Origin of the sequence: Microbacterium sp. CSI-V (assembly GCF_001984105.1) — a bacterium.
In the GTDB taxonomy this organism is placed as follows: domain Bacteria; phylum Actinomycetota; class Actinomycetes; order Actinomycetales; family Microbacteriaceae; genus Microbacterium.
On record NZ_MTQM01000005.1, the window covers coordinates 1 to 57,671 of the forward strand.

The window sequence follows — 57,671 nt, forward strand, 5'->3', positions numbered from 1 at the left end:
GATGCCGCACTGCATCGAGATGTAGAACTCATCTCCCGCCACGCCCTGCACGAACGCGATCTTGTAGCCGTCCGCGCCGCCCGAGGCGGACCCCGACGAGGCTCCGCCGGAGCAGCCGGCGAGGACGAGGGTGGCTGCGGCGCCGAGGGTGGCGAACGCGAGAACCTTCTTGTTCCACTGCATTGTGATTGCCTGTTCTCTCTTGGTTGATTCCGGATGCCGGGCCTCAGCCGCGGCGTCCTCCGCTGACGAACTTGCGCCAGAGGCTCTGGGTGTTGCCGCGGGTCGCGGCGGTGCGGCGCACCTGGTCGACGTAGACGGCGGTGATGAGCACCGCGCCGACGGCGACCTGCTGCCAGAAGGGCTGCACGCCGGTGATGACGAAGCCGTTCTGCAGCACGGCGGGGATGAAGAGGCCGACCACGGTGCCGAAGATCGTGCCGACGCCGCCGAAGAGCGACGTGCCACCGATCACGACGGCCGCGATGACGTTGAGGTTGGTCTGCGACTGGCCGGCGATCGCCGTGGTCGAGAACTGCGACAGGGCGAGGATGCCGGCGAGTCCGGCGAGCCCTCCCGACAGCGTGTAGACCGAGATGAGGTGCCGGTCGACCTTGACGCCGACGCGACGGGCAGCGAGTTCGCTCGATCCGACGGCGTAGGTGTAAAGGCCGAACTTCGTGAAGTGCAGCACCACGGCGCCGATGACGACGACCACGAGCGCGATGACGCTGATGATCGGCACGCTGCCGAAGACGTTCCCGTATCCGATCGAGACGGTCAGCACGGTGGGGACGTCGCGGATGTCGACACCGCCGGTGAGGATCTGCGCGAGCCCCAGCGCCATGCCCAGCGACCCCAAGGTGACGATCAGCGGCGGGATCTTCGCCTTCGCGATGAGGAAGCCGTTCAGCAGTCCCCAGCACACGCCGCTGACGATCGAGACCAGGATGCCGATGGTGGCGACGCCCCACCCTTCGCCGCCGAGCGCGCGCATCGTCAGCGCCGACACGACGCCCGAGAACACGAGCACGGAGCCGATCGAGAGGTCGATGCCCGAGGTGATGATGATGTACGTCATCCCGACGCCGAGGACGGCGAGGATCGAGGCGTTCTGGATGATCAGGCGGAAGTTCGACCACTGGGCGAACGAGTCCGGCGCGAGCGCGCTGAAGATCAGCACGATGACGATGAGGATGAGCAGGATCTGGAAGGCCTGGGCCTTCAGCAGCCCGACGAAGAAGTTCGGCTTGGTGTCCTCGAACGTGCCGATGGCCACCGTCTCGGTGGGAGGGGTGGTGCTCATTTCTGGTCGTCCTTCGTGACGGCGCCGGTCATGAGCCCGACGAGTTCTTCCATGGAGGTGTCCTTCGCGGGGATGTTCGCCACGCGGGTGCCCAGGCGCAGCACCTGGACGCGGTCGCAGACCTCCATCACGTGCGGCATGGAGTGCGAGATCAGCACGACCGCGATGCCCTTGTCGCGCACGCGGCGGATGGTCTCCAGCACGTTCTTCGTCTGCCGCACGCCCAGCGCCGCGGTCGGCTCGTCGAGGAAGACGAGGCGACCGGCCCAGTGCACCGCGCGGGCGATCGCGATGGCCTGGCGTTGACCGCCCGACATCTCCCCCACGGGGGAGGTGAGCGAGCGCACGGTCGCACCGAGCTCGTCGAACGCGGCCCGAGAGGCCACGGCCATGTCCTTCGTCTTCATGAACCCCAGGGCCCCGGCGAGGCCCGGGCGGCGGATCTCCCGCCCCAGGTACATGTTCTGCACCGGGTCCAGGTGCGGAGCGAGCGCGAGGTCCTGATAGACGGTCTCGATCCCGAGCGAGGAGGCGACCTGCGGGTTGGTCATCTCGATCGGCTCGCCGTCGAAGAGGATCTCGCCCTCGTCGACGGCGAGGTTGCCCGACAGCGCCTTCACGAGCGTCGACTTGCCGGCGCCGTTGTCACCGATGAGAGCGGTGACCTCGCCGGGGTAGACCTCGAAATCGACGTTGCTGAGGGCGCGGACATGACCGAACTGACGCGACAGGCCGCGTGCCTGCAGCACCGGGACGGCCGTATTGACTGACGACATCGTCAGCTCCTTTCCGTGGTGAGAAGGGGGGAGGAGAGGAACGTCTCGGCGACGTCCTCGAAAGAACGGGGGTCGACGGCGAACGCCGCGAAGAGGGCGGCGCCGTACGCGGTGCCCTCGTCGTGCGTGGAGACCGTGACGGCGGGCAGCAGCGCTGAGCGCGACCGGACGACGGATGCCATCGACGACCAGCCGCCGGTGAGCACCGTCGAGGTGGGCGGGGCCACTTCGCGGTCCATGACGGCCATGAGCTCGGCGAGCATGTCGTTGCCGTGGCGCAGAGAGGCCGCGAACAGCTCCGCGCGGCTGAGTCCGTCGCTCTGCGCGACGATCTTCAGCACGCCGTCGTCGTTGCGGGCACCCGAGACGGCGAGCCCCGTGTCCGAGACGGTGCCGTCTGTGGGGAGCCCCATGGTCTCGTCGTCGATGCGGGCGCGGCCCACGGCATCCGTGATCCCGAGCAGCTGCAGAACGCGACGCATCAGCAGGCCCGACTTGGTCCCGGCCAGCAGCACGTACTTGCCGGGGATGACGTGGCGGACGCAGTTGATGCCGGCGCGCGCGAGGCGCTCCCGGGCGTCGAACGGCAGGGTGTCGTCCAGCACGCGCACGAGGGCTTCGGCGGTGCCCATCGAGTCGTAGAGCTGTCCCGTGTGGGTGGCGCCGACGGCGACGGCGGAGACGAGGTGGTCGTGCCCCGCGACCGTGAGCGCCGCACCCTGGAAGCCCGGGGGCAGCTGCGGGTCGGTGATCGTCCCGACCGCCTCCCCCGCGCTGACGAGCGTTCCCAGGATCGTCTCGTCGACACCGAGCACGTCGAGCGCGGCCCGCCACGGGGTGCTGTCGTCCTGGTCGATGAGCCCGGTGCGCGACACGAGCGAGTACTCCGCGACGCGGGGCCCGCCGAGCGCGTGCACGACGTACTCGGGGACGTTGAGGAAGGTCGTCCCCTCAAGCGCCACCCCCTCGTCGCGCAGGTGCAGGAGCTTGGAGACGGATGCCAGTGGCCCGACCGGCAGTCCGGTGCGCCCGAGGAACTCGGCGCGGAACGCGTCGGGCGTCGCCATGATCTGCTCGGCGCCACGCGGGTCGAACCACGCCATGATCGGCGCGAGCGGTGCGCCCTCCGCATCCAGCAGGACACCCGCTTCGGCCATGCCCGACACCCCGAGCGAGAGGATGCGGTATCCGTCCTCCAGGGCCGCATCGGCCTCGGAGGCGAGATCGCGGACGACGGCGATGGCCTGCGCGGCGGTCATCTCGGCCCGGCCGTGGTCGAGGTTCGTCCAGGGCGAGCGCCGGCTCACCACGAGCACCTGGCGCCCGTCGGGGGTGGCCACCAGCAGCTTGGTGCTGGTCGAGCCCATGTCGACGCCGACGACGTAATCGCTCACCGCACCTCACCCCCGCGGAGGGTCCCGGGCCAGCCGGCACCGGGGGCGGCGACGAGCACCTCGGCGGCGCCGGTCAGACGCCAGGGGCCGAAGGCGTGCGGGACGGCGTAGACCTGGCCGCGCTCGACGTCGACCGAGGCCGCGTCGGACACCAGCGCACCGGAACCCTCGCGCACGAGCACGACCGCGAAGCCGGCCTCGCGCGACACGGTCTCCCCCGCGGCGTCGAAGAGGCGGAAGTACGGGTCGGCGACCGACGGCAGCAGAGACCGGAAATCCGCCCCCGCCGGCGTCGTGCCGACCGTGCTGACCAGGGCGTCGAGGGACGCGGCATCCAGCTTCCGGGTCGACACCGAGGGCATGACGGCCTCGAAGCCGAGATCGAGGTGCGACTCCTCGCGGGTCGAGGTCGTCACCGACCACTCGAGCAGGATCGAGAAGTCGGTGGGCTCCTGCACCTCGGCGACGAAGATGCCCCCGTCGATCGCGTGCACCGTGCCGGCGGGCACGAGAACGCCCATGCCGGGGCGCACCACGACGCGGTTCATGCGCGACAGCATCCATTCGCTGTCCTGCGCGTCGCGGCGGCGGTCGAGCTCGTCGCGGTCGACGTCCTCGTTCCAGCCGACGTGCACGGCGCAGTCATCCTCGGTCTCGAGCACGTACCAGGCCTCGGTCTTGCCGTAGGGGCAGTCGAGGTGGGCGCTCGCGAACCCGCGGTCGGGGTGCACGTGGACGGGGAGGCGCTGACGCGCGTCGAGGAGCTTGACCAGGATGCCGAGATCCGCGGCATCCCGCCCGCCGCGGGCACCCACCCACGCGGCGCGGTCTCCCGCCACGAGGTCGCGCAGGACGTCGCCCTCGTCGGTGACGGCGAGACCGATCTCGTCGGAGCCGAAGCGGGAGACGGTCGACCCGAGCCACTCCTCGGGCTGGCGGTCGGTCTCGGGCGTGATGCCGCGCAGCGCCGCGATGCGGTCGCCACCGAGATAGAAGTGCTGCACGGGGTTGGGGGGCAGCAGGACGGGCTTCATCGCGTCGCTCCGATCGGGTCGAGGGGAAGGGACGGGGCGACCTCGCCCGAGCCGCGGGGCACGAGACGCGTGGGCACGACGATGCGTGCGGGGGCCTCGTCGGGGCGCGCGGCCCGCTCGCGGAGGCGGCGGAACGCCGCGGCCCCCAGCAGGCGCGGGTCGTGGTCGACGTAGGTGATGCCGGGTTCGAGCACCTCGGCGAGGGTGAAGTCGCCGAACGAGACGAGGGCGGGCATGGCGAGACCTCGCGCGCGGATGGCCCGCACGGTGGCGATCGCCGCGAGGCTGGTGGCGCACAGCAGCGCGGTGGGGGCGTCGTCGCGTTCGAGCAACGGCGACGCCTCGGCGGCCTCACCCGAGCGGAACCGCTCGTGCGTCACCACGAGCGAGGGGTCGAAGGGAATTCCCGCGGCCTCCAGCGCCGAGCGGTAGCCGGCCAGACGGTCGCTCACCGTGGGGTAGGGGACGTCTTCGCCCATGAACGCCACGCGGCGGTGTCCGTGCGCGATGAGGGCGGAGGTGGCTTCGGCTGCGGCGCCGAAGTCGTCGATGACGACCGCGTCGATCCCGGCCCGGACGCGGTCGATGGTCACGACCGGGAAGCGCGCACCGAGGCCGGCCAGCGTCGAGGCGGGCATGGCGACGGGGGCGACGATGAGGCCCGCGAGGCGGTGCCCGGTCAGTCGGTCCAGCTGCGTGCGCTCGCGGGCCGCGTCGTAGCCGGTGCTGGCGAAGATGACGTTCAGTCCGTCAGCGACCGCGAGCTCCTCCACGACGCTGACGAAGGCGGCGAAGAACGGGTCGGAGATCGCGTCGATCAGGATGCCGATGGTGTCGGCCGCCCGACGCTTGAGTTCGCGGGCGCTGCGATCGGGCACGAAGCCGAGCGCACGCACGGTCTGCAGCACGCGGTCGCGGGTGCCGGGCAGCACGCCCGCCTCGTCGTTGATGACACGCGACACGGTCTTGGGGCTGACGCCCGCGGCCGTGGCGACGTCGATGAGACGAGCGCGGGGACGCACCGCGGCGGCTGCGCCGACCGCGGGTGCGGTCATCAGCTCGTCGTGCGTCATCGCTTCTCCGACATCGTTGTCATCTGGCCCGAAGTCCCGGGGCGGGCTTCGATGGAGTCATCCTGAGGCTAGATAGACAACGTTGTCAAGTCACGGATCGATCTCGCATGACATCGATGTCGAGGTCGAGCTTCCACGACTCCCCCGGCGCGAGCGCGCGCAGCAGTCCGGCGGCACGCGCGTCGGCCCGCCCGAGGATCGTCGCCGCCGTCGCCGGCTCCACCCCCAGCACGACGCCGTCGTCCTGCGCCACCCGCCACTGGAACATCGCCGGCAGCACCGTGGTGTCGAACGAGATCCGGATGCCGAGCCCCGACGCCGCCGTCACCTCCGCACTCACCCTCCGGCCACCGGGAAGCTCGTGGTGGAACACCTGCTCGGGGTAGTCGGCGACCGGCACGGGGAACTCCGCCCAGGTCGCCGCCCCGGCCTCCGCCGCCGCGTCGCGCGGATGCACCCGCACCGCCGGCGAGCGCATCCGCGTGCCGGCGTCCACCAGCGGCCACCCGAGGTTGACGTGGTAGAGCACCATGGGCTCCACCGCCCGCGCGCCGCGGTTGAGGATCTCGTCGTGCACCTCGATGCGCGCCTCTCCCAGCGGCACCCGGATGCGTCGCCGCAGCTCGAGGTGCGCGCCCAGCACGCTCGCCTCCACGATCGTCGCCTCCACGACGACGGCGTCGCCCTCGACCTCGGCCCGGCGGACGGATGCCGAGAGCCCGCTGTAGCGACCGTGCTGCGGATGGGTGCCCTCAGCGTCCGTGGACGGCGGACCGAACGACAGCAGGCCGCAGGTGGTGAGGAGCCCTCCCCCGAACGACGCGCCGAAGCCCGCCGAATCCGGGCGGGGCCACCCCGTCGGCGACACCCAGGCCAGGGGCACGCCGCGGTGCCGCACCTGGCCGAGGTCGAGACCGCGGTCGGGCAGCAGCTCGATGTCGAGCTCGCCCGCGACGATGCGCAGGCGTCGGGTGCCGGCATCCGGCCCGTCGGTCCTGACCGACTGCTCGATGCCCGCCAACTGCGCGGTGGCGCCCGCACGCCGGAGCGCCTCGTCGATCGTCGATCCGTACAGCTCGCCCATGAGCCCCGCCTTCCTCGCCGTGGTGCGCTTCACGCTAGCAGCGATTGACAACGTTGTCTTGTGCCCCGCATACTGACCGTCGAGCGCAGAGCCGCGCCCCGAACCGACGTCTCGGAGACCCATACCCCATGTCGAAACCCCGCCTCAACCGCCTGTTCAACGCGCGCTCCGGCCGCGCTCTCGACGTCGCCGTCGACCACGGCGCGTTCCACGAGCATCACTTCCTCACCGGCATCGAAGACATGGCGAAGACCGTCGCGACACTCGTCGACGCCGGCCCCGACGCCGTCCAGCTCACCCTCGGCCAGGCCCCGCTGCTGCAGTCGGTGCCCGGCAAGCAGAAGCCCGGACTGGTGCTGCGCACCGACATCGCCAACGTCTACGGCGACCCGCTGGAGTCCCCCCTGCACAGCGTCCTCGTCCCGGATGCCATCCGGGTCGCGGTCCGCCTCGACGCGGTGGCCGTGTGCGTGAACCTCCTCGACCTGCCCGGCGAGCCGCAGATCCGCGAGCAGTGCATCCGCTCGATCCTGGCGCTGCGCACCGACGCCGAGACCTACGGGATGCCGCTGATGATCGAGCCCCTCGTCATGCAGACGAAGCCGGGGTCCGGTGGCTACGGCGTCGACGGCGACACCGCCAAGATCGTCACCCTCGTGCGCCAGGCCCGCGAGCTCGGAGCCGACCTCATCAAGGCCGACCCGACCGACGACATCACGGACTACCACAAGGTCATCCAGGCCGCCGGGGACACCCCCGTGCTCGTGCGTGGCGGCGGGCGCGTCGACGACCGCACGCTCCTGGAGCGCACGAAGGCCGTCCTCGAGCAGGGCGCCCGCGGCATCGTCTACGGCCGCAACGTCATCCAGCACGACGACCCCGCCGGCATCACCGCCGCGCTCATGGCGGTCGTCCACGACGACGCGTCGGTCGACGAGGCTCTGACCCTGATCGGCGGTGCCGCATGACCGGCAAGAAGATCGGCGTCGGCATCATCGGCGGCGGCCTCATGGGCCGCGAGATCGCCGCGGCTCTGCGCCGCTGGCCCGCCCTGATCGATCACCCCGCCGAGCCCGAGCTCGTCGCCGTCTGCGACATCAACCCGGCGGCGCTTTCGTTCTTCGAGCGCATCGACACGGTGCAGCTGACCACGACCGACCACCACGAGCTGCTGGCCGACCCCCGTGTCGACGTCGTCTACATCGCCGTGCGCCACGACCTGCACGAGCGCCTCTACGTCGACACCGTCCGCGCGGGCAAGGCCCTGCTGGCCGAGAAGCCGTTCGGCATCGACCGGGCGGCCGCCGACGCGGTCGTCGCCGCGATCGGCGAGAACCCGGAATCGTTCGTGCGGGTGTCGAGCGAGATGCCGTTCTTCCCTGGCGCCCAGTGGGCCGTCGACTACGTGAAGTCCGGCGCTCTCGGCCGCATCGTCGAGGCGACCTGCTCCTTCCTGCACTCGAGCGACATCGACGTGAACAAGCCCCTCAACTGGAAGCGGCAGAAGCAGTTCTGCGGCGATGCGGGCGTGCTCAACGACCTCGGCATGCACACGTGGCACGTGCCGCTGCGGCTGGGCTGGACGCCTGAGAGAGTCGTCGGCATCCTGCAGGACATCGTCACCGAGCGCCCCGGTCCCGAGGGCTCCCCGCAGCCGTGCGACACCTGGGACAACGCGGTCATCCACTCGTGGGCCCGCCACGACGGCGCCCCCTTCCCGCTCACGACCGAGACCAAGCGCATCGCGCCGGGTCAGAAGAACACGTGGGAGTTCGAGGCCATCGGCATGTCGGGCGGCGTGCGCTTCAGCACCAAGAACCCCAAGCAGGTCGAGGTGTTCGCGTTCGTCGACGTGCCGGGTGTCGGCCGTGAGCAGAGCTGGCAGAGCGTCGACGCGGGCAGCCAGTCGGTGTGGCCGACGGTGACCGGCCCCAACTTCGAGTCCGGATTCTCGGATGCCATCCTGCAGATGTGGGCGGCGTTCCTCGCCGAGTACGTGGGCGAGCTCGGCGACGGCTTCGGGTGCGTGCACCCCGAGGAGGCGGCGCTCACCCACCGCCTGTTCGCGGCCGCGATCGCCTCGCACGAGACGGGTGCGCTGGTCGCCCCCGCCCTCTGATCCCCCGCTCGCGCGCTCCACGGGTGCCCCGACGATCGTCGGGGCACCCGTTTGGCGTACCCGGAGCCGTCGCGTCCACCGGCACCGGTTCCGTTCCCTATGCTCGGAGGATGCCGGACCCCCGGCGTCCCGAGGAGTCGCATGCGAAAGTCCGGCCGGCCGACCATGGTCGACGTGGCCGCCGAAGCGGGCGTCAGCTTCAAGACGGTGTCACGGGTCATCAACGGCCAACCCCACGTCGATCCCGCCATGGCGGAGCGCGTCCTCGCCGCCGTCGACCGCCTCGGCTATCACCGCAACGCGCTCGCCGCCAGCCTGCGCTCCGGCAACCGCGACACGATCGGTTTCATCGCCGCCGACCTGTCGAACACGTTCTACATGGCGATCGCCGCCGCCATCTCCACGGTCGCGACCCGGGAGCGCATGCACATCGTCATGGCGTCCAGCGAAGAGGATGCCGCGACCGAACGGACACTCGCCCTCGATCTCTGCCAGCGCCAGGTCGGGGGACTCATCGTGGTGCCGACCGCCGACGATCACTCCTACCTGCAGCGGGAGGTCGAGCTCGGCACGCCGGTGATCTTCCTCGACCGACCCGGCACCGGCATCCCCGCCGACGTCATCCTCCTCGACAACCGCGGCGGAGCGAGGGACGCCGTCGCCGAGCTGCTCGCGAACGGGCACCGGCGGATCGCGGTCCTCCTCGATGCGCGCACGATCTACACCATGTCGGAGCGGTGGGCGGGCGTCGAAGAGGCCTTCGCCGCCGCGGGCCGCGCGTACGACCCCGCCCTCGTCGTGGAGGGCCTGCACACCCCCGCTGCGGCGCGCGACGCGCTCGCGCGTCTGCTCGATTCCGATGACCCTCCGACCGCGGTGTTCTGCGGGAACAACCGCCTCACGATCGGCGCGCTGGAGACGATCCTGCCCCGCGGGGCCGACGTCGCCGTCACCGGCTTCGACGATTTCGAGATCTCGAACCTCCTTCCGCGGCGCATCCGCATCGTCGACTACGACGTCACCGACCTCGGCACCCGCGCCGCCCGGACGCTGCTGGCGCGCGTCGCCGACCCGGCCACCGGTGCGCACACGCAGCTCGTGCCCACGCGGCTGGTCGATCGGGGCGGCATCCGCTGATCGCCCCCGCGCTGTCATCGACGACGCGGCGGCCTGCTCGCCGGCCCGCACCGGCCGGCCGGCCGGGGCGGCGGCCTCCTCTCCCCCGGCCATAAACGCGATCCGCGCGCATAAACGCGCTGCCGTCGCGTTCATGGCCGCGAATCGCGTTCATCGCGCACTCGACGGCGGGGGCCACGGCGGATGCGGCGGCGGCGGCGGGGGACGGCACCGCGTGCCACGGCGACCCCGCCGCCGTGGCACAGTGGTCGGATGGTCACCGCGAGCAGGGGCGACGGCATGCGCCGCGCGAACCTCGCGCTCGTGCTGCGCACCGTGCACCGCGAGGGTCCGCGTTCGCGCGCCGCACTGACCGAGGCGACGGGCCTGAACCGCTCGACGATCGCCGACCTCGTGGGCGAGCTCGTGGGTGACGGCCTCGTCGTCGAGCGCGCCCCCGACCCGGTCGGCCGCGTCGGCCGCCCCTCGCCGACCGTCTCCCCGGATCCGCGCGTGGTCGCGATCGGCGTGAACCCCGAGGTCGACGCGCTCGACATCGGAGCGTTCGCCCTCGACGGCACGGCGGTCGCCCGCGAGCGCCTCCCGCAGACCGGGCTGCTGACCCCCGAGCGCACCGCCGAGCTCGTGGGCGAACGCCTCGCCGCGTGGGCGGACGGCCCCCTGCGCGGACGCCGCACGGTGGGGGTGGGCGTCGCCGTCCCGGGGCCGGTGCGCGCCGCCGACGGCCTCGTCCGCACCGCCCCGCACCTGGAGTGGACGGATGCCGCGATCGGCGCCCTCGTCACGGAAGCGACGGGTCTGCCGGCCCGCGTGGGCAACGACGCCGCCCTCGGCGCGCTGGCGGAGTACCTCTTCGGCGCCGCCCGCGGCGCGCACGACGTCGTGTACCTCAACGGCGGGGCGAGCGGCATCGGCGGCGCGGTCATCGTCGGCGGGACGCCGCTCGGCGGAGCCGGGGGCTACGCGGGCGAGTTCGGGCAGAACCGTCCGGGGATCGTGGATGCCGCCGACCGCCGTGCCGCGGACGGCGTGCTCGAGGACGAGGTGAGCCGCGCGCGGCTCCTCGCGGCCCTGCACCTCGACGCGGTCGACGACTCGGTGCTCGCCGAGGCCCTGGCATCCACCGACGATCCGGGAGCGCACGCCGAGACGGCACGGCAGCGGCGCATCCTCGCCACGGCGCTCGCGAACGCCGCGAACGTCCTCAACCCCGCGGTGATCGTGCTGGGCGGCTTCCTCGCGACGCTGGCGGCGCTCGACCTCGACGGCCTCGACGCCGCGGTGCGCGCGCAGACCATGCCCGCGTGCGCCGAGGACCTGCGGCTGCGCGTCGCCGCGCTGGGCGAGAACCGCCTGCTCGTGGGGGCCGCCGAGGCGGTGTTCGAGGCGGAGCTCTTCCCGACTCCGTGACCCGCGGGCCCGGGCGCGGTCCTCGCGCGGCAGGATGGACCGCATGACGCTCACCCGCTCCTCCGGCACGAACTGGTCGGGGAACCACCGCTACCGCGCCGCCGAGACACTGCTGCCCACAGACCTCGACGAGCTCGCGGCGGCGGTCTCGGCCGCGGATTCGCTCCGCGTCCAGGCCACCCGCCACACGTTCACCGATGTCGGCGACACCGACGGGTCGTTGATCTCGCTCGAGAACCTGCCCGTGCGGATCGAGGTCGACGGCGAGCGCGTCCGCGTCGAGGGGCTGGTGACGTTCGCGCAGCTCGCACCCGTGCTCGAGGCCGAGGGGCGCGCCCTCCACAACCTCGGCTCGCTCCCCCACATCTCCGTCGCCGGCGCCGCCGCGACCGGTACCCACGGCTCCGGCACCCGCAACGGCAACCTCTCGAGCGCCGTGACCGCCCTGGAGATCATGGATGCCGCCGGCGACCGCCACTTCGTCCACGGCGAGCACCCGTGGTTCCCGGCGGCTGCGCTCGGTCTCGGCGCCTTCGGTGTCGTGACGGCCGTGGAGCTCCGCACCGTCCCGACCTACACCGTGACGGCCGAGGCCTACACCGGCGTCGCGTGGGACGACATCGTGGCCGACCCGCGGCGTCTGTTCGCGAGCGCGTACAGCGTCAGCGTCTTCACGACGTGGGGCGACCCCGCCCACGATCTCGTCTGGGTCAAGACGACGGATGCCGATCCCGAACCGGGCTACGTGACCGACCTGGGCGGCCGCCCGATCGGCGACGACCTGCACCTCGGACGCATCCGCACCGTGGGCAACACGACCGGGCGCGGGACGCCCGGGCCGTGGCACACCCGCCTCCCCCACTTCCGCGCCGAGGCCCTCCCCAGCGACGGCGACGAGATCCAGTCCGAGTACTTCGTCCCCCTGGATGCCGCGGCGGACGCGCTCGCGGCGGTGCGGGCTCTGGCATCCACGATCGATCCGGTGCTTCTCGTGACGGAGCTGCGGACCGTCGCGGCCGACGACCTGTGGCTCAGCCCGGCGTATCAGCGGGACGTTCTGGCGATCCACTTCACGTGGCGCAACGACAACGCCGGGGTCGCGGCGGTGCTGCCCGCCATCGAGGCCGCGCTGGCCCCGTTCGACGCCCGCCCTCACTGGGGCAAGGCGTTCACGATGCCTGGCGAGACGATCCGCGCGACCCTCCCGCACGTCGCGGATTTCCTGGCCGCGGCGCGGGAGGCCGACCCGCGGGGCATCTTCCGCAATGCGTTCCTGGAGCGCACGCTCGGGCTGTGAGGACGCGGGCGGTTCGACGCACGACCGGGTGACCGCGGGCACCGGTGCGGACGCGCATCGGGTGATCTCGGTGTCGACGGCGGCCTGAACGGCGCGCGAGCGGCGGGCCGCCGGGCGGGGCACGGGCGACACTGTGAGGTCGCCCCGCTGCGCCCCCAGGAGTGCCCATGCCTTCTTCCCCCCTCGCCGAGGGCTGGATGCCGACCGCCTTCGGCGCCCTCGACGTCGCCGGCGCGCCGGGCTTCGCCGCCGAGGCCGAGATCCTCCTCGTCCCGACGCTGCCCGGGCCCGCACTGTGCCTCGTGTCGCACGGCGCGGATCTGTGGCGCCGACTGATCCGCGAGGCTCCGGTTCCGAGCGCCGCCTTCGACGACGCCGACCTCGACGTTCTCGCGCAATGGCGCCGGCTGGGCATCGCCGCGTTCGGCTCGGACCACCCCGCACGGGCGCATCACCTGAAGCGGGCCGTGCTCTCGTCGCCCCTGCACGAGCTCGTGTACGCCGTCACGGCCCACGTGGCGGCGGAGCTCGGTGTCCGCACCGTGTTCATCAAGGGGCCCAGCCTCCACCGCCAGGGGCTCCGCGAGCGGGAACACTCCGCGGACGTCGACGTCTGGTGCGAGCCGGCTCGGGCGGAGGAGCTCGTCCGCGCCCTCGCCGCCTGGGGCTGGCACCGCTCCCCCGATCCGTGGTTCGGAACGCCGGTTCCGCACAGCACGACGATGAGCCCCGAGACCTGGGGATGCGAGATCGACGTGCATCGCCGCGTTCCGGGCCTGACCCTCGACGACGCGTCGGCGTTCGAGGCCGTCTCGGCGTCGTGCGTGACGACGGAGTACGCGGGGACGGAGGTTCGGATCCCCTCGCGCGACGTGCACGCGGTGCTCGCCGCGGTCAACGTCGTCCGGCCGGCGATCGGCGAGCGCGGGCGCTCGGCGGACGCGTCGACCACCGCCGTACGCATGCTCGCCGCGGCCGGAGGCACCCTCGGGAGCGCCCGCGCGCTCGGAGCCGTCCCGGCTCTGCGGCGCGAGTTGACCGAGGTGTTCGGCGCCGAGGCGACGGCAGGGTCCGCGGCCTCGACCCCGAGGGACTGGCACTGGCGGGGGCGTCCCGACACGGCGCACGCGTACCTCGCGGCGCTTCGGACCCTGCCGATCCTCCGGCGCCCGCGGGCGCTCGTGCGTCTGCTGTGGCCCGACGACGACGTCGCGCTCGCCTCGGCACGCCGCGCCGGAGACCCCACCGACGACCCCCGCCGCGCCCGCCTGCGGCGGCTGGCGCGCGGCCTGCGCGCGTGGGTGCGCGGGCGTCGGACGGTCCGCGAGCGGATGCCGACCTCCCCGTCGCTCCGCCACTCCGAGAAGACACCATGACGATCGGCTCCCTGGTTCTGATCTCGGCCTGCATGATCAGCGTGTGGGTGGTGCTCCGCGCCCCGGCGTCGGCGGCGCCGGCCCGCGCGGTCGCGGCGATCATCGTGATCTCGACCCTGGTCCCCGTCGGATCGGTCCGGGATCAGACGATGGCGATGACGGCGCTCGCCACGATCGTCCTGCTGGGTCTGTTCGCCGTGGTCCGGCGCGACGCCTCGACGCCGTGGCCGCCGCTGTGGGGGGCGTGCCTGTTCGCCGCGTTCGGCCTCTGGCTGATCCTCCGCATCCTCGGCCAGTTCTCCCCCGCGTCCACGCTGCTGCAGGCGGGGATGCTCGCCTCCGCGATGGCGCTGGCCTTCGTCGTCCCGCTGCTGCGGAAGGAAGACCTCCCCGCGGTGGCGGACACGTTCCTGTGGCTCGTCCTCGCGCACACCGCCTACGCCGCTCTCGAACAGACCGGCACCGTCGACGCGATCTGGCCCCTCCGGGTGGAATCGCTGGAGAACATCGACGATCGAGCCAACGTCCTCATCCCGGCCCTCACCGGCCGATCGCAGAGCACCTTCGGGCACCCGATCCCGTTCGCCGTCTTCGCCAGCGTCGCAGCGCTCGTGCTGGTCCACGCCGCCGCGCGGACCCGACGCCGGCGGTACGCGGGCGGTGTCGTCGTCGCGGCGGCCGCCGTCGCCCTGTCGGGCACCCGGAGCGCCGTCGTCGCGCTCCTCGCGGCGCTCCTCGCCTACGGGCTCGCGAATCTGCGGTGGCGACGGCTCCTGGCCATGATCGCCGGGGCGGGAGTGCTCGCGATCGCCGCGCTCCTCGTCGACCTGCCGACCCTCCTCGCCCTCGACGGACGGTTCGAGTCCTCGGTGTCGTACATCCACCGCTCGCTCGTGGTCGGGTCGTGGGACGCGTTGTGGGCGCGCGGCGAGGCCGCGGTCGTATTCGGCTCGGGGGCGGGGGCGAGTGCGGAACTCTTCCGCGCGGGCATCGTGCGCGGGGCGAGCAACCTCCTCTACTTCGACAACGCCTATGTGTCGCTGTTCGCCCTCTCCGGGCTCGTCGCGCTCGTCCTGTTCTGCGCGGTGCTGGGGCGCGCGCTCTTCGGCGGCGCGCTGGCGATCGGCGGCGCGACGTTCCTCGCGGTGATGGGCTTCTCGTTCGATGAGCAGCAGTGGCAGATCGTCCTGATCCTGCTGGCCTTCTGCGCTCTGCTGCCGCGCGCGTTCGGCACGGTCTCGCGCCGCGGCGATGCTCTCGACGCGAGCGACGGGGCGTCTCACCCCCCGTCGGACACCCGGCGCACGGCGATCACCGCGGAGACGTAGCCGATCACGCTCACCGCCTCGGCGACGGCGAGAGCCCAGGGGATGCCGGGAGCGCCGAGAGCTGCGACGAGGGGGAACGCCGCAGCTGCACCGCAAACGAGACCGGCCGCGTCCGAGACGAGCACGTATCCCGTGCGGGCGCGGGGAACGAGGACGTTGCGCACGAGGGGCGTGCCGACCGAGACGAAGAAGAAGGCGGCGGCGTATCCCCGGAGGAATTCGGGGGTGGATGCCACGTGCGCCCCCCAGAGCACGCCGGTGGTCCACGGCCCGAGCAGGGCGAGCCCGAGCGCTCCGCCCGCGCCGACGATTCCGTGCAGCAGGAGCGCGACGCGCTGTCGCCGACCGCGGGTCCCCTGCTCGAGCACCCAGTTCTGCAGAGCGTCGCCGAGCGCGGACACGCTGAAGAGCGAGTACCGGTACAGGCGATCGGCCGAGGCGAGGAACACCACCGAGCCGGGGGCGTGCACGACGGTCGCGGCGGGGACCGGGGCGGCCGACCGCACCCCGGCCAGCATGAGGACCCCGGCGCCGGGAGCGCTCGACCGCACCGCCGAACGCAGAGCGTCCGCACCCGGCCAGGGCGGGATCGTCCACGAGAAGTACCGCCGATGGAACATCCCGAGCGCCACGACGATCCCCGCGACGATGCACGCGGGGTACCACAGCGGCTCCCCCGTCGCCGCGACGAGGCCCGCGCCGACCGCGAGAGCGAGCATGCGCGGAACCACCTCGAAGGCGGTGATGAGACGCGCCCGCCCCACACCGATCGCGTACCAGGTCATGGACATCCCCGACAGCGCCGCGGCGACGCACATGAGCGCGGCGAGCACCCCCGTGCCGCCGGGCGAGGTCACCACCGACAGCGCGACCGCCGCCGGCGTGACCACGGCGAACACAGCCAGTCGGAGCCACCACGACGCCGCGTAGGTCATCCGTCGACGGCGGTCGCTCGGGGCGAGCGCCACGATCGGGGGGCCGACCACCTGCCAGCCGAACATCGTCACCGCCGTGGCGAAGGAGCCGATCGCCTGGCCGATGTTGAGTCCCGCCCACTGGTCGAGCGTGGAGGCGCGGGAGACGACCCCCAGCAGGAGCAGAGGGGCGAGCGAGGCGAGGAGCGGGAGCGAGCCGAAGCCCGCGAGGCGCCCGAGAAGGACCTTCATGCGGAAGAGTCGCGGGGGCGGGAGGTCACCGTGCGATCCTGTCCGGCTGCTTCCCGGTGCTGCGCCGGGGCGGATCCGACCCTCGAGAGGTGAGGCCGTAAGGCCGCACGGGTGATTCTTCGGGCGGATCCGCCGACGGCGTCCGCACCCGGGCGCACGGGAGCACACGCGCCGGGCCACGTCGCGCGGTCCTCTCACGACCGCGTCCGCCCGCCGCGCGAGACTCCGCCCCCGCCGCGGCCGCCGTAAGAAAAGGCGAGTGGATGCCGAACCCGCCGCTCTCCCCCGCGTCACCGTCGTCACCGTGACCTACGCCGACCGCTGGGACGCGGGCCTGTCCGCGACCATCGCCTCGGTGCTCGCCGAACCTCGAGCCGACCTCATCGTCGTCAGCAACGGCACGGCGCCCGACTCCGCGGCGCGCCTGAATGACGCCGTCGCGCGATCGTCCGGTCGGATCGCGGTGATCGATCTCGGCCGGAACCGGGGATCCGCCCCCGCGTTCGCGGCGGGCCTGGTCGCCGCGTACCGACGCGGGACGGCGGTGCTGCTCCTCGACGACGACAACCCGCTCCCGCCCGGGGCACTGAATGTCCTCGAGGCGACCACCTGCGCCCTCGAGTCGCGCGGCGCCCCGCCGACGGCGCTCGCGTGCTTCCGCGCCGTCAACCCCGTCTACCGGCTCCTGCGCGAGGGGGCGTCCCCCGACGACCTGTTCTCCGAGCTCCGCCCCGGAGCGTTCCTCAGCACCGACGTCTTCGCTCGACACCGGCAGACCGCCGATCCGCGCGGTGTGGTCGACACCCGCGTCGGCGCCGTCCGGGTGGCACCCCTCCCCAACAGCATGTGGGGCGGTCTGTACCTCCCCGCCCCGATCGCGGCGCGGGGTCTCCAGCCGCCGACCGCTCTCGTGCTCTACGCCGACGACAACGCCTTCTCGGCGGAGTTGAGGGCCGCCGGGTGCGAGATCCTGTTGTGCCTGGACGTCGAGATCCACGACACCGTCGACTGGCGCGAGAGCTCCGAGCCCCCGCGGCGGCGGCTGCGGGTCCCGCGGGTTCTCCGCACCGCCCGCGACGATCTGTGGCGGGTGCGCTACCAGAACCGCAACGCCGCGTACCTGAGCGCGGAGCAGGCGCGCGGATCGGTCGCGGCGCAGCTCCGGCTCGCGGTCAACGTCGTGGTGCGCCTCGGGCTCCTGCTCGCGGCAGGGCTGCTGACCCTCCGGCTGCGCGCGGCGGGACTCATCGTCGCGGCGTGCCTCGCGGGGCTCCGCGGCCGGCTCGGCGAGACCTATCCGTTGCCCGGCGGCCGACCGGCCTCCGCGGGGCCCGGGGTCACGGCATCCCGGGGGCGCAGGGCCCGCTCGTAGACCGCCCGCGTCTCGTCCGCCATCCGCTCCCACGAGAAGTCCTCGACACGGCGGCGCCCCCGGCGCACGAGGCTCGCCGCGACCTCGGGGTCCTCGATCACCCGGCGGAGAGCGGATGCCATCGCAACCCGGTCCTCGGGCGCGAAGTAGATCGCCGCGTCGCCGTAGATCTCGGGGAGGCAGGTCGCGGTGCTGCTCGCGACGGGGCAGCCGTGACGCATCGCCTCCAACCCCGGCAGCCCGAAGCCCTCGAAGAACGAGGGGAAGGCGAAGACGGCGGCGTTCTCGTACAGCCAGCGCAGGCCGCCGTCGGAGACGTAGCCGGTGAAGTGCGCGCCCCGGGCGATGTCGGGCCGCCTCTGCAGGATCCGGCGGCCGTCGTCGTCGATCCGGCCCGCGACGACGAGCCCCAGCCCCGGGTGGGTCGGAACGAGGTCCTGGACCGCGTCGAAGAGTCGCTCGAGGTTCTTGTAGGGAACCTGGTTGCCCACGAACAACACGAATCGCTCGAACGGCACGGGAACCGTCTCGGCGGCGTGTGCGATCGCATCCGCCGCCTCGTACGTCAGGACGATGCTGCGGCGCGGAACCCCGGTGAAGCGACGGAGATCCTCGGCGCTGAAGCGGCTGACGACGATGTTGGCCCGCCCCACGTGCGCGGCGGCGGTGAACGCGACTCGGCCGACGGCGCGCCGCGACCACGAGACGACGCGCGACTTCTTGGCGTTGCGGATCTTCAGGAGGGTCATGTCGTGGAACGTCGTGACCCTCGGAATCCCGAGGACCACGGGCTGCTGGGGCATGCAGAAGTGCACGAGGTCGGGTCGCAGTGCTCGGATCTGGCGGGCGAGGCCGACCTGCTCCGCGAGGGAGAAGAACGGCGCGGACGAACCGACGGCCCGGAACCGCTCGGACGGCGGCGACCAGTCCTCGAGCCGGTCCGCGGGGAGCACGAGGGTGTAGCGGTGATCGTCCTCGAGGCGGGAGAGACCCTCGACCAGCTTCCGGATGTAGCGCCCCGTCGTGGTGAAGTATCCGCGCGCGTCGAGAACGATGTGGGCCATGGCCGCCTCCCCGGGCACGTCGACGGTCGACGCGGTTCCTCGCCATGGTGCCGCCCCGGGTGGAGGGAGGACGGGCGACCCGCCCCCGCCGGGCAGGGACGTGCGCCCCACCTTCACCCGAAGACTCACCCGCTGCGCTGCGCGCGCTCGGCGAACGACCGACATGTCCGCATGACCCAGCATCGTGTCGACCCCTCCCCCGACGCGGCATCGCCCCGCACGCACGAAGGACCCCGCATGACCTCGCCCCTCGCCCCCGTCGTCATCAACGGCCGGTTCCTCACCCACACCCCCACCGGGGTCCAGCGCTGGGCGCGCGAGATCACGCGCGGGCTCGCGGACCGGATGCCGGTGCTCGTGGCGGTGCCCCCGGAAGACCTGATCGAGCCCGACCTCGGCGCACCGATCCTCCGAGTGGGACGGCTGCGGGGCCACGCGTGGGAGCAATGGTCGCTCCCCCGTTTCCTCCGCGCCTCCGGTTCGCCGCTCCTCCTGGGACTCGCGAACACGGGTCCGACGCTCTACCGCCCCCAGATCGCCTCGCACCTCGACATCATCTACGTGCGGCATCCCGAGAGCTTCGCCCGGTCGTTCCGTCTTCTCTACGGCGCGCTCGTCCCCGGGCTGCTGCGCCGCAGCGAACGGGTGCTCACGGTGAGCGCCTTCTCCGCCGGCGAGCTGCACGCGCACTTCGGGCTGCCCCCCGAGAAGATCACCGTGGTGCACGCCGCCGTCGGCCCCGACTTCCGTCCGGAGGGCCCCCGCCACGACGCGGGCGAGCCGTACCTGCTGGCGGTGTCGTCGCCGAACCGGCACAAGAACTTCGACGCGCTCATGACGGCGTTCGAGACCGCCCGGACCTCCACCGTCCGCCGACTGCTGATCGTCGGCGACCAGGCGCGCGCCTTTCAGTCGCGCGGGGCGCGGGAGCGGGACGGCGTCGAATTCCTCGGCCGCGTCGACGATGCCGAGCTGATGGCCCTGTACCGGGGGGCGGCGGCCTTCGCCTTCCCCTCGCTGTACGAGGGATTCGGCATCCCCCCTCTCGAGGCACAGCGCATGGGCACGCCCGTGCTCGCGGCGCGCGCGGCCTCGCTTCCCGAGGTGCTCGGCGACAGCGTCCTGTGGGTCGACCCCACCGACGTGGCCGACATCCGCCGGGGGATCGAACGCCTCGACGCCGATCCGGGGCTCCGCGAGCGTCTGTCGCGCGCCGGACGCGAGAACGAGGCGCGCTTCTCCTGGGATGCCGCCGTCGACCGGGTCGAAGAGGTCATCCGCGACGTGCGGCGGTCGCTCCGCGGAGCCTGACGGAGCGCGCGCTCACCCCCACACGGCGCGCAGGGCCGCGCGTTGGGCCTCCACGGTGAACGTCCCGCCGAGATACTCGGCCCACCGGGCACGGTTGTCGTCCTGCCACCGGGCCAGGCTCCCCGCGCGCACCGCGGCGACGAGCGTCCGCAGCCCGACATCCCACTGCACCGCGGACGGCAGGCCGGGCATCGCCGCGAGCGGGCGCGCGAGGACCGGGACCCCGCACTCCACGGCATCCAGGATCGCGATCGCCACGGCCGCCTCCCACGCGGCCGAGTGCAGGTACACGTCGAGTCCGCCGAGCTGCGCCGCGACGGAGTCGGGGGCCTGCCAGCCCGTGACCTCGATGTCTTCGGGTGCGGCGTCGGCGCCCTCCCCGCCGCCGATCCACCGCCCACGGACACGGACGCCCGGAAGTTCCGCACGCAGCCGCCGCACCGCACCGACGAACAGGTCGGGGTCCTTCTGCGGCGCCCAGCGTCCCAGCATCCCGACGGTCAGGGTCTCGGCATCCGTCGGGGCGGGTGGGACAGACGACACCCGCCGCACCGACGGCACGTTCGGGATGACCCTGATCCGCGCCGCCGGGTATCCCAGCCGCGCGGCGGCGACGGCCTCGCCCGGACCGGCCGCGGCGAGCAGGTCGGCACGTCCGCGGAGCGCGCGCTCGATCCCGCGATAGGCGGAGCGCGCGACCATGCCCACGTCACGGCGCTCGAAGGCGAAGCAGTGCGGCGTGTAGACCCGCCGCGGGCCGTCGCGCAGCGCCGCGCGGGCGTAGACGCCCGGGAAGCTGGAGTGCGCGTGGACGACGTCCGGAGCGAACCGGGAGACGAGGGCGCGGACGCCGGAGATCGCCACGAGCGGGTGCGCGACGTCCCAGTCCACGTGGCGCGCATCGAGTACGCGCGCCCCTTCCGCCCAGACCGCCGCCGGACCGTCCGACCCGTGCGGCGACGCAACGATGTGACGGAATCCCGGTGGGGAGTTCTCGATGTAACCGCGCACCGCGACCGGTACCCCTCCCGTCGCGCGATCGACGAGATGGAGGACGACGCGCGGGGTCGTCGGTGGGACGTCTGGGGTAGGCACGCGGTCACGGTAGGCGTCGGCAGAGAGAGCTCCTCGGCCGCCTCCGCGCCCGCGCCGCGGGTGACCTCCGCGCTGAGGAACAGCCCGCGCGACGCCGTCAACCCGGTCTCGCACCGCCGGCAGCGTGCGTAGCGTCGCCCGCATGACCACCGATCGCGACCAGCTCACTTTCGACAACCCCGTCACGCGGTACGCCCGCGTCGAACCGCCGGTGCAGCACCAGCCCGAACCGGGCGTGCAGGCCGACATGACGCCCGTCCCCGACCTCGGCGAGAAGACGTACCGCGGCCTGGGGCGCCTCACCGGCCGGAAGGCGCTGATCACCGGCGGAGACTCGGGCATCGGCGGCGCCGTCGCGATCGCGTTCGCGCGCGAGGGCGCGGACGTCGCCATCGTGCACCTGCCTGCCGAGCAGCGCGACGCGGATCACGTCCTGGAGCAGGTCCGGGATGCCGGCCGCACCGGCGTCTCGATCCCGACCGACATCACCGACCCGGCCGCGTGCCGCACCCTCGTCGCCGAGGCCGTCGAGGCGCTGGGGGGCCTGGACATCGTGGTGAACAACGCCGGAAAGCAGATCATGGTCGAGAGAGTCGACGACCTCTCGGACGAGCAGTTCGAGCAGACCTTCCGCACCAACGTCTTCGCGCCGTTCTGGATCACCAAGGCCGCTCTCCCGCACCTCCCCGAGGGCGCGGCGATCATCAACACCGCCTCGCTCGAGGCGTACGTCCCCGCCCCCGACCGGCTCGACTACGCCGCGACGAAGGCCGCGATCAACAACCTGTCGAAGGGCCTCGCGCAGCAGCTGGCTCCCCGTGGCATCCGGGTCAACGTCGTGGCCCCCGGCCCGACGTGGTCGGCGTTGCAGGTGAGCCAGGGCGTCTCGGACGACCAGATGGAGCACTTCGACGACGAGAGCACGTACCAGCGCGCCGGTCAGCCCGCCGAGATCGCGCCCGCGTTCGTGTTCCTCGCCTCCGCCGAGGCAAGCTACGTCTCGGGCGAGACGCTGAACGTGAACGGCGGCATGGTCACGCCGTAGCTCCCGTCGCGTGAGTCGCCAGGATTTGTCGCTTCCACCGGCGGCCAGGCGACAATTCTCGGCAACTCACGCGGGATGCAGGACGGGGGGGCATGCTGTCTTGCCTAAAACGTCGCGGGGCGCAAGCGACCCGTTGTCGGCCCCGGGGTGCGAAAGCGTGAAGGCATGCCGAGCCCGAACGACGTCCCCACCCTGTACCTGCTGCACGCCCTCGGGGCGAGCGCGGGATCGTTCCGCCGGCTCGGTGACGCGCTCGCGGGCCGCGTGGACGTGCAGGGCATCGATCTGCCGGGCTTCGTGTCGGAGACCGCCGCCTCCGACACGTCGCTCGACGCCACCGTCGCGCACGTCGTCGGCATCCTGAACGAGGAGGCCCGCGGTCGCTGGATCCTCGGCGGTCACAGCATGGGCGGGAAGATCGCCGGGCTCGTGGCATCCCGGGTGCTGAACGGCACCGCGCCGCTGACCGGGCTCGCGGGGATGGTGCTGCTCGCGCCGTCGCCGCCGCGCCCTGAGCCGATGGACGAGGAGCGCCGCGCCCTCATGCTCTCGTGGGTGAACGACGGGGCGATCTCCGAACCGGATGCCGAGACCTTCATCGATCAGAACACCGCGCGGCCCCTCGACCCCGGCGCGCAGAGCCTCGCGCTCACCGACCTCCGCCGCACGTCGCCGACGGCGTGGCGCGCGTGGCTCGAAACCGGGAGCCGTGTCGATGCGCGCGCCGAGGTCGGCACGCTCGACCTCCCCGTGCTCGTGCTGGCGGGCGAGGACGACGCCGACCTCGGTGCCGCCGCGCAGCCGGGACTCCTGTCCGACGTCTATCCGCGGGCGCGGTTCCACGCGCTCGCCGACACCGGCCACATGATCCCGCTCGAGCGCGCCGCAGAGGCGGCGGACGCGATCGCCGCGTTCGTCGCCGACGAGGTGCTCGCGGGGCCGGTCGTGCCCGAGGAGTGGGCGCGGCTCATCGCCGGCGACCGCGTGGACGACCGGGTGCGCGGCATCCTGAACCGCCGGGCGGTGCCCGACGACCGCGGGTACGCGCCGCGCGTGCTCGACCTCGCGCAGCTCACGCTGCTGCGCGAGATCGCCGATCTCGTCGTGCCGCAGGACGGCCCCGCGATCGACATCGCCGCGCGCGTCGACGCGCAGCTGGCCCGCGGCGACGGCGACGGGTGGCGCCCGGACGGACTTCCGCCCGACCCCGAGGCCTACCGCGCCGGGCTCGACACCCTCGCCGCGCACTGGCCCACCGACCCGGCCGAGCGCGAGAAGGTCCTCGGCGCGGCCATCGAGGGGAACGGCCCGACGGGCGGACCCCTGGATGCCGAGCTGCTCGCGGCCTGGCTCGAAGACGCGCGCGTCGACCTGGTGCGGCAGTGGCTCGCGCACCCCGCGAGCATGGCCCGCACCGGGTTCGACGGCTTCGCCACCGGCGGCCGCGCACCGATCCGCGGCTACGTCGAACTGACCCTCGGACGGCGCGAGGACTGGGAGCCCGCCGGCGTCGGCGGCACGATCGCGACGGGAGACGCCGCATGAACCTCGACGGCATGCGCATGCACGGGACCGACGACATCGTCGACGTCGTCGTGGTCGGGACCGGCGCGGGCGGCGCCCCGCTGACGGCCGAGCTCGCGCGGCGCGGGCTCTCGGTCGTGGCGCTCGAGGCGGGACGGAACTTCGCCCTCGACGACCTCACGCCCGACGAGACCGAGGCCGTCGAGATCAACTGGATGTCGGAGCGCCTGAGCGGCGGCGACGACCCCACCGCCTTCGGCCCCAACAACAGCGGCCGCGGGGTGGGCGGGTCGACCCTGCACTGGGGCGCGTTCACCCCGCGCCCCGACGCGCGCGACCTGCGGCTGCGCACCGAGACGGGCGAGGGACGCGACTGGCCGCTCGACCCCGCCGAGCTGCTGACGTACGTCGCGCGCGTCGAGGGCGACATCGGCGTCTCCGGCCAGACGCCGTACCCGTGGGATCCCGACCGCTCGTACGCGTACGGTCCTGCCGCGCGCAACGCGCCCGCGAACCTGGTCGCCCGCGGGTGCGAGGCGCTCGGCATCCGGTACGCCGACGCTCCGGCCGCGGTGCTCACCCGCGCGCGCCTGCAGGAGCATCACGGTGAACGCCGCGCGTGCATCAACTGCGGCGCCTGCCACCAGGGATGCCGGGTGGATGCCAAGGCCACCACCGCCAACACCTACCTCCCGGCCGCCGTCGCCGCCGGGGCGGAGATCCGCACCGGCGCGATGGTCCACGACATCGAGCTCGACGCACGGGGGCACGTCGCCGCGGTCGTGTACCGGCAGGACGGCGTGGACGTCCGCCAGCGGTGCCGGTCGCTCGTGCTCGCGGCCGGCGGGGTGGAGACGCCGCGTCTGCTGCTGCACACCGGTGTGGCGAACGGGTCGGGGCAGGTCGGCCGCAACTTCCTCGCGCACGGCGCGACGCAGGTGTGGGGACGCTTCGACGCGCCCGTGCGCGGGCACCGCGGCTACCCGTCGTCGCTGATCACCGAGGACATGATGCGGCCCGGCGACGCCGACTTCGCCGGCGGCTACCTCGTGCAGAGCCTCGGCGTGATGCCCCTCACCTTCGCCACGACCCTCGCCCGCGGCGGCGGGCTGTGGGGCCGCGAGCTCATGGCGCGCCTCGATCAGGCGCAGCACATGGCGGGCATCGGCATCAACGGCGACTGCCTGCCGTCGGACGACAACCGCCTCGAGCTCTCCGACGAGACCGACGAGTTCGGCATCCCCCGCGCGCGGGTGACGTTCACCGCGGGACCGAACGAGAAGGCCCTCGACCGGCACGCGACGGCCTTCCTGCTGCGGGTGATGGAAGCCGCGGGCGCGCGGGAGACGTTCGTGCTCGCGCGTTCGGCGCACACGATCGGCACGGCCCGCATGTCGACCGACCCCGCCGACGGCGTGGTCGACGGCGACGGCCGCTCGCACGAGGTTCCGAACCTTTGGATCTGCGACAACAGCGTCTTCCCCTCGGCCCTCGCCGCCAACCCCGCTCTCACGATCATGGCGCTGTCGCTGCGGACGGCGGACCGGTTCCTGGCGGCGTGAGCGGGGCCCGGGGCCGCGGTGGTGGTGGGGGTGGGGCCATTTCACGTGATCTGGTCGAACGCACGCGTCCTGACGCCCCCACGGCGGGTGACCTCGACCATTTCACGTGAAATGGCGGACCGAACCCGGGTGGGGCGGCGACCCGGGCTGACCCGAGAGAATGGATGCCATGAAGCTCGCGCACCTCGTCCGGTTCACCGCCCTCGCCGAGGAGCTGCACTTCCCGCGCGCCGCCGAGAAGCTCGGCATCCCGCTCGCCTCGCTGTACACCACGGTCGACAAGCTCGAGGAGGAGGTCGGGCAGCCGCTCGTGTCGCGCACCCCGCCGACCACGCTGACTCCGGCGGGCGTGCTGCTCCTCGATGAGGCGCGAGCGCGCATCGCCGACGCGCCTCCGCAGGCGGCCGCGGCCCCGAAGGCGCAGGGCGGGAAGGCCAAGGCATCCAAGGGCAAGGGCCGCGCCCCGATCGTCAAGGGCCAGCCGAAGCCGTACAAGAAGCGCCAGGGCCGCTGACGCGTTGCGCGCCTCCGGCCATCGCCGCCGTGCCGCCGCGGGCCGCACCGCTCGCGCCGCGGATTCCCGCGCATAAACGCTTTTCACGCGCATAAACGCGCTCTGCCCGTGTTTATGCGCGTGGATCGCGTTTATGCGTGGCTCCCGCACGGCAACCCGCGACAGGCCGCCGCAAACCGCAACGCCCCAAGCCGCGGCTACAGCTCCGCGACCCGGCCCGCCTCGACGCGCCAGTGGCGGTCGGTGTGGACGGCGTCCAGCATCCGGCGGTCGTGCGTGACGAGGAGCAGGGTGCCCGTGTACGACTCCAGCGCCTGCTCGAGCTGCTCGATCGCGGGCAGATCGAGGTGGTTCGTGGGCTCGTCGAGCACGAGCACGTTGACGCCGCGCGCCTGGAGCAGTGCGAGCCCGGCGCGCGTGCGCTCCCCCGGCGACAGCCCGTCGACGGGGCGGGCGACGTGGTCGGCTTTCAGCCCGAACTTCGCCAGCAGCGTGCGCACGTCGGCCGCGCTCATCTCGGGCACGAGCCCCTCGAACGCATCGGCGAGCGGCCGCTGGCCGACGAGCAGCGACCGGGCCTGATCGATCTCCCCGATCGCGACACTCGATCCGAGCGACGCCGAGCCCTCGTCCGGACTCTGACGGCCCAGGATGCCACGCAGCAACGTCGTCTTCCCGGCACCGTTCGGTCCGGTGATGCCGATCCGCTCGCCCCCGTTCACCTGCAACGACACCGGCCCGAGAGTGAAGTCGCCCTGCCGGAAGACCGCACCGGAAAGCGTCGAGACGACCGCGCTCGACCGCGGCGCGGCGCCGATCGTGAATTCGAGCTTCCATTCCTTGCGCGGTTCCTCGACCTCGTCGAGTCGCGCGATGCGGCTCTCCATCTGCCGGACCTTCTGCGCCTGCTTCTCGCTCGACTCCATCGACGCCTTGCGGCGGATCTTGTCGTTGTCGGGCGACTTCTTCATCGCGTTGCGGACGCCCTGGCTCGACCATTCCCGCTGCGTCCGCGCACGGGCGACGAGGTCGGCCTTGGTCTCAGCGAACTCCTCGTACTTCTCGCGCGCCTGCCGGCGCAGTGTCGCCCGCTCCTCGAGGTACGCGTCGTACCCGCCGCCGTAGACGCGGTGGGAGTTCTGCGCGAGGTCGAGTTCGAGGACGCGGGTGACGGACCGCGCGAGGAACTCGCGGTCGTGACTGACGAGCACCACCCCGCCGCGGAGGCCCGCGACGAACGTCTCGAGACGCTCGAGGCCGTCGAGGTCGAGGTCGTTCGTGGGCTCGTCCAGCAGCGCGATGTCGAAGCGCGACAGCAGCAGCGCCGCCAGCCCCACGCGCGCCGCCTGTCCGCCCGACAGTCCCGTCATCAGCGCGTCGGCGCCCACCTCGAGCCCGAGGTCGGCGAGCACCACCGGCATCCGTTCGTCGAGGTCGGCCGCACCGCTGGCGAGCCAGCGCTCCAGGGCCGTGGCGTAGGCGGCGTCGGCGCCCACGGCCTCGGGGTCGCCGAGGGCCGCGGCCGTGGCATCCATTTCTCGCGTCGCCTCGGCGCAGCCCGTGCGGCGCGCGATGTACGCCGCGACCGTTTCACCGTCGACGCGCTCGTGCTCCTGCGGCAGCCACCCGACGAAGGCGTCGGCCGGGGCGAGCGCGATCGTCCCGGCGAGCGGCTCGTCGACGCCCGCGAGGAGCCGGAGGAGCGTCGACTTGCCCGCGCCGTTCGCCCCGACGACGCCGACGACATCGCCCGGGGCGACCGTGAGGTCGACGCCCTCGAACAGTGTGCGGTGACCGTAGCCTCCGGCGAGTCCCTGGGCGACGAGCGTGGCGGTCATCCCTCCATTGTCCCAGGGCAGGCAGCGGCGCGCGGCTGCCTCATAAACGCGATCGACGCGCAGAAACACGCTGTCCACGTGTTTCTGCGCGCGAATCGCGTTTATGCGAAGGAGCGGACGCGACGGCGGCGAGACCCCGGCGTCCGCACCGGCCGAGCGGCCTCAGGTGAAGCGTTCGAGGCCGCCCCAGCCGCCCACCCACGCCTCGAGGTGCGGCTCGTCGCGCAGGACATGGACACCGGATGCCACGATGTCGCCGCCGTCGAACCCGACCTCGGCGCCCCACCGCTCGGCGCGGCGCCGGGCCCGACGCGAAACGGCGGTGCCGACGATCGTCCCGTCGGCGGCGCTCACGCGAAGCCGCCCCTCCGCGCCCTGTCCGAGCTGCGCGAGCCGTTCGGCGAGCGCGTCCACGCCGTCGAGCAGCACCGGCCGGTCGAGGCGCCACACGACACGCGCGTCGGGCACCGCTCCCGACCTCACCCGCGGATCCGCGGCGAGCGCGGCGATCGTCGGCGGCGCGTCGAGGACGACGGTCGCGCGCGGGAACGCCGCGAGCACGGCATCCACGCACACGAACACGGCGGCCTCGGGATGCTCCCCCGCCAGGTGCACCACGAGGTCGGGGGCCGCGGGAAGCAGTCCCCGCCCGGCCGACCCGGCGACGGGGATGTCGCCGGCGAGACGCAGCGTCTGACGATTGCCCTCGCGGGTGCGGTCGATGTCGCGCCCCGACCAGTCGGGGCCGTCGTGCCAGGCGACGGCGTCGGGGACGTGGGCGAGCACCGCGCCGGCCTGCCACGCCCGGTGCACCCACTCCCAGTCCTCGCCGCCGTACGCGGTGAACGTCTCGTCGAAACCGCCGACCTCGTCGAAGAACCGCCGCGAGCAGGCCGACACGGCCCCGATCACGAACCGGTACGAGCGGTCGTCGGCCCGCAGCAGGTCGCCCGTGCGGGCGTACTCTTCGCGCAGCCACGCGGGTTCGGGCAGTTCCCGCTCCGGCCCCGCCTCGGCGACCGGGACCTCGACGCCGACCCCGGCGAAGTCGGCGTGCCGGCGCCGGCCCACCGTCACGGCCTCGGGCAGGAGGGCGGGCAGGCGCGTGAGGGCACGGACGTATCCGGGTTCGGGGGTCGTGTCGGCATCCAGGAAGCACAGGACATCGCCCGTGCTCGCCGCGACGCCGAGATTGCGGGCGGCCGCCGCCCGGAAGCCGCGATCGTCCTGGCGCACGACCCGCACGCCGTCCGGCACGACCGGGGCCTCGGGGGAGCCGTCGTCGGCGACCACGATCTCGAGGCGAGCAGCCGGGTGGTCCTGCTGCGCGAGGGCCGCGAGGGTGCGGGCGAGCTCCGCGGGCTGGTCGTAGTGCGTGACGATGACGCTGACCCGCGGCGGCTCGGGCTCGCGCCCGGCGACGAGGTCCCAGCGGTTCCCGACGACCCACGGCGCGTCGTCGGGCGTCGAGTGTCCAGGACACGCCGAGTCGGGGTGGGGCGCATCGGCGTGTCTTGGACACTCGGCGGGCGCGGGCGCGGCGGACGCGGCGCCGGCGGGCGCGGGCAGGGCGGCCCACCACGCCAGGTAGGCGCGGGCGACGTCGGCAGGACCGAGAGGGACGGGGTGGATGCCGTGCCAGGTGGCATCCGGATCCTCCACCGCCGCGCGCACCGTCGCCGCGAGCGCGGACGGCTCGACGGGGAGCAGGGTCCCGGGCCGGAGCGCGGCCATCTCGTCGACGTACCGGTTGCGGAGGGCGATCGGGCGGCGCCCCCACCCGATCCACGACGTCAGCGACGCCGACGCCGACACGTGCTGGTGCGCGATCACGGGGACCGACACGGCGCGGGCGCGTTCGGCCATCTCGCGGTCGTCGAGCCACCCGGTCACCGTCACGGCGACGCCCGCGTCGGCGGCACGGCGGACGAACGCGTCGAGGTCGGCGGCGTGTCCGTCGGAGGCGCGGCCCAGGATCGTCAGTCGCCCGACGCCCGCCTCGACGGCGGCGGCGAGTGCTTCGTCGTGTCCTTTGCCGGGGTAGAAGTACCCGAGGACGCCGATGGTGCCGTCGGCCTGCGGGCGCGACGCGGGGGCCACCGCGGGCACCGGCAGGGGCACGATCTCGACGGGTCCGTCCCACACGCCCTCTTCGGCGAGCAGGGCACGCTCGTGGGCGCTGTTGACGGCGACGGCGTGAGCGGCCCGCGTCACGGCGGCGTAGAAGGCACGGCGGCGCGGGCGGTTGCGTTCGCCGTCCGAGGCCTGCGGCACGTCGTGCAGGGTGACGGTGAGCGGATGCCGCCGGGCCAGAGCGCTGAGCCGTTCGGTCGCCTCCTCGGGCGAGGGCCCCCACAGACGCTCGGTGACATGGACGTGCAGCGGCGTCCCGGCGGCCAGGGCGTCGAGGTCGGGGCCCGTCGCGACGCGGAACGAAGGGTCGAGAGCACGCACGTCGTCCGCGACGGCGCGCGCGTACACCGCGACCCCGTGCGGCCCGGCGGGCGCCAGAAGGACCGGTTGCATGCTCATGCCGCGCGCCACCGGCGCAGCAGCGGGGCGAGGCGCTCGACCGCGGCCGTGACGAACTCCGGATGCGCGGCGTACCACCCGCGGTGCGCCTCGGCGACGGTGCGCGCATCGAGCGTCTCGCCGGCGACGATCCAGTCGGGGCGGGGCTCGGCATCCAGGTCCCACGCCTTGACGACCCACGGTTCGAGCGGTGCCCGCACGCCGGCGAGGATCGGACGCCCGGGGTCGACCGCGGTCCCGGGCGCGCCGAGGGCCGCGACGATGCGCTCCCCCAGCGGCAGGAACACCGCGTTGCCGGGGTGATTGACCGTCCGGGCGAGGTCGGCCACCACCGGGGCGTAGAGATCGGATGCCACGACGTCGACGCCGAGGTCCTCGCGGCGGCGGAGCTCCGCGAGGGAGTCCTCGGCCACGGCCCGCACCGCGTCCGGCGGGAGCACGGGGGCCACCGGGAGCCCCGCGGCCTCCGCGAGCAGTCGGACGTCGTGATACGCCACGAGCGGTGGGTCCTCGTCGACGCCGGGGACCCGGATCGCGGCCTGGAACGGCTGCAGCCCGCCGTAGCGGAGGGAGGGCACGACCACGGTCCGGGCGCGGGCGGGCAGCGCCGCGCGCAGCTGCGCAGTGCCGAGAGGAAGACCGCGATAATCGTCGCGGATCGGCTGCACGACGAGGAACGACGCCCCCGCCAGCAGCCGGTGCAGGCGTTCGGCGTCCGCGGCATCCATCTCGTGCACCGCGGGGACCCGCACCCCGGGGTGGGTGTCGTTCGACACGACCAGTCGGATCGACTCGGCTTGGCAGTTGCCCACGACGACGCCGTAGCCCTCCGGCGCGGGGACATCGCCGAAGAATTCGGCGTAGTGCCGACGGCGCGCTATCACCGCCGCATCCTCGTCCGCAAGGCTCTCGGAGCCGCTCTCTCTACCGCGCATGATGTGAACGTACGCCGTCGGTGCCGTCGCCTTCGCAACGGTCCCGTTGCCTTGCGACTCCTCTCCTGATGCGATACATCCCCCATCGCCCCACTCCAGGAGGACCCCCGATCGACGCCACCGCCCCTCGCCGGATCCGGGTCGCCGCCGTGCCCGCCGGGCACCCGTACACGCGGGCCGTCACCGACGAACGCTTCGTCGATCTGCGCGCCGACCCGCCGCCGCCGGGGGCCGCCCCCGGTCAGTGGTGGCCGCCGCAGGTGCTGCTGCCCGAGTGGCTGGACGCGCACGCCGACGAGATCGACGTGGTCCACGTGCACTTCGGCAGCGAGTCCTCCTCGACCGAGGAGCTGTCCGCGACGGTCGCCGCCCTCCGCCGGCTGGGCCTCCCGCTCGTCTACACCGTCCACGACCTCGAGAACCCGCAGCTGACCGACCAGGGGGCGCACCGCGCCGCGCTGGCCGTGCTCCTCGCCGGGGCCGACGAGGTGACCACGCTGACCGCGCCCACCGCGGCCGAGGTCGAGCGCGACTACGGCCGCGTCAGCGTCGTGATCCCCCACCCCACCCTCGTCGACGGCACCGCCCTTCCCGTCGGTCGCCCGCACGCCGGGACCCGTGTCGGGGTTCACCTGCGCGACCTCCGCCCCAACATCGACGGCGTGGGGACGGTGGCGACGCTCGTCCGCGCCGTCGCCGACCTGCGCGCCCGGGGCGCCGACATCGAGGCGGTCGTGCGCCTGAACGAGAACGTGCGCGACCCCGACGCCGCGGCATCCATCGACGCCCTCGCCGACGGCACCGACGGCGTGACCGTGGAGCGCGCGGCACGGCTCGACGACGACGCCCTCGCCGGGTGGCTCGCCGACCTCGACGCGTGCCTGCTCCCTTACTCGCACGGCACGCACTCGGGGTGGGCGGAGCTCTGCTACGACCTCGCCGTGCCCGTCGTCGGCACGCGCGTCGGCCATGTCGCCGCGCAGCATCCCGCCGACTTCCACGCGTTCCGCATCGGCGACCCCGTGTCGCTGGAACGGGCGATCGTGGATGCCACGGCCGAGGGCTGGTCGGTCGCCGGGTCCGATGCGCGCGGTGCGGAGATCGCCCGTCGCCGGGTCGAGCGGCTCGACGAACGCGAGCGGGTGCGTCAGGCCCACGTCGCTGTATACCGCCGATCGATGCGGACGGAGCACGCGGCATGACCCGCGCGCCGAAGCCGTTGCGGGTGCTGGTCGTCGCCCCGTCGCGTTACCCGCTGCGCCAGCCGCACGCCGGTGGTCTCGAGGCGACCGTGTGGGACCGCGTCCGGTGGCTGCGCGACCGCGGGCACCAGGTCACGCTGTGCGCCGCGGAGGGCTCCGACTTCCTCGAGGACTCCCCCGGCTTCGCCCTGCCCGCACCGACCTGGTCGCGCGTGGAGGACTCCTCGGACACGGGCTATCCCGAGGGGTACGCCGCCGCGACCGACGCGGCGCACGACGTGCTCCTGGAGCGGCTCCGGACCGGCCGGCACGAGGTCGACGTCATCGACAACCACAGCCTCCACCCCGCCCCGATCCGGTGGAGCCGGGATGCCGGCATCCCGGTCGTCACGACGCTCCACACGCCCCCGCTCGAACCGATGCTCCAGGCCGCCGCGTACGTGCGCGGCAGCGCGCACCGCTTCGTCGCGGTGAGCCAGGCCACGGCGCGCGCGTGGTCGGTGGAGGGTGTCGACGCGTTCGTGTTCCCCAACGGCATCGACACCGAACGCTGGACGCGCGGTCCCGGCGGGCCGCGGTGGGTGTGGTCGGGACGCATCGTCCCCGAGAAGGCGCCGCACCTCGCCATCGAGGCCGCCCGGGCGGTGGATGCCGAGATCGTCGTCGCCGGCCGCATCGGCGACGTCGACTACTTCCAGCAGGAGGTGGCACCTCGCCTCGGCGGGCACGCGCACTACGTCGGCGCGCTCCACCAGCCCGACCTGTGCCGCCTCGTGGGATCCTCGGCCGTGGCCCTGGTCACCCCCATGTGGGAGGAGCCGTTCGGTCTCGTCATCGCCGAAGCGCTCGCGACGGGCACACCGGTCGCGGCGTTCGACATCGGCGGGGTCTCCGAGGTCCTCGCCGGGATGCCGGGGACGGCCGCCGTCATGCCCGGCGACGTCACGGCGCTCGCCCACGCGGCGCGCGACCTCGCCTCCGAGGGCCACCGCGAACCGCTCACGCGCGTCTGGACCCGCCGCGCCGCGGTGCGCGAGCACGCCCTCAGCCGGCGCTACCGCGAGGTCGAGCGGGTGCTCGCCCACACCGCGCAGCCGGCGACCGAACGTCGCATCCCGGCGGTGTCGTGGTGATCGGCTGGTACGTCCATCACCACGGGTACGGGCACGTCGCCCGCTTCCTCGCGGTGCAGCCCCACCTGCGCGAGAAGGTGCGCGCGTTCTCGTCGCTGCCCCGCCCGAACGGACTCGGCGACGACGTCGAATGGATCGTCCTCCCCCACGACGCCGACGCGATCGAGTACGAGGACGGCACGGTGTTCGACCCCGGCACGGCCGACCCCACCGTCCGGGGCGCCCTGCACTGGGCGCCGCACGACCATCCCGGGCACCGCGCACGCCTCACGCTCCTCGCGCGGAGCGCCGCCGACCTCCGGGCGATCGTCGTCGACGTCAGCGCCGAGGTCGTCGCCTTCGCGCGGCTGCTGGGACTGCGGACGCTCGCGGTGACGCAGCCCGGGGAACGCACCGACGCAGCGCACGCCCTGGCCTACGACCTGGCCGACCGCATCCTCGCCCCGTGGGCGCACGGAGCGGTCCCGCCCGGAGCGCTCACCACCCGGACCGACCGGGTCGTGTGGACGGGCGGGATCTCGCGCTACGACGGGCGGACCCCGGAGGAGGGGGATGCCGAGCGATCGGTGCTCTTCCTCGGTCAGGTGCTCGCCGACGACGTGCGCCGCGACGCCGAGGATCGGCTGTCCGCCGCCGGCTGGCGCACGCGCGCGATCGGACACGACGCGTCGTCGCGCCTCGACGACCCGTGGCCGTTGCTGACGTCGCACACCGTCGTGGTCAGCGCGGCCGGGCAGAACAGCGTCGCCGACCTCGCCGCTGCGGGAGCGCGCGCGGTCGTCGTCGCGCAGGACCGCCCCTTCGACGAGCAGCGGCACACCGCGTGCGCGCTGCACCGGTGGGGTCTCGCCCGGGTCGCCCCCGACGACATCGACGCGGAGGGGATCGTGGCGCTCGTCGAGGCCGCGGCGACCGACGACCCCGACTGGTCGCGCTGGCAGGTGACCGGCGCCGCCGAGCGCGCCGCCGAGGCCATCGAGGCGATGCTCCCGTGAAGGTCGCGGTCCTCACGGTCGCCTCCGCGGCCCGCCGGGCCCACCTCGAACGGCAGCGCGAGGTGCTCGCCGCGGTGGCCCCCGAGGCCCTCCGCGCGGAGGTCTTCCTCGATGCGACGCCGCCGGACGGCATCCGGGATGCCGACGTCCTGACGCGGCACGTCCCGCCCGGGCCGCACGGACTCCGCGTGGGCGCGGGCCGGAACACCGCAGCCGCCGCCGCGATCGCGGAGGGTGCGGAACTGCTCGTCTTCCTCGACGTGGACTGCCTGCCGGGTGCCGATCTCGTCGCGCGGTACACCGAGGCCGCCGCGGCGCATCCCGACGCGCTGCTCGCCGGACCCGTGACGTACCTCGCGAGCGTGCAGCGTCCGGCCGTGGCCGACCTGCCGCACGTGACACGGCCGCACCGGGCGCGCCCCGCGCTCCCCCCGGGCCAGACGCGGACCGCCGAGCCGGACGAGTACGACCTCTTCTGGTCGCTGTCCTTCGCGGTCACCCCGGCGACGTGGGAACGCCTCGGCGGCTTCCATGACGCGTACGAGGGCTACGGCGCCGAGGACACCGACCTCGCGTGGACGGCGCGGGCCTCAGACATTCCGCTCGTGTGGACGGGCGGGGCGGACGCGTACCACCAGTGGCATCCGGTGTCCTCGCCGCCGTGGCGGCACCTCGACGACATCCTCCGCAACGGCGCCGCGTTCCATCGCCGCTGGGGCGTCTGGCCGATGGGCGGGTGGCTGGAGGCGTTCGCCGCCGCCGGCGCGATCGAACGCCGCGGCGAGCTGTGGGTGCGTCTCCCGGGCGCGTGAGGTGCCAAGAATTGTCGCTTCGGGCACGCCCGAAGCGACAAATTCTGGCACCTCACGCGCTGGAGGCTCAGCCGAGCGCCTCCCGCAGCGCTTCGACGATGCGGGTCGCACGGGGGTCCTCGGACTCCATGCGGTTCGTCACGAACGCGAAGCCCACGCGGGCGTCGAGGTCGGCGAACGCGACCTGTCCGCCGGCGCCGTCGTGCCCGACACTGCCCGGCCCGAGGTAGCGGCGCGCGGCGGAATCCCGCTGCATTCCGGCGCCCCACTCCGGCCACGGCGCCGGAGCGTCGAACACCGGGGCACCGCTCGTGCGCAGGGCCCCGGCGGCACGGACCGTCGCGTCGTCGAGGAGCCGGACGCCGTCGGTCTCGGCCACGGTCGCCGACCACATCGCGGCGAGCGCGCGGGCGGTGCTGATCCCCCCGGCGCCGGGGATGACCGCGGCGCGGACGTCGTCGGCGTTGAAGCCGTCGTCCTCGGTGACGAGCGTGGGCGGCAGCGCGCCGCCCAGGGTCATCGCGCGGTCGAGCCAGTCGACGCCGTGCGGGTCGCGCGCGGCGGCCTGCGCGGCGACGCCCGCGGCGAGGGTCGGCCCCACTTCGAGGTGGGCGACGGATGCCGCGATCTCCGCCGGCATCCCGAGCCAGGCCCCGCCGCCGACCGCGTCCGCCATCTCGGCGAAGGCGGCGGAGATCCCGACTCCCCCGGCGCGCCGCACGATCTCGCCGGAGATCCAGCCGTGCGTGAGCGCGTGGTACGCCCAGCCTTCACCGGGGGTCCAGAGCGGCCGCTGCGCCGCGATGATCGCCGAGACGGCGTCGAAGTCGAGCAGTTGGGCGCGGCTGATGTCGACCCGCGGCGCCGAGACCCCCGCCCGGTGCGCGAGGGCGTCGCCGACGGTGACGGCGTCTTTGCCCCACGTGCCGAACTCCGGCCACAGCTCGGCGAGCGGACGGTCGTAGTCGAGGCGACCGGATGCCACGAGCCGAGCCGCGAGGATCGACATGAGCCCCTTGGTGCACGAGAACACCACCGTCGGGGTGTCCCGCTCCCACGGGCGGCCGTCGCGGGAGTCGGCGACACCGCCCCACAGGTCGACGACCTCGCGCCCGTCGATCCACACCGACAGCGCGCCGCCCATGCCCGGGTGGCTCTCGAACGCCGCGCGGAAGGCATCCGCGACCGGGGCCAACCCGGATGCCGCGGAGCCCCGCACCGCGGTCATCGGAGGTCCTCCGTCACGACGAGACGGTCGCCGTCCCACCGCACCGGCAGCGGGTCGGACAGGGTGCCGATGAAGGCCCCGTCGGCGGCCACGTTCTCGAACGCCAGCAGCACCGGCCGGCCGTCGGCGTCCTCGGCGATACGACCGCTGTAGAGGTTCTCGGGGGCGACGAGCGTCGCGCGACGCACGTCGTACGGGCCCCGCGGATCGTCGAGCGCGACGGCCCAGATGCCACCGCGCTCGCCCTCGCGATGACCGGCGAGATGTGCGGAGTCGCACGAGAACACCAGCGCCCAGCGACCCTCGACCTGCACCACCTGCGGAACCTCGAGGTGCGCGAACCCCGCCCCGGCGGTGCTGCGCGGGGGCCGCACCTCCCACCGCACGAGGTCGGGCGACCACGCGTGTCCGACGACCCCGCGATCGCGCCCCGGACCGTCGACGGCGCGGGCCGTGACGAGCATGTGCCAGCCGTCGCCGTCGGGGTCCGCGAACACCCACGGGTCGCGCCACGCCTCCTCGTGCCAGGTGCCGGCCGCGAGCGTCTCGTACCAGCGCGGGTCGGCGGCCACCACGACGCCGGGGTCCTTCACCCACTCCGTCAGGTCGTCCGACGTGGCCGCGAGCACGGTCTCGACGTTGGTGATGCGGCCCGGCTCCAGGAACCGCGACCCGGTGTAGAACATGCGCCACCCCGCCGCCGCCTCGACGATGCTGCCGGTCCAGGTGGCCGTGGCATCCGGAGCCTCTCCCCCGGTGGGCTCGAGCACCGTGCCGTGCACGGTCCATGAGCGCAGGTCGCTCGAGGTCGCGTGCCCCACCGTGGCGTTGCGGTGGCGCAGGTCGGGGTCGCCGAGACTGGTCGGCGCCTGCAGGAAGAGCATGTGGTGGGTGTCGCCGTCGCGGGCGAGCCAGAAGTCCCAGACCCAGTGGTCGGGCAGCGTGAACGTCATGATGTCCGTTTCGATGGAGGGGTCGAGCGGTCAGCCCTTGACCGCGCCCTGCACCAGCGCCCGGATGAACTGGCGCTGGAAGACGAGGAAGAGCAGGACGGCCGGCGTGATGATGATGAGGGCGCCCGCGTTGAGCAGGGGGATGCTGAGCGAGTACTGCCCCTGGAAGAAGGTCAGGGCACCCGCGACCGTGCGCTGCAGCGGGTCGGCGATGAGGACGACCGGGAGCAGGAACTGGTTCCAGGTCCAGATGAACAGCAGGATCGCGAGCGCCGAGAGCGCCGGCGCCGCCAACGGCAGCTGGATGCTGCGGAACTCGCGCCACAGCGACGCCCCGTCCACGCGTGCGGCCTCGGACAGCTCGCGCGGGACGTTGATGAAGTGCGCGCGCATCCAGAACACGCCGAACGGCATGAAGAGCCCGATGAGGGGGAAGATCACGGCCCACGGGGTGTTCACGGTGCCCATCGACTGCGCCTGGTAGTACAGCGGGATGATGAGCGCCTCGAACGGGATCGTGAGGCCGAGCACGAAGAAGACGAGCACTCCGCGCCCGAACCGCACCTGCAGCGACCCGAGCGCGAACCCGGCGAGGGTCGCGGCGACGAGGCTGACGGGCACGACGCCGAGCACGATCACGAGGCTCGAGCCCATGAGCTGCCACACGTGTCCGGTCTCGAACGCCGTGGCGAAGTTGCCCCACTGCGGGTCGGTCGGCCAGGTGAGCCCGGTCGGGTTGCGGTCGGCGGGCTGCAGCGCCGCGGAGAACATGCTGATCAGGGGCAGCAGCGTCACGATCGCCGCGACGGCGAGGAGGACGGTTCCGAGGACGCGCTCGGTGCGGCTGGCGATCACGAGTCACTCGCTCTCGAGAGGCGTTGGATGGGGAGGACCACGACGAGCACCAGCACCATGAGGACGATGCCGAAGGCGGATGCCAGGCCCACGTCGCTCTGGGTGAAGCCGATGCGGAAGATCGACAGGCCGGGCACGAGGGTCGCCCGCCCGGGGCCGCCCTGCGTCGAGGTGTAGATGATGTCGAAGCTCGACAGGGCGGCGATGACGGTGACGGTCACGAGCACCGCGATCTCCTGCCGGAGGCCCGGCAGCGTGATGGTGAAGAACTCGCGCCACCAGCCCGCGCCGTCGAGCCGGATCGCCTCGTACAGCGAGACGTCGATCTTGCCGAGCCCGGTGAGCAGCAGCACGGTGCACAGTCCCGTGAGGACCCACGAGCCGATGAGACCTACCGCGGGAAGGGCGGTGCCGTAGTCGGCGAGCCACGGCCGGGTGATCCAGCCGAGCCCGATCCACCCGAGGATCTGGTTCACGGCGCCGGTCTGCGCGTACATCCAGGACCACGCGATACCGGCGGCGGCCAGCGGGATGATCTGCGGGAGGAACAGCACCGTCTGCGCGGTGGCGGCGAAAGCCTTGTTCCGGATGCCGCGGATCAGGGTCGCGAGCACCAGTCCGAGCCCCACCGGGATGAACGTGAAGAACGCGATGAGCACGAAGGCGTTGCGGATCGCGCCGAGCAGGTCGGGGTCGGTGAAGACCGTGAGGTAGTTCTCGAACCCCACCCACCGGGCCACGCCGATGCCGTTCCAGTCGTAGAAGGAGTACTGCACGCCCTGGAACAGGGGCCAGATGACGAACCCGATGTAGAAACCGAGCGCGGGGACGAGCAGCAGCCATCCGGCGAGGGTCGCCCGCCGGGCCACTGCGCGTGCAGCGGCCCGGCGAACGGGTGCGGTCGTCGTCGCCGGGTCGGCGGCGTCTTCTCGGGGGGCCGCCGCGACGGCGACCGCACGATCGGTCATGGTCAGCCGACCTCGCTCTCGTAGAACTTCTGCACGCGGTCGACGAACTCCTGGCCGGTGATCTGGCTGGTCACCAGCAGCTGCGACTCGGGGATGATCGAGCCCGCGTAGATGCCGGCGGTGGTGTTGGCCATGAAGTCGACCTGGCCGTTCTCGGCGCCGATCTGCGCCGACATCTCCAGAGCGTTCTCGATCAGCGAGCCGGCCTGGACGGTCGGCAGCTCGAGGCTCGGGTCGCCGCCGGGTGAGGCGCCCGTGACGTCGACGATGATCTGTCGCGCGGCCGGGTCGGTGTGCACCCAGTTGAGGAAGTACACGATCTCGTTGAGGTGCTTCGACTTGGCTGCGACCGAGAACGAGTTGGCCGCGCCCATCGCGACGTGACCGGCGCCTTCTTCGGCCGGGGGCACCAGGAAGAAGCTGACGTTGTCGCCGAGCGCCTTCTGGTAGTTCGCGGCCTCCCAGTTGCCGTTGAAGGTGAACAGACCCTCACCCGCGGAGAAGCGGCTCGTGAAGGTGAAGTAGTCGATCGCGTTGATGTCGGACGGGAAGTACCCGGCATCCGCCCACTTGCGAACGAGCTCCGCGCCCTGGACGTTGCCCGGCTCGTCGTAGCGCGCACCCGGCTCGTTGAACATCCACGACAGGAACTGGTCCTTGTCGACGTACTGGTTCATCGCGGCCTGGACCACGAAGTTCACCACGCCGTCCTTGTCGCCGGCCATGATCGGCAGGATGCCGGCGGCCTTCGCCTTGGCCATGTCGGCCTCGAGCTCGGCGAGGGTCTGCGGCGGGGCGGTGATGCCCAGCTGCGAGGCCAGGGTGTCGTTCATGTAGATGCCGGTGATGCTGTAGCCGAGGCCGAGCTGGTACAGCGAGCCCGAGCCGCGGATGCCGTCCTCGCTCATGCGCAGCGGCGCGAGCTGCGATGCCGGCCAGGCGTCCCAGCCGTACGCGTCGAAGTACGGGTCGAGGTTGGCAACGAGGCCGTCCTTGACCGTATCTCCGAGCGTGGGGAGGCGGATCAGGTCGGGCGGGGTGTCGCTCGCGAGGAGCTTGGGGGCATTGGCCGTGAGGTTCTGGAACGTGTCGCGGGTGATGTTGAACGTCACGTTCGGGTGCTGCTTGGTGAACTCCTCGGTCAGCTTGTCGGTGACGGGGAATCCGGTCTCGTCGGCGATCGTCAGCTGGACCGGGTCGCTGGTGAGTTCGGTGCTCACGTCGGTGGCGGCGGCGGTCTGCGGTGCCGCAGCGCCGGGAGCGCAGCCGGCCAGCAGAGCGCCGGTGAGCCCGGCGATCGCCGCGAGCGCGAGGGGCGCGACGCGACGGGTGCGCGTGCGCGGGGTACGGGTGGACATGTCGACTCCTTCGTCAGTGCTGCGGGTACCCAGGATGCGGGTCTTCTGGTGCGATCCTTGCTGCGGTACAGTGCTGAAAGGATTTAGCAGGGATATTTACTCAGACGATCCCGGCCCTGTCAAGATTCACTGTCAAGATCGTTACCGTCGGCGCGGGAGCCGATGACCGAGGAGGTGCGGATGGTCAAGCGCGTCACGCTGACCGATGTCGCACGTCTCGCCGGGCTCTCCCCCTCCGCGGCATCCATGATCCTCAACGGTCGCCCCGACACCCGACTCTCCCGCGACGCCCACGACCGCGTCCTCGCCGCGGCCGCGGAACTGGGGTACCGCCCCAACGTCGCGGCGCGGGCTCTGCGCACGAGCACCTCGCACACGATCGGCTTCGTCTCCGACCTCGTCGCCACCACCCGCTTCGCCAGCGGCCTCATCAAGGGCGCGCTCGGCGCCGCCGAGGCCGCCGGCCACGTCGTGCTCGTCGCCGAGACGGGCGGCGAGCGCGAACGCGAGGCCGAGGCCGTCTCGGCGCTGCTGGACCGGCAGGTCGACGGGGTGATCTTCGCCTCGATGCGCGCGCGCGAGATCCTCGTCCCGCCGATCCCCTCGAGCGTGCGGGCGGTGATGCTGAACGCCACCAGCGAGACGCACGTCTGCAGCGTGCTGCCCGACGAGGAGACCGGCGGACAGCGGGCGATCGAACTGCTTCGGGATGCCGGCATCCGCGACGACATCCTGCTGCTCGGCTACGACGCCGACGCCGAGCGCGACCTGTTCCGCTCGGCGACCGTCGCCGCGCGGGTGCGCGGGATCTACGACACGATGGCGCGCGAGGGCATGAGGTTCTCCCGCGAGGAGTCGATCTGGCTCTGGGAGCCCGACCACGGGCACGACGTCACGGCGCGGGTGCTGGCATCCGGTCCGCCTCCGCGCGCGATCGTGTGCCTCAACGACCGTCTCGCGTTCGGCGCCTCGCAGGCTCTCGGCGAAGCGGAGCTCCGGGTGCCCGACGACGTGGCACTGGTCTCGTTCGACAACGACGAGCTGGCGGCGTACCTCCGCCCCGGCCTCACCACGATCGGCCTTCCGCACGAGGCGATGGGGCGGCGCGCGGTCGAGCTGCTGCTCGCCCCCGACGGCCCTCCCCCCGGCGAGCACCTGGTGGAGATGCCCGTGGTGATCCGCGCGTCCCTCCCCTGACGCCGCGGTCCCCGGCGTCGCCGCGCCACGCCGCGCCGCCGCAAACGCCCAGTGTCCAAGACACGCCGTATGCGCTCTGCGCGATGCGGCGTGTCTTGGACACTCAAGCGGGATGGATGCCGCGAGCTACACGCGCAGCCAGGCCGTCGCCTCGCCGGGGAGCGCCCCCGACTCGACGGGAGCGCTCGACAGCAGCACCTCGCCCGCGGGGAGCTCCACCGGCTCGGTGCCGAAGGTCGTCACCACGGTCCAGCCGTCGGGGCGGGCGAAGGCCACCACGTCGTCGCGGCCGAGGTCGAGCCACTCCAGCTCCTCGGCGGTCTGCAGGTCGTGCCGGAGGTCGAGCGCGCGGCGGTAGAGCGACAGCGTCGAGGCGGGATCGCCGTCCTGGCGGTCGACGGCGTAGGTCGCGAACCATTCCGGCTGCGGCAGGTGCGCCCCGCCCCCACCGAAACCGAACGCGGTGTCGGAGGCCGCCCAGGGCAGCGGGACGCGGCATCCGTCGCGCCCGATGTCGACGCCCGGGCTGCGGAAGAACGTCGGGTCCTGGCGGGCGGCCTCGGGGATCTCGGCGACCTCGTGCAGGCCGAGCTCCTCGCCCTGGTACAGGTACGCCGAGCCCGGCAGCCCCAGCACGAACAGCGCAGCGGCCCGGGCGCGGCGTTCTCCCCGCGCGGTGTCGAGCGCGGGCGAGGTGCCGCCGGAGAGCAGCCACTCGTTGCCGTGCTTGCGCGTCGGACGGCCGTCCTCGGTGCGCTCCGCGTCGGGCAGGCCGTAACGCGTGGCGTGGCGGACGACGTCGTGGTTCGACAGCACCCACGTCGTCGACGACCCCGACTCGGCGGCGAGCGCGAGGTTGTCGGCGACGATGCGACGGAACTGGCCCGCGTCGAAGTCGGCCTCGAGCAGGTCGAAGTTGAACGACTGCCCCAGGCTTTCGATGCTCGCGTACAGCGGCACGCGCGAGGGGTGCACCCACGCCTCGGCGACGGCGGTGCGGGGCGGGTCGTAGGAGTTGAACACCGCGCGCCACTCGGCGTACACCTCGTGCACGTCGTCGCGGTCGAGGAGGGGGTGGGTCCCGTCCTGCGGCATCGCGGCGAGCTCGGCGGCCGAGGGCAGCGGCTCGCTGAGGTCCTTGGTCAGCATGTGCGCGACGTCGATGCGGAACCCGTCGACGCCCCGGTCGCTCCAGAAGCGCAGGGTCTTCACGAAGTCGGCCCGCACCTCGGGGTTCGCCCAGTTGAGGTCGGGCTGCGACACGTCGAAGTTGTGGAAGTACCACTGACCGTCGGCGACGCGCTCCCACGCGGAGCCGCCGAACACCGACTGCCAGTCCGTCGGCGGCTCGGAGCCGTCGGGACCCGTGCCCTCGCGGAAGATGTAGCGGTCGCGCTCGGCGGAGCCGCGACCGGCGGCGAGCGCCTCCTGGAACCAGGCGTGGTCGTTGGACGTGTGGTTCGGCACGATGTCGACCACGACGCGGATGCCATGGGCGTGCAGCTGCGCGATGAGCTCGTCCATGTCGGCGAGGGTCCCCAGGCGCGGGTCGACGTCGCGGTAGTCGGCGACGTCGTACCCTCCGTCGGCGAGCGCCGAGGGGTAGAAGGGGCTGAGCCAGACGGCATCCACGCCCAGTTCGGCCAGGTACGGCACCCGCGAGGTGATGCCGGGGATGTCGCCGAGGCCGTCGCCGTTGCTGTCGGAAAAGCTGCGGGGATACACCTGGTACACCACGGCCTGGCGCCACCAGTCGGGGGCGTCGGAGAGCTCGCGGGCGTGCACGGAGTGTGCGGCGGTGGTCACGAAGGGGTCCTTTCGGGGGTGGGGGGGTCGGTCAGCCCTTGACGGCGCCCTGCGTGACGCCGGCCATCACCCATCGCTGGGTGAAGAGGTAGGCGACGATCGCGGGAGCCATGGCCATGAGGTACGAGGCGAAGGCGACGTTGTAGTTGTTGCTGAACTGCGTCTGGAACAGGTTCTGGCGCACGGGCAGCGTCTGCAAGGCCGGATCGCTGATGATGAGCGAGGGCATCATGAAGTCGTTCCAGGCGTACAGGAACGCGAAGATGCCGACGGTCGCGCTCATCGGGGCGAGGAGCGGAAAGATGAGCCGCCAGAACGTCTGCCAGGTCGTCGCGCCGTCGATGCGCGCGCTCTCCTCGAGCTCGAGCGGGATGGAGCGCAGGAACGCGGTGAACAGCAGCACGCTGAAGCTCAGCTGGAACATCGTGGCGAGGATGATCACGCCGAACGGGTTGTCGAGCCCGAGGCGGCCGGTGAGCTGGATCTGCGGCAGAGCGACCACGGGGAACGGGATGAACATCGCCGCGAGCAGGTAGAAGAACGAGTACCGGAAGAGCTTCCGGTCCCAGTTGCGGGCGATCGCGTACGACGCGAAGGCCGCGAGGACGATGGTGGCGGCGACCGTCCCGGCCGTCACCAGGAACGAGATCGCCAGGCCCACGGGGAACTTCGTCAGCGTCCAGGCCTGCACGAACCCGTCGAAGCTGATCGGCGAAGGGAACGAGAAGGCGTTGCCGTCGACGACCTGCGCCCCGGTCTTCACCGCCATCGTGATCGAGACGTACAGGGGCAGGAGCACCGTGACGGCGCACAGGATCAGGACGGTGGTCGCCGACCAGTTGATGCGTTCGGTACCCACCCGCCGGATGCCGGTGCGTCGACGCGAGGGGACGGAGAGCTCTGCCTGCTCGAAGGCGAGCGCGGGCTGGTTCACGGCGGTCATGAGAGGGTGTTCCTTCCCCGGGTGAGCGAGAGCTGGAGCAGCGAGATGGCGACGGCGACGAGGAAGAAGAGGGCCGCGTTGGCCATCTGGTAGGCGTAGTCGCCGCCGTTGAAGCCGAGGATGATCGACATCGCCACGCTGCGGGTCGAGGTGCCGGGCCCGCCGTTGGTCAGACCCACGATGATGTCGTAGGCGTTGAGGAAGCCCTTGAAGCCGAGGATGACGTTGATGACGACATAGCCGGCGACGAGCGGCAGGGTGATCCGCAGAAGCTGCTGCGTCTTGGTCGCGCCGTCCAGGCCCGCCGCTTCGTACACGTCGCCGGGCACCGACAGCAGCCCCGCGATGTAGATGAGCAGCGTGCCGGGGATGGCCTGCCAGGCGGTCACGATCACGATCGCGAGCCACGCGAGGTCGGGGTTCGCCAGCAGCGACGTCTCCAGCCACGGGATGCCGAGGGCGGTTCCGGCCTGCGGGAGGGAGTTGCTGAAGAGGAAGTTGAAGACGTAGGCGATGATGATGCCCGAGATCACCATCGGGATGACGAAGACGGTGCGCAGCGCCTTCTTGAAGCGGATCTGCGCGGTGAGGCCGACCGCGAGCAGGAACGCCGCGATGTTGACGACGATGACCGTCGCCACCGAGAACCCGAAGGTGAACAGGTAGGCCTGCAGGATCGCCGGGTCGCTGAAGAGCGCGATGTAGTTCGTCAGCCCGACGAAGTTCCACTGCCCGATGCCGATCGAGTCGGTGAAGCTGAAGAAGATGCCGACGATGCCCGGCAGCGTGATCGCGAGGGTGAACAGCGCGAGGGTGGGCAGCAGGAACAGGTAGTAGATCGGTTCCACGCGGCGGGTGCTGCGGCGCGCGGCCGTCTTCCCGCCGGTGACGATCGTGGTGGTGGTGGTCATCGCGCGGCTCCTTCGGCGGCGGACTCGGTGGTCGAGGCGACGGGCTGGCGGAACGCCAGGCGCGACCAGTCCTGATCGAGGGTGCCGAGGGTCCCCTCGGTCGAGGCCCCCAGGATCATGGCCTGCGCGTAGCTGAAGACCGGGATGGTCTTGGGCACCAGCACCGACGCGCCCTGGTAGATGCGCCCTTCGTCGTAGTACGGGATCATCCCCGCTACACGCGGGTCGCTGGGGGCGGGAGCGTCCGTGGTGGGCGCGAACCCGAGCTGCGACTCGTTGTACGCCTCGATGATCTGCGGCTGGTACAGGTACTCGAGGAAGTCGCGTGCGGCATCCTGGTGCTTCGATCCCTCGGGGATCATGGCCGCGAGGTCCATGTTGACGCGCACCGCGAGGTCGTCCGGGTCGTTCGTCATCGGGAGCGGAAAGGTGCCGACCGCGAGATCGGGCGACGTCTTGGCGATCTCGCCGAGCGCCCACGGCCCCTGCAGGTACATCGCGGCCTGCCCCTGCGCGAAGGCGAGGTTTCCGTCGCCGTAGCCGCGGCTGGCGGCATCCGGGTTGGTGTAGGTCGAGGACAGCTCGGTCATGCGCTGCATGGGCTCGGCGAGGTCCTTCTGGAACGACACCGCGGAGTCGGGGCCGACGCCGTCGCCCTCGGCGGCGAGTCCGTCGAAGAAGTCGAGGACATTCATCGATCCGCCCACGGCGTAGTCGTACCAGCCCTGGCCGATGGTCCAGTCGTCCTTGAAGGTGCCGTAGAACGGCGTGACACCGTCGGCCTTCAGCGTTTCGGCGGTCTGGATCAGTTCGTCCCACGTCGTCGGGACCGAGAGCCCGAGCCGATCGAAGATCTCCTTGTTGTAGATCACCGACGATGCCATGACCGAGTAGGGCAGCGCGCTGGTGCGCCCGGCGCACGAGCCGTACTGGTCCATGAGGGGCTGCAGGTCGTCGCGAACAGTGGCGGCGGCGGCCGTGCCGGAGAGGTCGGTCAACGCGCACCGCTGCACGAACCGCGCGACCTCGTAGTTGTAGTTCGCGAGCATGATGTCGGGCGGATTGCCGCGGACGAAGCTCGCCGAGACGACGTCGACGCCCGAGGCGTCCATCTCGACGCGCACCTCGTCCTGCGACGCGTTGTAGTCGGAGACCACCTGGTTCATGAACGCGAGGGCCTCGCGTTTGCTGAAGGTGAAGCGGATCGTCTCGCGCCCGTCGGCGGAGCAGCCGGCGAGCATCGCCGCCGCCAGGCCCGTCACCGTCAGCGCCGCGACTGCTCGTCGCACCGTCGCCGTCTTCCTCGACACGTGTCCTCCTCGCATCCTTGCGATTTTGAATCGTAGATTAAATCTACTCGTCAAATCAATGTGTTGAGGGCAGTATTGCAGGAGACACGAAGGGGGTCAAGATCCGATGACGGATGCCACACCCTCGGTTCCCTCGCTCCGCCGCCACAGCCTCGACGCCGTGCTCGCCTATGCGTGGGACGCCGAGGCATTCACGGCGAGCGACGTCATGGCCGCGGTCGCACTGACCCGGTCGACGACGATCGACGTGCTCGACGAGCTGGTCGCCCGCGGGCTGCTGATCGAGATGCCGAACGCCCGGGCCGTGGGCGAGTACTCCAAGGGACGACCGGCGCGCCGCTTCGCGCTCCGCGCCGACGCCGGACTCGTCGTCGGCGTGGATGCCGGCCGCGGACACGTCACGGCGACCGTCGCCGACCTCCGCGGGGTGCCTGTCGCGACCTCGCGGCTGTCGATCGACCCGGAGCGGGATTCGCCCGAGCGCCGCCGCCGCGCCGCCGAGAAGGTGGTCGACGCCACCCTGACCCGGGCGCGCGCCTCGCGCGACGATCTCGTCGCGATATGCCTCGGCGTGCCCGCCCCCGTCGATCGCGCGGGCCGCTCCCCCGCGCACCACGACGGCTTCTGGCAGCGCATGAACCCCGACTTCGTCGACACCTTCGCCTCGTGGGCTCCGGTCGTCCGGGTCGAGAACGACGCCTCGCTCGCCGCGGTCGCCGAGCACGCGCAGGGCGCCGCCGTCGGCTACGACGACTTCGTCGCCCTCCTCGCGGGCGAGCGGTTCGGTGCCGGGCTGTGGCTCGACGGGCGCCTCCTCCGCGGCGCGCACGGCGGAGCCGGAGAGACGGTCGCCTTCGACCGGGTCGAGGGCGTCGGCAGCGCGTACGGCCTCGCGCCGCGGTGCGTCGACGCCGCGCGGGCGGCGATCGCCGCGGGCACCCTGCCCGCCGGCAGCGCGCTGGCCGATGTGCCGGACGACGACCTGGATGCCAAGACCGTGCTCGACCTCGCCGCCGCGGGCGACCCGGGAGCCCTGGCCGTCGCAGCCGAGGTCGGCGGCCAGCTCGCGATCGTGACGGGGCTCCTCGGCAGCCTGTTCGACGTCCGCCGGGTCGTGATCTCGGGCGCGATCGCCGCCGGCGCGGGCCCGATCATCGCCGCCGCGGCCCAGGCCCTCCCCGCCGCGCTGCACCTGCCGCCGCCCGAGATCGTCGCGTCCCCGCTCGGCGCGGACATCGTGTCGGTCGGCGCCGTCGCCGCGGCCCTCGAGTCCACGCGCTCCCGCGCGATCGACCTCGCGCCCTTCGCCCTCCCCGGCGAGCGCGCGCGGGCCTGAGCCCCGCGTCTCGAGCGTGAGTCGCCAGAATCCGTCGCTTCCGCGACGGCACAGGCGACAATTCTTGGCGACTCACGCAACCGGTGCGCGGGCGCAACCCGTGGCCGGGCGGAACACCGGCGGATAGCCTCGGGGCATGCCCGACTGGCCCTCGCACGTCCTCTGGTGGCACCTCTACCCGCTCGGGTTCGTGGGCGCGCCGATCCGCGACGGCGTCGACCCCGACGCGGAACCGGTGCACCGCCTCGAGCGCATCGAGCCGTGGCTCGACCACGTCATCGAGCTCGGTCTGAACGGCCTGCTACTGGGGCCGATCTTCGCGTCGGAGACGCACGGGTACGACACCGTCGATCACTTCCGCGTCGACCCGAGGCTGGGCGACGACGCCGACCTCGACCGACTGCTGGCAGCGTCCCGGGAGCGCGGCATCCGGGTCCTCCTCGACGGCGTGTTCAATCATGTCGGGCGGGGACATCCGGCGTTCCAGGCCGTGCTCGCGGGCGGGGACGCCACGCTCTTCCGCGGCACCCGGGTCGCCGGGCGGTTCGAGCCCGAGGTCTTCGAGGGGCACGGTGCCCTCGTCGCCCTCGACCACTCCTCCGACGCGACCGCCGATCTCGTGGTCGACGTCATGTGCCACTGGCTCGCGCGCGGGATCGACGGGTGGAGACTGGATGCCGCCTACGCGGTGCCGCCGCAGTTCTGGGCGCGGGTGCTCCCCCGCGTGCGCGAGCGCTTCCCCGAGGCGTGGTTCCTCGGCGAGGTGATCCACGGCGATGCCCCCGCGATCGTGCACGCGTCGACGATGGACTCGCTGACCCAGTACGAGCTGTGGCAGGGCATCTGGCACGGCATCGCCGATGGCAATTTCTTCGAGCTGAGTCACGCGATCGAGCGCCACGACGAGCTGCTCGCGACCTTCGTGCCGCAGACGTTCGTCGGCAACCACGACGTCACGCGGATCGCCTCGGCGGTCGGGCCCGACCTCGTCCCGCACGCTCTCGCCGTGCTGTTCACGGTGGGCGGCACCCCGTCGGTCTACGCGGGCGACGAGTTCGGCTGGACCGCGGTGAAGGAGGAGCGCGAGGGCGGTGACGACGCGGTGCGGCCGGAGTTCCCGGCCACCCCGGCGGACGTGACCGACGTCGACGAGCGCATCCTCGACGCGCATCGCGCGCTCGTCGCCCTGCGCCGGCGGCATCCGTGGCTCTGGCGCGCCCGCACCGACGTCGTCGAGGTCACGAACGCCACCCTGGTGCTCCGCACCGCCGTGGATGCCGAGGCGGTCATCGTCGCGCTGAACATCGGCGGCTCCCCCGCGTCGCTGCCCGCCGCCGACGCAGCCGCCGTAGTGGCGGGCGACGCGATGCTCGCCGACGCGAGGGTGGAACTCCCGCCCCGGGGCTGGGCGGTGCTGGAGCGCTGACACCCCTCGTCCCACTTGTGGCATTGCGCGTCCCAGAAGAAGCTGCTCAGAGCCCCGCCGACCAGCAACAAGTGGGACATGGGATGCCAGTGACCCGCCGCGTGGGCAACCGGATGCCGGAGCCGGGCGACTCAGCCGCCGCTCCGGAAGCGGTGCTCGGGGCGCCCCGTCGAGCCGTAGCGGAGGCCGACCGAGACGAGACCCCGCTCGGCCAGAGCGGTGAGGTGGCGCTGCGCGGTCGCCCGGGACACGCCGATGCGCTCCGCGACCTCCGACGCCGACGCCTCGTCGTCACCCAGGGCCGCGAGCACCGTCTGCTCGGTCGCCGAGCGGGCGAGCGAGGCGCCGTCGCGCTCCCCCCGCATGACGGCGGCCGCGCGGTCGACGTCGTCCTGGGTCAGCGGCCGAGAGGACGCCAGCAGGTTCCGGTAACGCGCGTACCGGTCGAGGCGTTCGGCGAGCACGCGCGTGTCGAACGGCTTCACGAGGAACGCCAGCGCCCCGGCCGTGAACGCGCGCCGCACGGTCGCGGCATCCGTCGCCGCCGACAGCACGAAGGCGTCGAGGCCGACCGAGCGGACCAGTTCGATCCCGTCGCCGTCGGGCAGGTACACGTCGGCGAGCAGCAGATCGGGGGCGTGCGCGGCGATCGCCGCCCGCGCCTCCCCGACCGTGCGCGCCGGTTCCAGGGCGGCGAAGCCGGGACGCGCGTCGACGGCGTCGCGGTGGAGGCCTGCCACCCGGAAGTCGTCGTCGACGACGAGCACGCGGATATCGGTCATCTCTCCTCCTCGGTGCCGACGTGCAGCACGCCGGGCAGTCGCGCGGCGACCACGGCACCGCGTCCCGCGCCTCCGGCATCCACGATCCAGACGTCTCCGCCGCGGCGCCGGGCGAACTCCCGCGACAACGGCAGCCCAACACCGAGTCCGTGCACGGCGGCCGGATCGTCGGTGCGCTCGCGCGGGGCGAAGGCGGCGTCCACGTCGGCGATCCCGCCGCCGGTGTCGGCCACCGTGAGCACGACGTCGGCGCCGTCGCCCAGCACCGCGACCTCGACCTCGCGGGGCTCGCCCCCGGATGCCGCCGCGCTCACGGCGTTGTCGACCAGGTTGCCGAGCACGGCGACGACGTCCTCCACGTCGGCGACGGTCGAGGGGAGCCACGTGTCCTCCGACACCCGGAGCGTCACCCCGCGTTCGCGCGCCGACAGTCCCTTCGCCCCCAGGAACGAACCCAGCATCGCGTCGCCGACGAGGTCGAGCCCGGGCACGGCCCAGTCGACCGAGCCCCGATCGACGAGGTCGGCGAGGAATGCGCGCGCCTCCGCCGTCCGTCCGGCGTCGAGCAGCCCGACGGCGGCGTGCACGCGATTGGCGTTCTCGTGGCGCTGCACCCGCAGCGCGTCGCCGAGTGCGCGGACGCTGTCGAGCCGGTCGGACAGCGCCAGGACGTCGGTGCGATCGCGCAGCACGGCGACGCGGCCGAGCGTCCGCGTCCCGCGCCGGACCGGCCGGACGTCGACGAACACGACGCGTTCGCCGATCGGCATCCCGCTCGGGGCCCCGGATCCGGCGAGCGCGGATGCCACGGCGACCGGCAGAGCGAGCTCGTCGAGGCGGCGCCCGACCGCGCCGGACACCCCGAGCAGGGTCTCGGCCGTCGTCGTGCACACGCGCACGACGCCGGTGTCGTCGATGGCCACGACGCCCTCGTCGGCGCTCTCCAGCACCGCCGTCTGCGTCTGGACGAGGGCGACGAGCTCCTCGGGCTGCACGCCGAGCGTGACCCGTTCGAGGCGTCGGCGCATGAGGAGCGCCACTGCGACGCCGAGGCCCACGGCCACGACCACCGCGATGCCGATGCCGATCAGCAGCGCGGGCAGGTCGTCGAACACGCTCGCGCGCTCGAAGCCGACGCTCACCTCGCCCACCGGGTCGCCTCCCCTGGGCGGGTACACCGGCACCTTGGCGCGCGCGGATTCGCCGAGCGTCCCGGTCTCCCACGTGACGACCTCGCGTCCGGCGAGCGCGTCCGTGAAGCTCGTGCTCACCACCTCGCCGAGCCGGTCGGGGTCGGGATGGGCGAGACGGATGCCATGGTCGTCGGTGATCACGACGAACAGGCCCTCTGTCCGCGCGGTGACGTCGGAGGCGTAGCGCTCGAGCGTCCCGCCGCGCAGGGACGCGGCATCCGGAGTCCCCGGGTCGGCCGAGTACTCCGCGACGAGCTCGCGGACCTCGGGTGCTTCGGCGACGGACCGGGCGATGTTGAGGGCGGACGAATCGGCTTCGGCACGGAGCTGTTGGATGCCGAGCCACGCGAACACCGCGGTGCACACGGCGACGACGGCCACCATCGTGGCGATCTGCACGAGGAGCATCCGGGTGGCGAATCGCATGACACCTCCGGACGCCGTCGTGCGCGAAATGCGCAGAACACACGCTACGCGCACAACGCCGCTCAATGCGAGCAAGCGCGCGCCGCGGCACCGCGATCCGTAGCCTCGGCCCATTCCCCGGCGCACCGCGTGCCGGCATTCACGACGAAGGAGTCGCGATGACCCCCCACATCCTCACGGCCGAGACAGCCGACTACGCCGTGGCGTACACGCCCGCGGACGGCGTGCTCGTGGCTCTCGGCTTCCTCATGGTGCTGTCGTTCATGGCGCTGATCATGACGCGGCGACTCACACCGATGGTGGCGCTGATCGTGGTGCCGACGATCTTCGGTCTGATCGCGGGCGCCGGGTTCGGCCTCGGCGACATGGTGATCGACGCGATCGGCAAGATGGCGCCGACCGCCGCGCTGCTGCTGTTCGCGATCATGTACTTCGGCATCATGATCGACGTCGGCCTGTTCGATCCGCTGATCCGCGTGATCACGCGCTTCCTCGGCGACGACCCCGCCAAGGTCGTGCTCGGCACGGCGATCCTCGCCGGCGCCGTCTCGCTCGACGGCGACGGCTCGACGACCTTCATCATCACCACCTCGGCGATGCTGCCGATCTACCTGCGCCTGGGCATGAGCCCGGTCGTCCTCACGTGCGTCGCGGGCCTGATGAACGGCACGCTCAACATCGTCCCGTGGGGTGGCCCCACGGTCCGCGCGGCCACCGCCCTCGGCCTGCAGCCCACCGACGTCTTCGTGCCGATGCTCCCCTCGCTGCTCGCCGGTCTGGTCGTCGCGCTCGCGTTCGCGTGGTTCCTGGGCCTGTCGGAGCGCAAGCGTCTCGCCGGCTCCGTCGACACCTCCAAGCTCGACACCCCCGGTGTCTTCGGCCGCCTGGGCGCTCCGAAGCTGTTCCGCGGCGCCGAGTCGAAGCCCGGCGCGCTCGCGTCGCTGCGCACCGGCAACATCGTCACCGTCCGCGGAGGACGCGGTGCCGTCGCCGCCCCCGAACTGGTCCAGGCGGCCGACACCGCGATGGCCGACACGATGCTCGACCCGAACCGCGCTACGCTCCGCCCGAAGCTCATCTGGTTCAACCTCGCACTGACCGTGGCCGTGATGGTGCTGCTGGTGCTCGACCTCTTCCCGCTGGCGTTCGTGTTCATGGTCGGTGCGGCGCTCGCGCTCATCGTCAACTTCCCGAAGCTGCGCGGACAGGCCGACGAGATCGTCGCCCACGCCCCGAGCATCGTCGGTGTCGTCTCGATGGTGCTGGCCGCCGGCGTCCTGGTGGGCGTGCTCAACGGCACCGGGATGGTCACGGCGATGGCCGCCTGGATCACCCAGGTGATCCCGTCCTCGATGGGGCCGTTCCTCGCCGTCATCACGGGCGTGCTGTCGATCCCGTTCACGTTCTTCATGTCGAACGACGCGTTCTACTTCGGCATCCTGCCGGTGCTGGCCGAGAGCGCCGCGAACTACGGCATCACCCCGGTCGAGATGGCCCGCGCCTCGATCACGGGCCAGCCGGTCCACCTGCAGAGCCCGCTGGTCCCCGCGATCCTGCTGCTGGTCTCGCTCGCCGGCGTCAACCTCGGCGACCACCACAAGAAGGTGCTGTGGCGAGCGACGATCGTGTCGCTCGTGATGCTCGCCGTCGGCGTGCTGGTCGGGGCGGTCCCGCTCCTCGGCTGAGCCTCTCGCTCGACACGGGCCCCGGATGCCACGGCATCCGGGGCCCTTCCCCTGTCCCGAGCCGCGCCGGGCGGGGCCGTCCCCCGCCGCGCCGTGTTCCACCCCACGCATAAACGCGATCCGCGTGCATAAACGCGTGCTCACCGCGTTTATGGTCGTGGATCGCGTTTATGCGTGAAGGAGGTGACGCCCGCACCCGTCCCGGCACCGCGCGGACGGGCCGGGCACGGCAGGCGGCCCGCGCACCGGGCACGAGGAAGACCCCGGATGCCAGGGCATCCGGGGTCCTCCTTCCGTTCAGCGGATCAGGCGTCGGTGCGGCGCGAGCGACGCAGCGTCCACACCACTCCCGCCGCGACCAGCAGGAACGCGGCGAGCAGCCCCGCACCCAGAGGTGCCTGCGCTCCGGTGGCGGCGAGCTGGCCCGCGGCGACGACAGTGATCGGCACACTCCGGATCACCGAGCCGTCGGCTGCGTAGACCACGATCGTGTGGCTGCCCGCGGCGAGGTCGCCGGGGATCTGCACGTCGAACGTGACGCGGCCGCTCGCATCGGCGGCGGGGATGCCGGCGATACGGATCGGGTCGCTGCGCAGCTCGGCCGTGACCTGCTCGCCCGCGGCGAGACCCGTCACCGTCACCCGCACGATCCCGCCGCGCTCGACCGTGGTGGTCGAGACCGACACCGACGGGGTGGCATCCGGGGTGCTCGTGGGCGAGACCGTCGGGGTCGGCGTGCCCGTGGGCTCGGTCGTCGGCTCCGGCGTGGCGGTGGGCGTCGCGGTGGGCGAGGCCGTCGGGGTGGCCGTCGGGGTCGGCGTCGGCTCCGTCGTGTCGGGCACCTCGCGCGGAGCGACGCTCGTGAGCGTCGGCTTCACGGTCTGGAACAACCCGTCCGGACCGATCTCGAGGCGGTCGATGGTCGTCTCGCGGTTCGTCCCGCCGCCGCCCGGGATAGCGAACCGGTGGTACGCGATGTACCACTCGTCCGTGCCCGGGACGGTGATGATCGAGCTGTGCCCCGTCCCGAGGATGCCCTGCGAGGTGTCCTTCGAGAGGATCACGCCGCGGTACGTCCACGGGCCGTCGATGCTCGTCGACGTGGCGTAGCCGACGCGGTAGTCGGCCGAACCCGTGTCGTCGATCGAGTACGTGAGGTGGTACAGACCGTCGCGGTAGTTCACGAACGTCCCCTCACGGAAGTCGTTCAGCCCCGAGATCGGCTTGATCGTGCCCGCCTTGATGCTCTTCATGTCATCCGAAAGCTCGCCGTAGACCGGGTTGCCGTTGCCCCAGAACAGGTAGTACTTCCCCGTCTTCGGGTCGTGGAACGCCGCCGGGTCGATCGCCTGTCCGCTGTGGACGCTCTCGGCGTTGGTGATCATCGGCTGAGCGTCCGCGGTGAACGGCCCCTCGGGACTGTCGGCGACCGCGACACCGATCTCCTTGCGGTCGTCCTGCGGGTTGTGACCGCTGAAGTAGAAGTAGTACTTCCCGCCCTTCTCGATGATCGTCGGAGCCCAGGCGTTGCCGGTCGCCCACGGAACGTCGCCGTTCGCGCCGTCCAACGTCAGGAACGGCGTGTCGGACCGTGTCCAGTCGACGAGGTTCTTCGACTTCCACACGTAGAACGTGTTGCCGCCCCAGCCGGGGACCCCGTCGGTCGTGGCGTAGATGTAGTACGTGTCACCGAACACCGCGATGTTCGGGTCGGCGTACAGACCCGGCAGGACCGGGCTCTTCATCTCGACCGCCTTCAGCGTCCAGACCACGTCGGCCTGCCCGTCGGTCTTCAGCGTGACCGTGACCGGCGTGCTGAGGTTTCGGACCGTGCCCGATGCCGGGGTCGCGGTCGTGCCGGAAGCGGTCGTGAACGTCGGGCGCAGCTTCGTCAGGTCGGTGCCCGGCACGACGGGGAACAGCACTGTGCGGTTCTCGGCGTCGACGATCGGGGCGACCTTGAGCGCTGCGGCATCCTGAAGGCTGACCTCGGTGAGCAGCCCGGGGTTCTGGGCCGCGACCTCGTCCGGGCTCAACGCGCGGTTGTACAGCGCGAACTCGCGCATCTGACCGCGGAAGAGGTTGTCGTCGTTGTAGACGGACTTGCCGAGGTAGTTCGCCAGGGTCGTGCCCTTTCCGATGTCCCCCGGTCGGACGGTCACGTTGGTGTTCTCGGCGACCTTCTGGCCGTCGAGGTACAGTCGCGCGGTGCTGCCGCTCAACGTGTAGGTCAGGTGCACCCAGCGGTCGCGTGGCAGGGCGCTGGCGGCGGACGCGTTCTGCTCGCCCGTCCAGTTGCCCGTGGTGAGCGCGCCGCGGTACTGGCCGTTGCCGGTCGAGAACAGGTACCCGTTGCCCTTCCCGTCGCTGCCGGTGTTTCCGAAGCCGTACAGGAAGTACGGGTTCTTCTGCGCCGCGTCGATCCGCACCTCGGTGTCGACGGTGAAGTCGGTGACACCCGCGAGCACGTTGTCGGGCAGGTCGACGTAGTCGTTGCTGCCGTCGAAGGTCAGCGCACCGTCCGCGAACGTCGCTCGGCCCTGGATCTGCGCATCGCGGCCCGCCCCGGAGCGGTCGTGCAGCGTCGCGCCCGAACCGTCGGTGAAGTCGTACCGCAGCACCTCGCCCTTCTCGTTCGCCGTGACCGGGGTCACGCCGGGCTCGGTGACGATGTTCTCCCGCAGGGCCGCGAGCTCCTCCGCGGTCACGGGCATGACGGTGCCGTGGCGCGGGCTGCTGGGCAGCGTGTAGCTCGCCGGAACCTGCCAGTTCGGGTTCGCGATGTCGGTGGTGGCCAGCGGGATGTACCCGCGCCCGCCGTACTCGTCGACGAACAGGTAGTACTTGTCGCCGTTGACGTCGCCCGGGTTGGACTTGAAGATGCTCGGGCCTTCCACCGCACCCGTGCCGGCGTTCTTGCCGATGCACGAGGTGACCTGCGTCCAGTCCTTCAACGGAGCGGTCAGCACCGGGGAGCTCTCCTGGATGATGTCGCTGCATCCGGTCGTCCCGGCGCCCTCGTCCTTCGTGAAGCGCTGGTAGACGCCGTCCGCCTTGATCACGGTGGAGTCGATGCGGGAGATCCCGCCCTGCCAGACCTGCGGCTCGCTGAAGGTCACGAAGTCGCGCGTGGTGGCGTACATCATGCTGTTGGGCACGTTGGCGGTGTGGTTCGGGTCGTCCACCGGGTAGATCTTCGAGGCCCAGAACACCACGTACTGGCCGAGGCTCTCGTCGTAGTACGCCTCCGGCGCCCAGGTGTTGCCGGCGGTGTCGGGCGAGACCCGGACGTGCCGTTGGTCGCTCCAGTTCACGAGGTCGTGCGACTCCCACACCTCGATGTACTTCGAGCCGACCGTCTGCGAGTCGCCCCACGAGGTGCCGCCGCCGATCGAGAGGTCGGTGGCGATCAGGTAGAACGTGTCGCCCTCGGGAGAGCGGATGATGAACGGGTCGCGCAGACCCTTCTCCCCGTAGGTCGAGGTGAGGGCGGGCTTGCCGCCGTTGAGCTCGGTCCACGACAGCGCGTCGTTGCCGTTGCTCGCGGCGAAGTAGATGTTCTCGCCCTCGATCGTGTTCCCGGTGAAGTACGCGAAGGTGTACCCCTCGAAGGCACCGAGGTGCACCGCCTTGCGGACGTTCACGACGATGTCGCGGGTGCGGGTCGCCGAGCCCTTCGTCACGGATGCCGTGAGCGTCACGGTCGTGTCGGCCTCCTGGCGCGCGACGACACCCGTGGGGGAGACCACCGCGGGGTTCGAGCTCGTCCAGGTGACCGGCAGCTCCTCCGCCGTCGTCGGCAGCGTCAGGTTGCCGCGCGCGTCATCGGAGTTGACCACCGCGATCGCGTCGACGGCCCG

45 protein-coding genes and 1 pseudogene (1 of these 46 running past the window's edge) are annotated in these 57,671 nt (G+C 72.4%); 21 read left to right on the forward strand and 25 right to left on the reverse strand.

The annotated features are described in order from the left end of the window. The 7 genes and pseudogenes from CSIV_RS01230 to CSIV_RS01260 all read right to left on the reverse strand — a co-directional run. Positions 1-183, reverse strand: a pseudogene (locus tag CSIV_RS01230) (hypothetical protein); the annotation flags it as partial. Positions 184-226: 43 nt separating this feature from the next. Next, the gene (locus CSIV_RS01235; RefSeq protein ID WP_077049616.1) at positions 227-1,306 is read right to left on the reverse strand and encodes an ABC transporter permease; all 1,080 of its coding nucleotides are present in this window, start codon (positions 1,304-1,306) and stop codon (positions 227-229) included. Continuing rightward, on the reverse strand, positions 1,303-2,082 hold the full coding sequence (locus tag CSIV_RS01240) for an ATP-binding cassette domain-containing protein (RefSeq protein ID WP_077049617.1): 780 nt from the start codon (positions 2,080-2,082) through the stop codon (positions 1,303-1,305). The genes CSIV_RS01235 and CSIV_RS01240 overlap by 4 nt, the downstream gene beginning before the upstream one ends. A gap of 2 nt (positions 2,083-2,084) precedes the next feature. Then, complete coding sequence (locus CSIV_RS01245) at positions 2,085-3,476, reverse strand: FGGY-family carbohydrate kinase (RefSeq protein WP_077049618.1); 1,392 nt, start codon at positions 3,474-3,476, stop codon at positions 2,085-2,087. Then, positions 3,473-4,510, reverse strand: coding sequence for a hypothetical protein (locus tag CSIV_RS01250; protein ID WP_077049619.1), 1,038 nt, complete (start codon positions 4,508-4,510; stop codon positions 3,473-3,475). The genes CSIV_RS01245 and CSIV_RS01250 overlap by 4 nt, the downstream gene beginning before the upstream one ends. Next, the gene (locus CSIV_RS01255; protein WP_083734921.1) at positions 4,507-5,583 is read right to left on the reverse strand and encodes a LacI family DNA-binding transcriptional regulator; all 1,077 of its coding nucleotides are present in this window, start codon (positions 5,581-5,583) and stop codon (positions 4,507-4,509) included. The genes CSIV_RS01250 and CSIV_RS01255 overlap by 4 nt, the downstream gene beginning before the upstream one ends. 85 nt (positions 5,584-5,668) lie before the next feature. Then, entirely contained in the window at positions 5,669-6,700 is a 1,032-nt protein-coding gene (locus tag CSIV_RS01260) for an aldose 1-epimerase family protein (RefSeq protein WP_175627534.1), read from the reverse strand. Positions 6,701-6,795: 95 nt separating this feature from the next. Between CSIV_RS01260 and CSIV_RS01265 the strand changes: the two genes are divergently transcribed. From CSIV_RS01265 to CSIV_RS01295, 7 genes are all read left to right on the forward strand, one after another. Then, complete coding sequence (locus CSIV_RS01265; protein WP_077049621.1) at positions 6,796-7,635, forward strand: class I fructose-bisphosphate aldolase; 840 nt, start codon at positions 6,796-6,798, stop codon at positions 7,633-7,635. Then, positions 7,632-8,786 carry a Gfo/Idh/MocA family protein gene (locus CSIV_RS01270; RefSeq protein ID WP_077049622.1) on the forward strand — a complete coding sequence of 385 codons (1,155 nt, stop codon included), beginning with the start codon at positions 7,632-7,634 and terminating at the stop codon, positions 8,784-8,786. Before CSIV_RS01265 ends, CSIV_RS01270 begins: the two co-directional genes overlap by 4 nt. A 141-nt stretch (positions 8,787-8,927) precedes the next feature. Next, entirely contained in the window at positions 8,928-9,923 is a 996-nt protein-coding gene (locus CSIV_RS01275; RefSeq protein ID WP_077049623.1) for a LacI family DNA-binding transcriptional regulator, read from the forward strand. 252 nt (positions 9,924-10,175) lie between these two features. Beyond that, positions 10,176-11,333, forward strand: a complete 1,158-nt coding sequence (locus CSIV_RS01280; RefSeq protein WP_077049624.1) for an ROK family transcriptional regulator — start codon at positions 10,176-10,178, stop codon at positions 11,331-11,333. A 43-nt stretch (positions 11,334-11,376) separates the two neighbouring features. Beyond that, positions 11,377-12,630, forward strand: a complete 1,254-nt coding sequence (locus CSIV_RS01285; protein ID WP_077049625.1) for a D-arabinono-1,4-lactone oxidase — start codon at positions 11,377-11,379, stop codon at positions 12,628-12,630. A gap of 167 nt (positions 12,631-12,797) precedes the next feature. Continuing rightward, the gene (locus CSIV_RS01290) at positions 12,798-14,006 is read left to right on the forward strand and encodes a hypothetical protein (protein ID WP_077049626.1); all 1,209 of its coding nucleotides are present in this window, start codon (positions 12,798-12,800) and stop codon (positions 14,004-14,006) included. Next, on the forward strand, positions 14,003-15,334 hold the full coding sequence (locus tag CSIV_RS01295) for an O-antigen ligase family protein (RefSeq protein WP_077049627.1): 1,332 nt from the start codon (positions 14,003-14,005) through the stop codon (positions 15,332-15,334). Before CSIV_RS01290 ends, CSIV_RS01295 begins: the two co-directional genes overlap by 4 nt. Here CSIV_RS01295 and CSIV_RS01300 read toward each other — a convergent pair. Beyond that, positions 15,286-16,500 carry a hypothetical protein gene (locus CSIV_RS01300; protein WP_077049628.1) on the reverse strand — a complete coding sequence of 405 codons (1,215 nt, stop codon included), beginning with the start codon at positions 16,498-16,500 and terminating at the stop codon, positions 15,286-15,288. The genes CSIV_RS01295 and CSIV_RS01300 overlap by 49 nt on opposite strands. Before the next feature lie 259 nt (positions 16,501-16,759). Here CSIV_RS01300 and CSIV_RS01305 point away from each other — a divergent pair, with 259 nt between their 5' ends. Beyond that, a complete protein-coding gene (locus CSIV_RS01305; protein ID WP_077049629.1) occupies positions 16,760-17,872 on the forward strand; it encodes a glycosyltransferase family 2 protein in 1,113 nt (370 codons plus the stop codon). Here CSIV_RS01305 and CSIV_RS01310 read toward each other — a convergent pair. Beyond that, positions 17,794-18,936: a glycosyltransferase family 4 protein gene (locus tag CSIV_RS01310; protein ID WP_077049630.1), complete on the reverse strand. Its 1,143-nt coding sequence runs from the start codon at positions 18,934-18,936 to the stop codon at positions 17,794-17,796. The two genes, CSIV_RS01305 and CSIV_RS01310, sit on opposite strands and share 79 nt — an antisense overlap. Before the next feature lie 237 nt (positions 18,937-19,173). Between CSIV_RS01310 and CSIV_RS01315 the strand changes: the two genes are divergently transcribed. Then, entirely contained in the window at positions 19,174-20,247 is a 1,074-nt protein-coding gene (locus CSIV_RS01315) for a glycosyltransferase family 4 protein (protein WP_077049837.1), read from the forward strand. Positions 20,248-20,259: 12 nt separating this feature from the next. Here CSIV_RS01315 and CSIV_RS17955 read toward each other — a convergent pair whose 3' ends face one another. Beyond that, positions 20,260-21,342, reverse strand: a complete 1,083-nt coding sequence (locus CSIV_RS17955) for a glycosyltransferase family 4 protein (protein WP_160897509.1) — start codon at positions 21,340-21,342, stop codon at positions 20,260-20,262. 142 nt (positions 21,343-21,484) lie between these two features. Here CSIV_RS17955 and CSIV_RS01325 point away from each other — a divergent pair, with 142 nt between their 5' ends. The 4 genes from CSIV_RS01325 (at position 21,485) to CSIV_RS01340 (ending at position 25,987) form a co-directional block, all read left to right on the forward strand. Beyond that, entirely contained in the window at positions 21,485-22,387 is a 903-nt protein-coding gene (locus CSIV_RS01325; RefSeq protein ID WP_077049632.1) for an SDR family oxidoreductase, read from the forward strand. A gap of 165 nt (positions 22,388-22,552) precedes the next feature. Beyond that, positions 22,553-23,932, forward strand: a complete 1,380-nt coding sequence (locus tag CSIV_RS01330) for an alpha/beta hydrolase (protein WP_077049633.1) — start codon at positions 22,553-22,555, stop codon at positions 23,930-23,932. Continuing rightward, positions 23,929-25,473, forward strand: a complete 1,545-nt coding sequence (locus tag CSIV_RS01335) for a GMC family oxidoreductase (protein ID WP_077049634.1) — start codon at positions 23,929-23,931, stop codon at positions 25,471-25,473. The genes CSIV_RS01330 and CSIV_RS01335 overlap by 4 nt, the downstream gene beginning before the upstream one ends. A 169-nt stretch (positions 25,474-25,642) precedes the next feature. Beyond that, complete coding sequence (locus CSIV_RS01340) at positions 25,643-25,987, forward strand: LysR family transcriptional regulator (RefSeq protein ID WP_077049635.1); 345 nt, start codon at positions 25,643-25,645, stop codon at positions 25,985-25,987. A gap of 197 nt (positions 25,988-26,184) precedes the next feature. Here the strand turns inward: CSIV_RS01340 and CSIV_RS01345 are convergent, their stop codons facing one another. From CSIV_RS01345 to CSIV_RS01355, 3 genes are all read right to left on the reverse strand, one after another. Then, the gene (locus CSIV_RS01345; protein WP_077049636.1) at positions 26,185-27,825 is read right to left on the reverse strand and encodes an ABC-F family ATP-binding cassette domain-containing protein; all 1,641 of its coding nucleotides are present in this window, start codon (positions 27,823-27,825) and stop codon (positions 26,185-26,187) included. Between the two features lie 162 nt (positions 27,826-27,987). Further along, positions 27,988-30,357 (reverse strand): glycosyltransferase, encoded by a 2,370-nt coding sequence (locus tag CSIV_RS01350; RefSeq protein ID WP_237488768.1) that lies wholly within the window; start codon positions 30,355-30,357, stop codon positions 27,988-27,990. After that, positions 30,354-31,292: a WcbI family polysaccharide biosynthesis putative acetyltransferase gene (locus CSIV_RS01355; RefSeq protein ID WP_077049637.1), complete on the reverse strand. Its 939-nt coding sequence runs from the start codon at positions 31,290-31,292 to the stop codon at positions 30,354-30,356. The genes CSIV_RS01350 and CSIV_RS01355 overlap by 4 nt, the downstream gene beginning before the upstream one ends. A 149-nt stretch (positions 31,293-31,441) precedes the next feature. Between CSIV_RS01355 and CSIV_RS01360 the strand changes: the two genes are divergently transcribed. Genes CSIV_RS01360 through CSIV_RS01375 form a run of 4 tightly spaced genes read left to right on the forward strand, consistent with a single transcriptional unit; the run spans position 31,442 to position 35,434 of the window. Then, positions 31,442-32,494, forward strand: coding sequence for a glycosyltransferase (locus tag CSIV_RS01360; RefSeq protein ID WP_077049638.1), 1,053 nt, complete (start codon positions 31,442-31,444; stop codon positions 32,492-32,494). Then, a complete protein-coding gene (locus CSIV_RS01365; protein WP_077049639.1) occupies positions 32,491-33,627 on the forward strand; it encodes a glycosyltransferase in 1,137 nt (378 codons plus the stop codon). Before CSIV_RS01360 ends, CSIV_RS01365 begins: the two co-directional genes overlap by 4 nt. After that, positions 33,624-34,622: a glycosyltransferase gene (locus CSIV_RS01370; RefSeq protein ID WP_077049838.1), complete on the forward strand. Its 999-nt coding sequence runs from the start codon at positions 33,624-33,626 to the stop codon at positions 34,620-34,622. Before CSIV_RS01365 ends, CSIV_RS01370 begins: the two co-directional genes overlap by 4 nt. Next, positions 34,619-35,434, forward strand: coding sequence for a glycosyltransferase family 2 protein (locus tag CSIV_RS01375; protein ID WP_077049640.1), 816 nt, complete (start codon positions 34,619-34,621; stop codon positions 35,432-35,434). The genes CSIV_RS01370 and CSIV_RS01375 overlap by 4 nt, the downstream gene beginning before the upstream one ends. A 67-nt stretch (positions 35,435-35,501) precedes the next feature. Here CSIV_RS01375 and CSIV_RS01380 read toward each other — a convergent pair whose 3' ends face one another. Genes CSIV_RS01380 through CSIV_RS01400 form a run of 5 tightly spaced genes read right to left on the reverse strand, consistent with a single transcriptional unit; the run spans position 35,502 to position 40,796 of the window. Then, the gene (locus tag CSIV_RS01380) at positions 35,502-36,662 is read right to left on the reverse strand and encodes a serine hydrolase domain-containing protein (protein ID WP_077049641.1); all 1,161 of its coding nucleotides are present in this window, start codon (positions 36,660-36,662) and stop codon (positions 35,502-35,504) included. After that, positions 36,659-37,615 carry a family 43 glycosylhydrolase gene (locus CSIV_RS01385; RefSeq protein WP_077049642.1) on the reverse strand — a complete coding sequence of 319 codons (957 nt, stop codon included), beginning with the start codon at positions 37,613-37,615 and terminating at the stop codon, positions 36,659-36,661. The genes CSIV_RS01380 and CSIV_RS01385 overlap by 4 nt, the downstream gene beginning before the upstream one ends. Before the next feature lie 30 nt (positions 37,616-37,645). After that, positions 37,646-38,470 carry a carbohydrate ABC transporter permease gene (locus CSIV_RS01390; protein ID WP_077049643.1) on the reverse strand — a complete coding sequence of 275 codons (825 nt, stop codon included), beginning with the start codon at positions 38,468-38,470 and terminating at the stop codon, positions 37,646-37,648. After that, a complete protein-coding gene (locus tag CSIV_RS01395) occupies positions 38,467-39,438 on the reverse strand; it encodes a carbohydrate ABC transporter permease (protein WP_202400990.1) in 972 nt (323 codons plus the stop codon). The genes CSIV_RS01390 and CSIV_RS01395 overlap by 4 nt, the downstream gene beginning before the upstream one ends. 2 nt (positions 39,439-39,440) lie before the next feature. Then, positions 39,441-40,796, reverse strand: coding sequence for an ABC transporter substrate-binding protein (locus tag CSIV_RS01400; RefSeq protein ID WP_077049644.1), 1,356 nt, complete (start codon positions 40,794-40,796; stop codon positions 39,441-39,443). Positions 40,797-40,958: 162 nt separating this feature from the next. Between CSIV_RS01400 and CSIV_RS01405 the strand changes: the two genes are divergently transcribed. Next, positions 40,959-41,993, forward strand: a complete 1,035-nt coding sequence (locus CSIV_RS01405) for a LacI family DNA-binding transcriptional regulator (protein WP_238592316.1) — start codon at positions 40,959-40,961, stop codon at positions 41,991-41,993. Between the two features lie 126 nt (positions 41,994-42,119). Here the strand turns inward: CSIV_RS01405 and CSIV_RS01410 are convergent, their stop codons facing one another. Genes CSIV_RS01410 through CSIV_RS01425 form a run of 4 tightly spaced genes read right to left on the reverse strand, consistent with a single transcriptional unit; the run spans position 42,120 to position 46,963 of the window. Beyond that, positions 42,120-43,799 carry a glycoside hydrolase family 13 protein gene (locus CSIV_RS01410; protein WP_077049645.1) on the reverse strand — a complete coding sequence of 560 codons (1,680 nt, stop codon included), beginning with the start codon at positions 43,797-43,799 and terminating at the stop codon, positions 42,120-42,122. A 31-nt stretch (positions 43,800-43,830) separates the two neighbouring features. Next, positions 43,831-44,742 carry a carbohydrate ABC transporter permease gene (locus CSIV_RS01415; protein ID WP_077049646.1) on the reverse strand — a complete coding sequence of 304 codons (912 nt, stop codon included), beginning with the start codon at positions 44,740-44,742 and terminating at the stop codon, positions 43,831-43,833. After that, entirely contained in the window at positions 44,739-45,653 is a 915-nt protein-coding gene (locus CSIV_RS01420; RefSeq protein ID WP_077049647.1) for a carbohydrate ABC transporter permease, read from the reverse strand. Before CSIV_RS01420 ends, CSIV_RS01415 begins: the two co-directional genes overlap by 4 nt. Further along, entirely contained in the window at positions 45,650-46,963 is a 1,314-nt protein-coding gene (locus CSIV_RS01425) for an ABC transporter substrate-binding protein (RefSeq protein WP_077049648.1), read from the reverse strand. The genes CSIV_RS01420 and CSIV_RS01425 overlap by 4 nt, the downstream gene beginning before the upstream one ends. A 106-nt stretch (positions 46,964-47,069) precedes the next feature. Here CSIV_RS01425 and CSIV_RS01430 point away from each other — a divergent pair, with 106 nt between their 5' ends. Next, positions 47,070-48,299: an ROK family protein gene (locus tag CSIV_RS01430; RefSeq protein ID WP_077049649.1), complete on the forward strand. Its 1,230-nt coding sequence runs from the start codon at positions 47,070-47,072 to the stop codon at positions 48,297-48,299. A gap of 136 nt (positions 48,300-48,435) precedes the next feature. Further along, positions 48,436-49,725, forward strand: a complete 1,290-nt coding sequence (locus tag CSIV_RS01435) for an alpha-amylase family protein (protein WP_077049650.1) — start codon at positions 48,436-48,438, stop codon at positions 49,723-49,725. 131 nt (positions 49,726-49,856) lie between these two features. Here CSIV_RS01435 and CSIV_RS01440 read toward each other — a convergent pair whose 3' ends face one another. Both CSIV_RS01440 and CSIV_RS01445 read right to left on the reverse strand, forming a co-directional pair. Further along, the gene (locus CSIV_RS01440; RefSeq protein ID WP_077049651.1) at positions 49,857-50,507 is read right to left on the reverse strand and encodes a response regulator; all 651 of its coding nucleotides are present in this window, start codon (positions 50,505-50,507) and stop codon (positions 49,857-49,859) included. Then, positions 50,504-52,126 (reverse strand): sensor histidine kinase, encoded by a 1,623-nt coding sequence (locus CSIV_RS01445; RefSeq protein ID WP_175627535.1) that lies wholly within the window; start codon positions 52,124-52,126, stop codon positions 50,504-50,506. Before CSIV_RS01445 ends, CSIV_RS01440 begins: the two co-directional genes overlap by 4 nt. Positions 52,127-52,284: 158 nt before the next feature. Between CSIV_RS01445 and CSIV_RS01450 the strand changes: the two genes are divergently transcribed. Next, the gene (locus CSIV_RS01450) at positions 52,285-53,811 is read left to right on the forward strand and encodes a CitMHS family transporter (protein WP_077049652.1); all 1,527 of its coding nucleotides are present in this window, start codon (positions 52,285-52,287) and stop codon (positions 53,809-53,811) included. Between the two features lie 305 nt (positions 53,812-54,116). On the opposite strand, the gene CSIV_RS01455 is transcribed toward CSIV_RS01450, so the two are convergent. Next, positions 54,117-57,671 carry the 3' portion of a family 43 glycosylhydrolase gene (locus tag CSIV_RS01455; RefSeq protein WP_077049653.1) on the reverse strand. It continues 1,050 nt past the right edge of the window, so 3,555 of the gene's 4,605 nt are visible here — the last part of the coding sequence; its start codon lies beyond the right edge, outside the window; its stop codon occupies positions 54,117-54,119.

Coding starts and splice junctions, on each gene's coding strand:
- CSIV_RS01235 (WP_077049616.1), bottom strand. CDS start 1,306: ATGAGCACCACCCCTCCCACCGAGACGGTGGCCATCGGCACGTTCGAG.
- CSIV_RS01240 (WP_077049617.1), bottom strand. CDS start 2,082: ATGTCGTCAGTCAATACGGCCGTCCCGGTGCTGCAGGCACGCGGCCTG.
- CSIV_RS01250 (WP_077049619.1), bottom strand. CDS start 4,510: ATGAAGCCCGTCCTGCTGCCCCCCAACCCCGTGCAGCACTTCTATCTC.
- CSIV_RS01255 (WP_083734921.1), bottom strand. CDS start 5,583: ATGACGCACGACGAGCTGATGACCGCACCCGCGGTCGGCGCAGCCGCC.
- CSIV_RS01265 (WP_077049621.1), top strand. CDS start 6,796: ATGTCGAAACCCCGCCTCAACCGCCTGTTCAACGCGCGCTCCGGCCGC.
- CSIV_RS01270 (WP_077049622.1), top strand. CDS start 7,632: ATGACCGGCAAGAAGATCGGCGTCGGCATCATCGGCGGCGGCCTCATG.
- CSIV_RS01275 (WP_077049623.1), top strand. CDS start 8,928: ATGCGAAAGTCCGGCCGGCCGACCATGGTCGACGTGGCCGCCGAAGCG.
- CSIV_RS01280 (WP_077049624.1), top strand. CDS start 10,176: ATGGTCACCGCGAGCAGGGGCGACGGCATGCGCCGCGCGAACCTCGCG.
- CSIV_RS01285 (WP_077049625.1), top strand. CDS start 11,377: ATGACGCTCACCCGCTCCTCCGGCACGAACTGGTCGGGGAACCACCGC.
- CSIV_RS01290 (WP_077049626.1), top strand. CDS start 12,798: ATGCCTTCTTCCCCCCTCGCCGAGGGCTGGATGCCGACCGCCTTCGGC.
- CSIV_RS01295 (WP_077049627.1), top strand. CDS start 14,003: ATGACGATCGGCTCCCTGGTTCTGATCTCGGCCTGCATGATCAGCGTG.
- CSIV_RS01300 (WP_077049628.1), bottom strand. CDS start 16,500: ATGAAGGTCCTTCTCGGGCGCCTCGCGGGCTTCGGCTCGCTCCCGCTC.
- CSIV_RS01310 (WP_077049630.1), bottom strand. CDS start 18,936: ATGGCCCACATCGTTCTCGACGCGCGCGGATACTTCACCACGACGGGG.
- CSIV_RS01315 (WP_077049837.1), top strand. CDS start 19,174: ATGACCTCGCCCCTCGCCCCCGTCGTCATCAACGGCCGGTTCCTCACC.
- CSIV_RS01325 (WP_077049632.1), top strand. CDS start 21,485: ATGACCACCGATCGCGACCAGCTCACTTTCGACAACCCCGTCACGCGG.
- CSIV_RS01330 (WP_077049633.1), top strand. CDS start 22,553: ATGCCGAGCCCGAACGACGTCCCCACCCTGTACCTGCTGCACGCCCTC.
- CSIV_RS01335 (WP_077049634.1), top strand. CDS start 23,929: ATGAACCTCGACGGCATGCGCATGCACGGGACCGACGACATCGTCGAC.
- CSIV_RS01340 (WP_077049635.1), top strand. CDS start 25,643: ATGAAGCTCGCGCACCTCGTCCGGTTCACCGCCCTCGCCGAGGAGCTG.
- CSIV_RS01345 (WP_077049636.1), bottom strand. CDS start 27,825: ATGACCGCCACGCTCGTCGCCCAGGGACTCGCCGGAGGCTACGGTCAC.
- CSIV_RS01350 (WP_237488768.1), bottom strand. CDS start 30,357: ATGAGCATGCAACCGGTCCTTCTGGCGCCCGCCGGGCCGCACGGGGTC.
- CSIV_RS01355 (WP_077049637.1), bottom strand. CDS start 31,292: ATGCGCGGTAGAGAGAGCGGCTCCGAGAGCCTTGCGGACGAGGATGCG.
- CSIV_RS01365 (WP_077049639.1), top strand. CDS start 32,491: ATGACCCGCGCGCCGAAGCCGTTGCGGGTGCTGGTCGTCGCCCCGTCG.
- CSIV_RS01380 (WP_077049641.1), bottom strand. CDS start 36,662: ATGACCGCGGTGCGGGGCTCCGCGGCATCCGGGTTGGCCCCGGTCGCG.
- CSIV_RS01385 (WP_077049642.1), bottom strand. CDS start 37,615: ATGACGTTCACGCTGCCCGACCACTGGGTCTGGGACTTCTGGCTCGCC.
- CSIV_RS01395 (WP_202400990.1), bottom strand. CDS start 39,438: ATGACCGATCGTGCGGTCGCCGTCGCGGCGGCCCCCCGAGAAGACGCC.
- CSIV_RS01400 (WP_077049644.1), bottom strand. CDS start 40,796: ATGTCCACCCGTACCCCGCGCACGCGCACCCGTCGCGTCGCGCCCCTC.
- CSIV_RS01405 (WP_238592316.1), top strand. CDS start 40,959: ATGACCGAGGAGGTGCGGATGGTCAAGCGCGTCACGCTGACCGATGTC.
- CSIV_RS01415 (WP_077049646.1), bottom strand. CDS start 44,742: ATGACCGCCGTGAACCAGCCCGCGCTCGCCTTCGAGCAGGCAGAGCTC.
- CSIV_RS01420 (WP_077049647.1), bottom strand. CDS start 45,653: ATGACCACCACCACCACGATCGTCACCGGCGGGAAGACGGCCGCGCGC.
- CSIV_RS01430 (WP_077049649.1), top strand. CDS start 47,070: ATGACGGATGCCACACCCTCGGTTCCCTCGCTCCGCCGCCACAGCCTC.
- CSIV_RS01435 (WP_077049650.1), top strand. CDS start 48,436: ATGCCCGACTGGCCCTCGCACGTCCTCTGGTGGCACCTCTACCCGCTC.
- CSIV_RS01440 (WP_077049651.1), bottom strand. CDS start 50,507: ATGACCGATATCCGCGTGCTCGTCGTCGACGACGACTTCCGGGTGGCA.
- CSIV_RS01445 (WP_175627535.1), bottom strand. CDS start 52,126: ATGCGATTCGCCACCCGGATGCTCCTCGTGCAGATCGCCACGATGGTG.
- CSIV_RS01450 (WP_077049652.1), top strand. CDS start 52,285: ATGACCCCCCACATCCTCACGGCCGAGACAGCCGACTACGCCGTGGCG.